47 protein-coding genes, 1 rRNA gene and 3 pseudogenes (1 of these 51 only partly in view) are annotated in these 57,008 nt (G+C 64.9%); 31 read left to right on the forward strand and 20 right to left on the reverse strand.

The window, feature by feature from the left end; all coding sequences use genetic code 11:
• Nucleotides 1–316: ribosomal RNA gene (locus AC4QBL_RS14920) — 16S ribosomal RNA — on the reverse strand (it extends 1,217 nt beyond the left edge of the window).
• Between the two features lie 660 nt (nucleotides 317–976).
• Between AC4QBL_RS14920 and AC4QBL_RS14925 the strand changes: the two genes are divergently transcribed.
• Both AC4QBL_RS14925 and AC4QBL_RS14930 read left to right on the forward strand, forming a co-directional pair.
• A complete protein-coding gene (locus AC4QBL_RS14925; RefSeq protein WP_472901636.1) occupies nucleotides 977–2,890 on the forward strand; it encodes an ATP-binding cassette domain-containing protein in 1,914 nt (637 codons plus the stop codon).
• 51 nt (nucleotides 2,891–2,941) lie between these two features.
• Nucleotides 2,942–5,167 carry an ATP-binding protein gene (locus tag AC4QBL_RS14930; protein WP_472901635.1) on the forward strand — a complete coding sequence of 742 codons (2,226 nt, stop codon included), beginning with the start codon at nucleotides 2,942–2,944 and terminating at the stop codon, nucleotides 5,165–5,167.
• Between the two features lie 122 nt (nucleotides 5,168–5,289).
• Here AC4QBL_RS14930 and AC4QBL_RS14935 read toward each other — a convergent pair whose 3' ends face one another.
• A complete protein-coding gene (locus tag AC4QBL_RS14935) occupies nucleotides 5,290–6,774 on the reverse strand; it encodes an aminotransferase-like domain-containing protein (protein WP_472901634.1) in 1,485 nt (494 codons plus the stop codon).
• 159 nt (nucleotides 6,775–6,933) lie between these two features.
• On the opposite strand from AC4QBL_RS14935, the gene AC4QBL_RS14940 reads away from it, so the two are divergent.
• The 6 genes and pseudogenes from AC4QBL_RS14940 (at nucleotide 6,934) to AC4QBL_RS14965 (ending at nucleotide 12,478) form a co-directional block, all read left to right on the forward strand.
• Nucleotides 6,934–7,596 carry a LysE family translocator gene (locus tag AC4QBL_RS14940; protein ID WP_472908126.1) on the forward strand — a complete coding sequence of 221 codons (663 nt, stop codon included), beginning with the start codon at nucleotides 6,934–6,936 and terminating at the stop codon, nucleotides 7,594–7,596.
• Nucleotides 7,593–8,557, forward strand: a pseudogene (locus AC4QBL_RS14945) (DMT family transporter). Before AC4QBL_RS14940 ends, AC4QBL_RS14945 begins: the two are co-directional and overlap by 4 nt.
• The gene (locus tag AC4QBL_RS14950) at nucleotides 8,554–9,819 is read left to right on the forward strand and encodes an aminotransferase-like domain-containing protein (protein ID WP_472908125.1); all 1,266 of its coding nucleotides are present in this window, start codon (nucleotides 8,554–8,556) and stop codon (nucleotides 9,817–9,819) included. Before AC4QBL_RS14945 ends, AC4QBL_RS14950 begins: the two are co-directional and overlap by 4 nt.
• 115 nt (nucleotides 9,820–9,934) lie before the next feature.
• The gene (locus tag AC4QBL_RS14955; protein ID WP_472908124.1) at nucleotides 9,935–10,792 is read left to right on the forward strand and encodes a PhzF family phenazine biosynthesis protein; all 858 of its coding nucleotides are present in this window, start codon (nucleotides 9,935–9,937) and stop codon (nucleotides 10,790–10,792) included.
• Nucleotides 10,789–11,484 (forward strand): VOC family protein, encoded by a 696-nt coding sequence (locus AC4QBL_RS14960; protein ID WP_472908123.1) that lies wholly within the window; start codon nucleotides 10,789–10,791, stop codon nucleotides 11,482–11,484. Before AC4QBL_RS14955 ends, AC4QBL_RS14960 begins: the two co-directional genes overlap by 4 nt.
• Nucleotides 11,485–11,500: 16 nt before the next feature.
• Nucleotides 11,501–12,478 (forward strand): threonine dehydratase, encoded by a 978-nt coding sequence (locus tag AC4QBL_RS14965; RefSeq protein WP_472901628.1) that lies wholly within the window; start codon nucleotides 11,501–11,503, stop codon nucleotides 12,476–12,478.
• 50 nt (nucleotides 12,479–12,528) lie between these two features.
• On the opposite strand, the gene AC4QBL_RS14970 is transcribed toward AC4QBL_RS14965, so the two are convergent.
• Entirely contained in the window at nucleotides 12,529–14,868 is a 2,340-nt protein-coding gene (locus AC4QBL_RS14970; protein WP_472908122.1) for a hybrid sensor histidine kinase/response regulator, read from the reverse strand.
• A 201-nt stretch (nucleotides 14,869–15,069) separates the two neighbouring features.
• Here AC4QBL_RS14970 and AC4QBL_RS14975 point away from each other — a divergent pair, with 201 nt between their 5' ends.
• Nucleotides 15,070–15,741 (forward strand): histidine phosphatase family protein, encoded by a 672-nt coding sequence (locus AC4QBL_RS14975; RefSeq protein WP_472901626.1) that lies wholly within the window; start codon nucleotides 15,070–15,072, stop codon nucleotides 15,739–15,741.
• A 236-nt stretch (nucleotides 15,742–15,977) separates the two neighbouring features.
• Here the strand turns inward: AC4QBL_RS14975 and AC4QBL_RS14980 are convergent, their stop codons facing one another.
• Nucleotides 15,978–16,820: a creatininase family protein gene (locus AC4QBL_RS14980; RefSeq protein ID WP_472901625.1), complete on the reverse strand. Its 843-nt coding sequence runs from the start codon at nucleotides 16,818–16,820 to the stop codon at nucleotides 15,978–15,980.
• Between the two features lie 133 nt (nucleotides 16,821–16,953).
• Here AC4QBL_RS14980 and AC4QBL_RS14985 point away from each other — a divergent pair, with 133 nt between their 5' ends.
• Both AC4QBL_RS14985 and AC4QBL_RS14990 read left to right on the forward strand, forming a co-directional pair.
• Complete coding sequence (locus AC4QBL_RS14985; protein ID WP_472908121.1) at nucleotides 16,954–19,215, forward strand: xanthine dehydrogenase family protein molybdopterin-binding subunit; 2,262 nt, start codon at nucleotides 16,954–16,956, stop codon at nucleotides 19,213–19,215.
• Between the two features lie 28 nt (nucleotides 19,216–19,243).
• Entirely contained in the window at nucleotides 19,244–19,699 is a 456-nt protein-coding gene (locus tag AC4QBL_RS14990) for a (2Fe-2S)-binding protein (RefSeq protein WP_472908120.1), read from the forward strand.
• A 6-nt stretch (nucleotides 19,700–19,705) separates the two neighbouring features.
• Here AC4QBL_RS14990 and purT read toward each other — a convergent pair whose 3' ends face one another.
• The 3 genes from purT to AC4QBL_RS15005 form a co-directional block, all read right to left on the reverse strand.
• Complete coding sequence (gene purT, locus AC4QBL_RS14995; RefSeq protein WP_472901622.1) at nucleotides 19,706–20,932, reverse strand: formate-dependent phosphoribosylglycinamide formyltransferase; 1,227 nt, start codon at nucleotides 20,930–20,932, stop codon at nucleotides 19,706–19,708.
• A 25-nt stretch (nucleotides 20,933–20,957) separates the two neighbouring features.
• A complete protein-coding gene (gene asd, locus AC4QBL_RS15000) occupies nucleotides 20,958–21,839 on the reverse strand; it encodes an archaetidylserine decarboxylase (RefSeq protein WP_472901621.1) in 882 nt (293 codons plus the stop codon).
• Between the two features lie 139 nt (nucleotides 21,840–21,978).
• Nucleotides 21,979–22,923: a hypothetical protein gene (locus AC4QBL_RS15005; protein WP_472908119.1), complete on the reverse strand. Its 945-nt coding sequence runs from the start codon at nucleotides 22,921–22,923 to the stop codon at nucleotides 21,979–21,981.
• Between the two features lie 95 nt (nucleotides 22,924–23,018).
• On the opposite strand from AC4QBL_RS15005, the gene AC4QBL_RS15010 reads away from it, so the two are divergent.
• Together AC4QBL_RS15010 and AC4QBL_RS15015 are read left to right on the forward strand one after the other, a co-directional pair.
• A complete protein-coding gene (locus AC4QBL_RS15010) occupies nucleotides 23,019–23,957 on the forward strand; it encodes an ATP-binding cassette domain-containing protein (RefSeq protein ID WP_472908118.1) in 939 nt (312 codons plus the stop codon).
• 1 nt (nucleotide 23,958) lies between these two features.
• Nucleotides 23,959–24,789 (forward strand): ABC transporter permease, encoded by an 831-nt coding sequence (locus AC4QBL_RS15015; protein ID WP_472901619.1) that lies wholly within the window; start codon nucleotides 23,959–23,961, stop codon nucleotides 24,787–24,789.
• A 113-nt stretch (nucleotides 24,790–24,902) separates the two neighbouring features.
• Here AC4QBL_RS15015 and AC4QBL_RS15020 read toward each other — a convergent pair whose 3' ends face one another.
• From AC4QBL_RS15020 to AC4QBL_RS15040, 5 genes are all read right to left on the reverse strand, one after another.
• Nucleotides 24,903–25,079, reverse strand: a complete 177-nt coding sequence (locus AC4QBL_RS15020; protein WP_472901618.1) for a hypothetical protein — start codon at nucleotides 25,077–25,079, stop codon at nucleotides 24,903–24,905.
• A 262-nt stretch (nucleotides 25,080–25,341) separates the two neighbouring features.
• A complete protein-coding gene (locus AC4QBL_RS15025) occupies nucleotides 25,342–26,469 on the reverse strand; it encodes a YbdK family carboxylate-amine ligase (protein WP_472908117.1) in 1,128 nt (375 codons plus the stop codon).
• Between the two features lie 3 nt (nucleotides 26,470–26,472).
• Nucleotides 26,473–27,663, reverse strand: a complete 1,191-nt coding sequence (locus AC4QBL_RS15030; protein ID WP_472901616.1) for a cation:proton antiporter — start codon at nucleotides 27,661–27,663, stop codon at nucleotides 26,473–26,475.
• Between the two features lie 187 nt (nucleotides 27,664–27,850).
• Nucleotides 27,851–28,705 carry a class I SAM-dependent methyltransferase gene (locus tag AC4QBL_RS15035; RefSeq protein ID WP_472901615.1) on the reverse strand — a complete coding sequence of 285 codons (855 nt, stop codon included), beginning with the start codon at nucleotides 28,703–28,705 and terminating at the stop codon, nucleotides 27,851–27,853.
• A gap of 14 nt (nucleotides 28,706–28,719) precedes the next feature.
• The gene (locus AC4QBL_RS15040) at nucleotides 28,720–29,151 is read right to left on the reverse strand and encodes a potassium channel family protein (protein ID WP_472901614.1); all 432 of its coding nucleotides are present in this window, start codon (nucleotides 29,149–29,151) and stop codon (nucleotides 28,720–28,722) included.
• Between the two features lie 40 nt (nucleotides 29,152–29,191).
• Between AC4QBL_RS15040 and AC4QBL_RS15045 the strand changes: the two genes are divergently transcribed.
• The 3 genes from AC4QBL_RS15045 (at nucleotide 29,192) to AC4QBL_RS15055 (ending at nucleotide 31,254) form a co-directional block, all read left to right on the forward strand.
• A complete protein-coding gene (locus AC4QBL_RS15045) occupies nucleotides 29,192–30,235 on the forward strand; it encodes a serine/threonine protein kinase (RefSeq protein ID WP_472901613.1) in 1,044 nt (347 codons plus the stop codon).
• Between the two features lie 90 nt (nucleotides 30,236–30,325).
• Complete coding sequence (locus tag AC4QBL_RS15050; RefSeq protein WP_472901612.1) at nucleotides 30,326–30,787, forward strand: MarR family winged helix-turn-helix transcriptional regulator; 462 nt, start codon at nucleotides 30,326–30,328, stop codon at nucleotides 30,785–30,787.
• Between the two features lie 50 nt (nucleotides 30,788–30,837).
• The gene (locus AC4QBL_RS15055; RefSeq protein WP_472901611.1) at nucleotides 30,838–31,254 is read left to right on the forward strand and encodes an organic hydroperoxide resistance protein; all 417 of its coding nucleotides are present in this window, start codon (nucleotides 30,838–30,840) and stop codon (nucleotides 31,252–31,254) included.
• An 86-nt stretch (nucleotides 31,255–31,340) separates the two neighbouring features.
• Here AC4QBL_RS15055 and AC4QBL_RS15060 read toward each other — a convergent pair.
• From AC4QBL_RS15060 to AC4QBL_RS15085, 6 genes and pseudogenes are all read right to left on the reverse strand, one after another.
• Nucleotides 31,341–31,655, reverse strand: a pseudogene (locus AC4QBL_RS15060) (hypothetical protein); the annotation flags it as partial.
• 103 nt (nucleotides 31,656–31,758) lie between these two features.
• Nucleotides 31,759–33,708, reverse strand: coding sequence for a molecular chaperone HtpG (htpG, locus tag AC4QBL_RS15065; protein WP_472908116.1), 1,950 nt, complete (start codon nucleotides 33,706–33,708; stop codon nucleotides 31,759–31,761).
• Between the two features lie 85 nt (nucleotides 33,709–33,793).
• Entirely contained in the window at nucleotides 33,794–35,083 is a 1,290-nt protein-coding gene (locus AC4QBL_RS15070; protein WP_472908115.1) for an esterase/lipase family protein, read from the reverse strand.
• A 10-nt stretch (nucleotides 35,084–35,093) separates the two neighbouring features.
• Complete coding sequence (locus AC4QBL_RS15075) at nucleotides 35,094–35,456, reverse strand: hypothetical protein (RefSeq protein ID WP_472908114.1); 363 nt, start codon at nucleotides 35,454–35,456, stop codon at nucleotides 35,094–35,096.
• A gap of 81 nt (nucleotides 35,457–35,537) precedes the next feature.
• Nucleotides 35,538–36,851: a pseudouridine synthase gene (locus AC4QBL_RS15080; protein WP_472908113.1), complete on the reverse strand. Its 1,314-nt coding sequence runs from the start codon at nucleotides 36,849–36,851 to the stop codon at nucleotides 35,538–35,540.
• 60 nt (nucleotides 36,852–36,911) lie between these two features.
• Nucleotides 36,912–37,646 (reverse strand): Crp/Fnr family transcriptional regulator, encoded by a 735-nt coding sequence (locus AC4QBL_RS15085; RefSeq protein WP_472908112.1) that lies wholly within the window; start codon nucleotides 37,644–37,646, stop codon nucleotides 36,912–36,914.
• Nucleotides 37,647–37,835: 189 nt separating this feature from the next.
• On the opposite strand from AC4QBL_RS15085, the gene AC4QBL_RS15090 reads away from it, so the two are divergent.
• From AC4QBL_RS15090 to AC4QBL_RS15130, 9 genes are all read left to right on the forward strand, one after another.
• Complete coding sequence (locus AC4QBL_RS15090; protein WP_472908111.1) at nucleotides 37,836–39,782, forward strand: AMP-dependent synthetase/ligase; 1,947 nt, start codon at nucleotides 37,836–37,838, stop codon at nucleotides 39,780–39,782.
• A gap of 79 nt (nucleotides 39,783–39,861) precedes the next feature.
• Complete coding sequence (locus AC4QBL_RS15095) at nucleotides 39,862–40,644, forward strand: ABC transporter ATP-binding protein (protein WP_472908110.1); 783 nt, start codon at nucleotides 39,862–39,864, stop codon at nucleotides 40,642–40,644.
• A gap of 16 nt (nucleotides 40,645–40,660) precedes the next feature.
• On the forward strand, nucleotides 40,661–41,590 hold the full coding sequence (locus tag AC4QBL_RS15100; protein WP_472901605.1) for a branched-chain amino acid ABC transporter permease: 930 nt from the start codon (nucleotides 40,661–40,663) through the stop codon (nucleotides 41,588–41,590).
• A 33-nt stretch (nucleotides 41,591–41,623) separates the two neighbouring features.
• Nucleotides 41,624–42,700 carry a branched-chain amino acid ABC transporter permease gene (locus AC4QBL_RS15105; protein WP_304834907.1) on the forward strand — a complete coding sequence of 359 codons (1,077 nt, stop codon included), beginning with the start codon at nucleotides 41,624–41,626 and terminating at the stop codon, nucleotides 42,698–42,700.
• Between the two features lie 140 nt (nucleotides 42,701–42,840).
• Nucleotides 42,841–44,178: an ABC transporter substrate-binding protein gene (locus AC4QBL_RS15110; protein WP_304834908.1), complete on the forward strand. Its 1,338-nt coding sequence runs from the start codon at nucleotides 42,841–42,843 to the stop codon at nucleotides 44,176–44,178.
• A gap of 103 nt (nucleotides 44,179–44,281) precedes the next feature.
• Nucleotides 44,282–45,091 (forward strand): ABC transporter ATP-binding protein, encoded by an 810-nt coding sequence (locus AC4QBL_RS15115; protein WP_304834910.1) that lies wholly within the window; start codon nucleotides 44,282–44,284, stop codon nucleotides 45,089–45,091.
• Between the two features lie 156 nt (nucleotides 45,092–45,247).
• A complete protein-coding gene (locus tag AC4QBL_RS15120; protein ID WP_472901604.1) occupies nucleotides 45,248–46,501 on the forward strand; it encodes a phenylacetate--CoA ligase family protein in 1,254 nt (417 codons plus the stop codon).
• 131 nt (nucleotides 46,502–46,632) lie between these two features.
• Complete coding sequence (locus AC4QBL_RS15125) at nucleotides 46,633–47,616, forward strand: tripartite tricarboxylate transporter substrate-binding protein (protein WP_472901603.1); 984 nt, start codon at nucleotides 46,633–46,635, stop codon at nucleotides 47,614–47,616.
• A 241-nt stretch (nucleotides 47,617–47,857) separates the two neighbouring features.
• Nucleotides 47,858–48,880, forward strand: a complete 1,023-nt coding sequence (locus AC4QBL_RS15130; protein ID WP_472901602.1) for a Bug family tripartite tricarboxylate transporter substrate binding protein — start codon at nucleotides 47,858–47,860, stop codon at nucleotides 48,878–48,880.
• Nucleotides 48,881–48,901: 21 nt separating this feature from the next.
• Here AC4QBL_RS15130 and AC4QBL_RS15135 read toward each other — a convergent pair whose 3' ends face one another.
• Complete coding sequence (locus AC4QBL_RS15135; RefSeq protein WP_472901601.1) at nucleotides 48,902–49,228, reverse strand: DUF1840 domain-containing protein; 327 nt, start codon at nucleotides 49,226–49,228, stop codon at nucleotides 48,902–48,904.
• Between the two features lie 180 nt (nucleotides 49,229–49,408).
• Between AC4QBL_RS15135 and AC4QBL_RS15140 the strand changes: the two genes are divergently transcribed.
• From AC4QBL_RS15140 to AC4QBL_RS15165, 6 genes are all read left to right on the forward strand, one after another.
• On the forward strand, nucleotides 49,409–51,793 hold the full coding sequence (locus tag AC4QBL_RS15140) for a bifunctional salicylyl-CoA 5-hydroxylase/oxidoreductase (protein ID WP_472901600.1): 2,385 nt from the start codon (nucleotides 49,409–49,411) through the stop codon (nucleotides 51,791–51,793).
• The gene (locus AC4QBL_RS15145; RefSeq protein ID WP_472901599.1) at nucleotides 51,790–52,284 is read left to right on the forward strand and encodes a MarR family winged helix-turn-helix transcriptional regulator; all 495 of its coding nucleotides are present in this window, start codon (nucleotides 51,790–51,792) and stop codon (nucleotides 52,282–52,284) included. Before AC4QBL_RS15140 ends, AC4QBL_RS15145 begins: the two co-directional genes overlap by 4 nt.
• A gap of 100 nt (nucleotides 52,285–52,384) precedes the next feature.
• A complete protein-coding gene (locus AC4QBL_RS15150) occupies nucleotides 52,385–53,239 on the forward strand; it encodes an enoyl-CoA hydratase family protein (protein WP_472901598.1) in 855 nt (284 codons plus the stop codon).
• A gap of 1 nt (nucleotide 53,240) precedes the next feature.
• Entirely contained in the window at nucleotides 53,241–54,446 is a 1,206-nt protein-coding gene (locus AC4QBL_RS15155) for an acyl-CoA dehydrogenase family protein (RefSeq protein ID WP_472901597.1), read from the forward strand.
• 13 nt (nucleotides 54,447–54,459) lie between these two features.
• Nucleotides 54,460–56,124: an AMP-binding protein gene (locus AC4QBL_RS15160; protein WP_472901596.1), complete on the forward strand. Its 1,665-nt coding sequence runs from the start codon at nucleotides 54,460–54,462 to the stop codon at nucleotides 56,122–56,124.
• 6 nt (nucleotides 56,125–56,130) lie between these two features.
• Nucleotides 56,131–56,523, forward strand: a complete 393-nt coding sequence (locus AC4QBL_RS15165) for a RidA family protein (protein WP_472908109.1) — start codon at nucleotides 56,131–56,133, stop codon at nucleotides 56,521–56,523.
• Nucleotides 56,524–56,579: 56 nt separating this feature from the next.
• Here the strand turns inward: AC4QBL_RS15165 and AC4QBL_RS15170 are convergent.
• A pseudogene (locus AC4QBL_RS15170) lies at nucleotides 56,580–56,981 on the reverse strand (IS66 family transposase); the annotation flags it as partial.
• Nucleotides 56,982–57,008: the final 27 nt, after the last annotated feature.

A 57,008-nucleotide genomic window follows, 5' to 3' on the forward strand; every position in this document is an offset into this window, starting at 1 on the left:
CAGTTCCAGTGTGGCTGGTCGTCCTCTCAGACCAGCTACAGATCGTCGGCTTGGTGAGCCTTTACCCCACCAACTACCTAATCTGACATCGGCCGCTCCAATCGCGCGAGGCCTTACGGTCCCCCGCTTTCATCCTTAGATCGTATGCGGTATTAGCGCAGCTTTCGCTGCGTTATCCCCCACGACTGGGCACGTTCCGATGCATTACTCACCCGTTCGCCACTCGTCAGCACCTTGCGGCCTGTTACCGTTCGACTTGCATGTGTAAAGCATGCCGCCAGCGTTCAATCTGAGCCAGGATCAAACTCTTTAGTTCGATCTTGAATTTACTCATAAAAACGCAAACGAAGTAAACTTCATTTCTATTTTCATGAACGTTTAAAGTCTTGCGACTTGGACTCCGAAGAATCCGTTTTTGCAATCGCCTTCAAACGCCCACGCTTATCGGCTGTATATTTTTAATGATCCAACAAACTCAGCAGCACTTGCCACCTCATCCGTCTTGCTTAGCTGCGATCAGCTGAGCCTCGTATTATGACACAGTTTTTGGTGTCTGGAAAAGTATTTTAGGGTTTTTACCTAGAAGACTCAGCCCACTTCGCAGACTTGGGTTGCTTACCTTGCGGCGATCAGCGAAGCCTTGCAGTATACATCGTTTTTTTCGCGGCGGTCAACAGCTTGGCTAAATTTTTGAAGCGAAGCCGGCTGCACTTCTAGCCATCGCTTTCAAGTGGCCCCGGACGTCAGGCTGGCTAGATAGCCGATTCAGATCTACCCTGCTCGTGCGCCGCACCGAACTTGGCGGCTGTTTGGATGGTAGTCCCTTTCCGCGCAGCTTTGCCCCCCCGCCCTCTCTAGCGGCTCCAACGTATGGCGCGGGCGGGGGAGCACACCAGCTTCTCACAGCGTGTCTGTGCGCTTTCAACGCGTATCGGATGGGCAGGGATAATCGCCAGAACTTTACTCCGGCACTTTCATGGCACTTATCACCCTGCAGAACGCGCAACTGGCCTTTGGCCATGTGGCGCTGCTCGACCACACCGACTTTGCGCTGGAGGCCCAGGAGCGGGTGGGCCTGATTGGCCGCAACGGCACCGGCAAGTCGTCAATGCTCAAGATTTTGGCTGGACTGGAAAAGCCCGATGACGGCACGGTGCAGGTGCAGACCGGTCTGCGAGTGGCCTATGTGCCTCAAGAACCCATATTGGACTTGGACAGCACGGTGTTTGAAGCGGCCAGTGTGGGCCTGGCCGACGCGCGTGCCGCACGCGACCTCTATTTGAGTGGCGCGGACGGGCTGGATCTGGACGCCTTGCAGAACCGCATTGAGGCTCTGGATGCGTGGAACTGGGAGCAACGGGTGGATGAGACGTTGCACCGCCTGCACCTTGAAGGTGATGTGAAGGTGGGCGCGCTTTCGGGTGGTAACAAGAAACGGGTGGCGCTGGCGCAAGCGCTTGTGAGCCGGCCGGACGTGCTGCTGCTGGACGAACCCACCAACCACCTGGACCTGGACAGCATCACCTGGCTGGAGGACTTGCTGCTGGAATACAAGGGCAGCGTGGTGACCATCAGCCACGACCGTGCCTTTCTGGACCGCGTGGCGACCCGCATGATTGAGCTGGACCGGGGCCGGCTGCTGAGCTACCCGGGCAATTTTGCCCAGTACCAATTGCTCAAAGAAGAACAAATGGCGCAGGAAGCGGTAATCAGCGCCCGTGCGGACAAGCTGCTGGCACAGGAAGAGGTGTGGATTCGCCAAGGGGTGGAGGCGCGGCGCACGCGAGCGCAAGGGCGCATTACCCGACTGGAGGCCTTGCGGGCACAACGTGCGCAGCGGCGTGATGCCTTGGGCAGTGTGAAGCTGGAAGTGGCCAGCGGCAGCGCCAGCGGCAAGATTGTGGCGGAGCTGGAGAAGGTGACCAAGTCTTACCCAACGGCAGACGGCGGGCTTCGCACGGTGATCAAGGACTTCTCAGCCACGATTTTGCGCGGCGACAAGATTGGTTTGATTGGACCCAACGGTGCGGGCAAGACGACCTTGCTAAAGATCATTCTGGGTGAACTCGCACCCGACAGCGGCACAGTGCGCCTGGGCAGCAAACAAAACGTGGCCTATTTTGACCAGATGCGCGACCAGATTGACCTGGATGCCACGCTGGAAGATTTCATCAGCCCCGGCAGTGAATGGATCGAGATTGGCAACAAGCGCACCCATGTCAAGAGCTACCTGAGCGACTTCCTGTTTTCACCGGCACGGGCCAATGCGCCGGTGCGCACGCTCTCGGGTGGCGAGCGCAACCGGTTGTTGCTGGCGCGGCTGTTTGCGCGCCCGGCCAACGTATTGGTGCTGGACGAGCCCACCAACGACCTGGACATTGACACCCTGGAGCTGCTGGAAGATTTGTTGCAGCAGTACGAAGGAACGGTGTTCCTGGTCAGCCACGACCGCCGCTTCTTGGACAACGTGGTGACCAGCACGATCGTGAGCGAGGGCGAAGGCCGCTGGCGCGAGTATGTGGGGGATGTGCAGGACTGGCTGACCCAGTCGGCCCGCTCCGAAGCGATGCAGCGCGAGAAAAGCGCCGCCGGCAACACGAATGCCAGCAAGGCTGCCAACACGGCAGCCGTTGCCAGCCCACCCGCAGCCGCACCAGCGCCTGCCCCCAAGAAGAAGCTGAGCTACAAAGAACAGCGTGAATACGACGCGCTGCCGGAGCGCATTGCCAAGCTGGAAGCCGAGCAAGCAGAAATCAACCAGCAGCTCAACAGTGGGCAGCTGTATGCGGCCGATGCGGCACGCGCGGCTCAACTTGGCGCCCGACATGCCGAAATAGAAGGCGAATGGCTGCAAGCCATGGAGCGCTGGGAAGCCTTGGGCGGCAGCTGAAAATCAGCAACCCATCGCGCATCTGGCGACGACCAAAACCACCCGAGCCCCATGACGCCCGACCGCCTTGCGCAAGACCTGCAACGCTCCCTGAACGAGCTTCGGCAGGAGCGCGAGCGCACGCAGCGGCTGATGGCGGAGCTGGATCGGCAAAACGCCGAGCTCGACCGGTTGCGCAGTTCGGTACACCGGGAGTCCAACAGCCGCCTGCTGGCCGAAGAGGCGCTGGACGAGACCCGCGACCGGCTGCAACTGGCCGTGGACGCGGCCGGTCTGGCCTTGTGGGACTGGCAACTGCCCGCCAAGCAGGTGTTTTTGACCGCCCGCTGGGGTGAAATGGTGGGCGACATTGCCATGGACGCCTATTGGGATGTGGCCGACCTGACAGCCCGCGTGCACCCGGACGACGTGCCCGCCATGCAGGCGCACCAGGCCGCGCTGCTCAGCGGGGCGACCCAGCGCGCGGTGATTCAACACCGCACCCGAACGCCCGACGGCTGGCTTTGGATTGAGAGCCACGCGATGGTGGCCGAGCATGACAGCCAGGGCAAACCCCTGCGGCTCATGGGCACGCTGGCCGACGTCAGCGAACGCCAACAGGCGCAACAAGACAGCAACCGTGCGCGCGAACTGGCCGAGCAAGCCAGCCGCGCAAAAAGCGAATTTCTCGCCAACATCAGCCACGAGGTGCGCACACCGTTGAATGCGCTGATGGGCCTGACCCGCATGTTGATGGACTCGCCGCTCAACGTCGAGCAAACGAGCTGGCTGAACCTGATGGACAGTTCGGCGCATGCCCTGCTGGCCTTGCTCAACGACATCCTGGACCTGTCGCGTATCGAAGCCGGCAAGCTCGACGTGGAGAACGTGCGCTTCAACCTGCGCCGCACCATTGAAGAAGCCGTGGGCCCCTACGCCGAGCAGGCGCGCAGCAAGCCGCTGGACTGGCAACTGGTGCTGCCGCCCGATTTGCCACAGGCCGTCATGGGCGACCCCGGGCGGTTGCGCCAGGTGCTGGGCAATTTGATATCCAACGCCCTCAAGTTCACGCCGCGCGGTGGCCGCATCACGGTGCAAGCCGCCGTGGTGCCGGCCGCATCCGGGCAGCCGGCCAGCCTGAAACTGCAGGTGCAGGACAGCGGCGTGGGCATTGCCAAAAAACACCAGGCGGGGATTTTTGACGCCTTCACCCAGGCCGACGCCTCGACCGCGCGCCGTTATGGCGGCAGCGGGCTGGGCCTGGCCATTTGTGCCCGCCTGGCGCGCCTGATGGGGGGCGAAATTGCACTAACCAGCGAGCTCGGCCAAGGCAGCACGTTTGCACTCACCCTGCCGCTTCGTTTGGCACCCACGTCAAGCGGTGACGGTCCGCTCAGCGGGCACATGGAGCTGAGCGAGGTGGCGCAGGCTGGGCCGCGCTATGCCGGTCTGGTGGTGCTGCTGGCCGAAGACAACCCGGTGAACGAACTCATGATGCGCCAGCTGCTGCTGCGCCTGGGCTGCACGGTGCGGGTGGCCCGCGGCGGTGCGCAAGCGGTGGCTTTGTGGGACCAAGGCGGCGTTGAGCTTATTTTGATGGACGTGCAGATGCCCGGCATGAGCGGCCTGGAGGCGACGCAAAAAATTCGCGAACTGGAAACGCGCCGTCGTTACAACCGCACGCCCATCGTGGCGGTGACGGCCAACGCCATGAGCGGCGACCGGGAACAGTGCCTGGCTGCGGGCATGGATGGCTACACGCCAAAGCCCGTGAGCCCGCAAGCCCTGATGGCTGAAATGGACCGGGTGCTGAAGCGCCCAGCGGGGCGCTCCCCTGCACCCACAGCGCCTGTGACGGCCGCACCAGCGCCTGCGCCTGCAGCCCCTGAAGCGGCGATGCGCGCCACAGCACGACCTGAAGCCATCGACGTGGACAAGCTGCGGCGCCGGCTGGATGGCGACGAGGCCACCTTGAAACAACTGGCCATCGCTATGCGCAGCGACCTGGCGCAGCGCCAAGCCGAGATGCAGCGTGCGCTGGCGACCCGAGACACGGCAGCGGCGGTGGCCCACGCGCACGGTCTCAAAGGCTCGCTGGGCAGCATGACGGCTGAGCGGGGCGCACGGCTGGCCAAAGGGCTGGAGCTGGCAGCGCGCTCGGGAGACTGGCAGTTGTTTGAACGCGCCCTGCCCCTGCTGCAGGCCGAAGCACGGCAGATTGACCAGTCACTGGCCAAGCTGCTGGCCGACGCTGGCGACGATCTGTTTGACCACCCCGCCTCCAACACCCAGCACTGAACCGGGCCACGGCCGTTGCCCGGCGGGCTGCATGCCCCAGTGCAGGGTCTGGCAAACCCTTTTGAAGGTTCAGGCCGACCGCCTTTGTGGTGAAAGCATGGTCCAGCCAAGTGGGCGGCACCTCAGTGCGCAGCCACCTTTTGGCTGAAAACCGACCAAAAGGCAGCGTCTTGCGTGGTCGCAAAGTTGATGCGCATCAGCGTGCTGGGCGCACGCGCCGCATGAAACAGCGCCCCGGGCGCTATGAGGTAACCCTCGTCGAGCATGCGCTGCGACAAGGCCTCGGTATCGACCCCTGTGTCCACCCAGCCAAACAGGCCCGCCGGCTCCGACACAAAGCGGCAACCCGCCGCCTGCGCCAGGCGCGCGCTGCGGGTGCGCGCCAGGTCGAGCCGGCTGCGGATGCGCTCGGCGTGGCGGCGCAGCTGGCCTTGCTCGATGCAGTGCGCCAGCGCGCGCTCCAGCAGGCTGGGCGTGGTGAGCGTGGTCAGCAGCTTGGTGTCCAGCAGGCGTTCCACCCATTCGGCGGGCGCGGCCAGGTAGCCCACCCGCCAGTTGGGCGCCAGGATCTTGGCAAAGCCGCTCACGTAGATGGTGCGCTGCAAACCGTCGAGCACGCTCATGCGGGTGGCGTGCTCGGGGGCAATGTGGCCGTAGGTGTCGTCTTCCACCACGTAAAAGTCGTGCTGCTGGGCCAGCTGCAACACGCGGTGGGCGCTGGCCGGCGACAGGCTGTAACCGGTGGGGTTGTGCAACACACTCACGCTCACAAACAGCTTGGGCGCATGGGCCTCGCAGTAGCGCGCCATCACCGCCAGGTCGGGCCCGGCCGGGCCGCGCGGCACCGGCAGTATGCGCATGCCCATGGCCGCCAGCCGGGCAAATTCCACCGCCCAGCCGGGCTCTTCCACCATCACGCAATCGCCCGGTTTCAGCAGGGTGCGGCTAACAATGTCCAGCGCGTGGGTGGCGCCCACCGAGGTGATGATCTGCTGCGGGCCCACCGGCAGCCCCATACTTTGCAGCCGGTCGGCCAGCACGCGGCGCAGGTGGCCGTCGCCCAGCGGCTCGCCGTAGCGCAGCGAACTGTCGGCCAGCGCCTGCGGGGTGGTGACGCGGCGCACCGCGGCTTGCAGGAAGGTGGACGCCATCCAGTCGGGCGGAAAGGCGCCCATGCCGGGTTGCGGCCGTGAGCCCGCCGGGTGAAACATGCCGCGAATGAGGGCGGCCGCGTTCACAGGGGCCGCCATGCGCACGGGGGGGTCGGCCGCGCCCGCTGCAGCCGCAAGGGCGCCAGATCGCGCGGCGGGGCTCTCGCGCAGCGGCGCTCGGTCGCGCACAAAAAAACCCCGGTTGCGCTGCGCCAGCACCAGGCCCTGGGCCAGCAAGAGGTCGTAGGCCGCCACCACGGTGGACGGGTTCAACCCGTGCTGGGCGGCACACTGGCGCACGCTGGGCAAACGGGCGCCGGGGGCCAGTAGGCGGTCGCGGATGCGGTCGGCAAAGCGGGCCGCCAACTGCTCAGCCAGCGTTTGGGCCGCCGTGCGCGTGAGGGCGGGCGCACTGGCCAAGGCATCGGACGGGGTTGTTTCGGTGTCAGAAAACATGGCGTTGGCGGTGCGGGTGTATGAGCAAAGCAGCTCACACAGTTTATGAACTGAACCCCTGAACTGTATGGCTTGTGTATGGTTTTGAAAGGATAAAGTGTCTGCCATGCGCTCACAAGCTTTTTCTACCGTCGAACCGACGCCCGTGCAGGGCCTGGCATGAACGCCGCCGAATTCAGCGCGCTGCTGGTGCTGGCCACGGCCACCAGCTTCACACCCGGGCCCAACACCACGCTGTCCACCGCGCTCGCGGCCAACTTCGGACTTCGCCGCGCCATGCGTTTTGTGTGCGCCGTGCCGGTGGGCTGGGGCCTGCTGTTTGCCCTGTGCGCGGGCGGCGTGGGCGCGCTGGTGGTGGCGCTGCCGCTGTTGCGCTGGAGCATTTTGCTGGGCGGCGTGGGCTATTTGCTGTGGCTGGCCTGGCGGCTTTCCGGCAGCCGCAACCTGAGCGCGGTGAACGCGGCGCGGCTGAACGTGACCTTCACCCAAGGCGTGATGCTGCAATTTTTGAACATCAAGGCCTGGATGCTGGCGCTGTCCATCGTCGCGGGCTGGGTGGCGGGCCGGCCCGACGCGGCCGAGCGCTTCGTGCAGGTGCTGCCGGTGTTGCTGGCCTACGCATTTTTCAGCAACCTCACCTACGCCACGGTGGGCTCGCTGCTGCGCCACTGGCTGGCCGGGCCGGTGGTGGACGGGCAGCCCACCGGCGGGCGGCTGCTGGTGTTCAACCGCTGCATGGCGCTGGCCCTGGTGCTCACCGCGGCCTGGATGCTGAGCACCGGGCTGGGCCTGGCAGGCAGCGCCGCTGGAGGCTTGCAATGACCACCGGCGTGAGCCTGCTGGCGGCGCAAGACCAGCGCGACCAAACCCTGGGCCTGTGGCTGGGCCTGGTGGGCGTGGTGGTGTTCGGCTCACCCTGCCCATGACGCGGCTGGCCACCGGCACCGCTGACGCGCCGCAGCTTTCGCCCTGGTTTGTCACCTGGGGCCGCGCGGCACTGGCCGGGGGCTTGTCCATCATCTACTTGCTGGCCACGCGCTCGCCCCTGCCGGCACCGCAGCACCGCAAGCCGCTGGCGCTCTCGCTGCTGGGCAACGCCATTGGCTACCCGCTGCTGCTGGGCTGGGCACTGCGCTACGTCACCGCGAGCCACGCCGCCGTCATCACCGCCCTGCTACCGCTGGCCACCGCTGCTGCTGCGGCTTGGCTGCTGCACCAGCGCGCGCGCCTGGGCTTCTGGCTGTTTGCCGGGCTGGGCAGCCTGCTGGTGGCCGCCTATAGCGTGTTGCGCGCCTGGCAGCAAGGGCACGGTTTTGGCCTGGCCTGGGCCGACCTGCTGCTGGTGGGCGCCGTGCTGGCGGCTTCGGTGGGTTATGTGGCGGGCGCCAAGGTCACGCCAGCACTGGGCGCCGAGCGGGTGATCAGCTGGGTCTGCGTGATGGCCCTGCCCATCACCGTGCCAGGCGCCCTGCTGACCTGGCCAGAGCAAGCCGTGAACGCCTCAGCCTGGCTGGCGCTGGTGTATGTGGGCGTGTTTTCCATGTGGGCCGGTTTTTTTGCCTGGTTTCGCGGCCTGGCGCTGGGCGGCGCGCTGCGGGTGAGCCAGCTGCAGTTGCTGCAACCTTTCGTCAGCATCGTGGCCGCCGTGCCGCTGCTGGGAGAATCACTGGACCTCACCACCCTGGGCTTTGCCCTGGCCGTGGTGGCCACCGTTTTTATGGGGCGCCGCATGGCCGCGCCCGCCACTTCATCAACACCCCAACCCCACAAGGAAGCACCATGAGCCACAGCCCCTGGACCCTGGCCCAGCGCGCCCACAAAATGAACCCGTCGGTGATCCGCGAGATCCTGAAGGTGACCGAAAAGCCCGGCATCATCAGTTTTGCGGGCGGCTTGCCGTCCACCGAAACCTTTCCGGTAGACGCGTTTGCCGAGGCCTGCGAGCGGGTGCTGCACGGCCACGGCCTGGAAAGCGGGCGCGCCTCGCTGCAATACGCCGCCAGCGAGGGCTTTGCGCCGCTGCGCGAGTGGGTGGCGGCCAGCCTGCCTTGGGCGGTGGACCCAGCGCAGGTGCTCATCACCACCGGCAGCCAGCAAGGGCTGGACCTGGTGGGCAAGGTGCTGATTGACGCGGGCAGCCGCGTGCTGGTGGAAACGCCCACCTACCTGGGCGCGCTGCAGGCGTTTTCGCCCATGGAGCCGGTGATTGAAGGCGTGGCCAGCGACGACGGCGGTGTGGACGTGGCTGCGCTGCTGGAACAGCTGGGCGCAGGCGCTGACCACCCGGAGAGCCTGGAGCGCCGGCGCTTGCTGACGCTGGACCTGGACCCGGTGGCCAACCCGCAGGCCGCGCCGCGTTTTCTGTATGTGTTGCCCAACTTCCAGAACCCCACCGGTCGCAGCATGGACCTGGCCCGGCGCCAGGCCCTGGTGGACGCCGCCGCCCGGCTGGGCCTGCCGCTGGTGGAAGACAACCCCTACGGCGACCTGTGGTTTGACCAGCCCCCGCCGACACCGCTGACCGCACTGAACCCCGACGGCTGTATTTACCTGGGTTCGTTTTCGAAAATTCTGGCACCGGGTTTGCGCCTCGGTTTTCTGGTGGCGCCCGCCAGCGTGTACCCCAAGCTGCTGCAAGCCAAGCAAGCGGCCGACCTACACAGCCCCAGCTTCAACCAGCGCGTGGTGGCCGAGGTCATCAAAGACGGTTTTCTGGAGCGCCACATACCCACCATCCGCGCGCTGTACAAGCGCCAGTGCCACGCCATGCTGGACGCCCTGAAGTCCGAAATGGCCGGCCTGGACGTGCAGTGGAACGAGCCCGACGGCGGCATGTTTCTGTGGGTGCGCCTGCCCGAAGGCATGAACGCCATTGAGCTGCTGCCCAAGGCGGTGGAGCAGAACGTGGCCTTTGTGCCCGGCAGCGCGTTTTACGCCGACCACGCCGACCCGCGCACCCTGCGACTGAGCTTCGTCACCGCCAACGTGGAGCAAATTCGCACCGGCATTGCGGCGCTGGCCCGGGCCATCCGCTCCAGCCACTGACCGCAAACGCAAACGCAAACGCAAACGCAAACGCAAACGCAACTGCAACTGCAACTGCAACTGCAACTGCAACTGCAACTGCAACTGCAACTGCAACTGCAACTGCAAAAGGCCCATGCCACCAACATCCAGACCCTTCAAACAGGTGGACGTGTTCACCGCCACACCCTACCGAGGCAACCCGCTGGCGGTGGTGCTCGACGGCAACGGACTCAGCACCGAGGCCATGCAGCACTTCACCAACTGGACCAACCTGTCAGAGTGCACCTTTGTGTTGCCGCCCACGCCCGAAGGCCGCGCCAGCGGGGCCGACTACCGCGTGCGCATTTTCTGCCCCGGGCGCGAGCTGCCGTTTGCCGGCCACCCCACGCTGGGCACTTGCCACGCGTGGCTGGAAGCCGGCGGCGTGCCGCAGGCGAAACACGTGGTACAGGAATGCGGCGTGGGCCTGGTGAAGATCCAGCGCGAGGGCGAGCAGCTGGCCTTCGCGGCGCCACCGCTGATCAAAAGCGGCCCATTGGACGAAGCGGATGTGGCGCTGATCGCTCGCGGTCTGGGTGTGGCGCGCAGCGACATCGTGGCGCACAGCTGGTGCGACAACGGGCCGAACTGGCGCGGCGTGATGCTCAAGAGCGCCGAGCAGGTGCTGGCGCTCAAGCCCGATGGGGCGGTGCTGGCCGGGCTGGACATTGGCGTGGTGGGGCCACACCCTGCGGGGTGCGACGCAGCGTTTGAAGTGCGCGCCTTTTTCCCCGGCAACAACGGCCTGCGCGAAGACCCCGTCACCGGCAGCCTGAACGCCGCGCTGGGCCAGTGGCTGATCGGCGCCGGCCTGGCGCCCGAGCGCTACGTGGCCGCGCAAGGCACGGCGCTGGCTCGCGAAGGCCGGGTGTTCATCGAACGCGATGCCCGTGGCACCGTCTGGGTCGGTGGCACCAGCGTGACCTGCATCGACGGCACGGTGCGCCTGTGACCACGCCGCAGCCCCCACAGATCGACCACCTGGTGGTGGCCGCGCGCACGCTGGATGAAGGCGCGGCCTGGTGCGAGGCCACGCTGGGCGTGGTGCCGGGTCCGGGTGGTGAGCACGCGCTGTTCGGCACCCACAACCGGCTGTTGCGGCTGGCCTGCGCCGAGGCCCCGCGCGCCTACCTGGAAATCATCGCCATCAACCCGCAGGCCACACCCACGCGCCCCGCCGGGCTCAAGCGGTGGTTCGATCTGGACGACCCGGCCCTGCAGGCGCGGCTGGCTGAGCACGGCCCGCAACTGGTGCACTGGGTGGCCAGCGTGCCCGACATTGATGCGGCCACCGCCGGTCTGCGCAGCCTGGGCATTCACCGCGGCCCGGTGATCGGCGCGTCGCGCCCCACACCCGCCGGCCTGCTGCAATGGCGCATCAGCGTGCGCGACGACGGGCAGCGCCTGTTCGGCGGCGCGTTGCCCACGCTGATTCAGTGGGGCGACACCCACCCGGCCGACGCCATGCCCACCAGCGGGCTCGCGCTGCAAAGCCTCACGCTCAGCCACCCCGATGCGACGGAGCTGCAACAGGCGCTTGGCGCCGTCGGGCTGGACACCTTCGCGGTGAAGTCCGGCCCGGCAGGGCTCACCGCGCGCCTCGAGACCCCCCAAGGCCCGCGCCTCCTAAGCTCGACCTTCTGACCCACCGGACCATTGCATGCCCCTCCAGCTGCCCAACCTGCAAGACATCGAAGCCGCCGCCCAGGTGGTCTACCAATCGTTTCAGGCCACACCGCAATACCGCTGGGGCACGCTCAGCCAGCGCCTGGGCACGGACTGCTGGGTGAAGCACGAAAACCACACGCCGGTGGGCGCGTTCAAGATCCGCGGCGGCCTGACGTATTTCGACCAGCTCCGACAACGCGGCGCGATGCCGCGCGAAGTGATCAGCGCCACCCGCGGCAACCACGGCCAAAGCATGGGCTGGGCGGCGCGCGCGCACGGTGTGGCGTGTTCCATCGTGGTACCGCAGGGCAATTCGGCCGAAAAGAACGACGCCATGCGCGCGCTCGGCGTGCAGCTGATCGAGCACGGTGAAGACTTCCAGGCCGCCCGCGAACACGCGATGCACCTGGCCGACGAGCGCGGCGCGCACATGGTGCCGAGCTATCACAAGGACCTGCTGCGCGGCGTGAGCACGTATTGGTGGGAGTTCTTCAAGGCCGTGCCGCAGCTCGATGTGGTTTACGTGCCCATCGGCCAGGGCTCGGGCGCGTGCTCGGCCATCGCAGCCAAGCGGGCGCTGGGGCACCCGGCGCGCATCGTCGGCGTGGTCAGCGCGCACGCCACCACCTACGCCGATTCGATCGCGGCGGGCCGCGTGGTCGAAGCGCCGGTCACCACCGCGCTGGCCGACGGCATGGCCTGCCGCGTGGCCGATGCGGCGGCGCTGGCCGTGCTGATGCCGCATCTGGACCATGTGGTGAAGGTCAGCGACACCGAAGTGGCTCAAGCCATGCGCTGGCTGTTTGCCGACACCCACAACGTGGCCGAGGGCGCTGGAGCCGCGAGTTTCGCGGCCGCGTGGCAGGAACGGGATCGCCTCAAAGGGCAGGTCGTCGGCACCACCCTGTGCGGCGGCAACGTGGACAGCAGCGTGTTCGCCGAGGTCTTGACGAACACGGGCCACCACTGAGGCTCTGAAACTGAAGAACATGACCCCGCCTGCGGTGCGGGGGTAAAAATTTACTTTGGGGCAGCGACCAGCCGCGCCACCACTTCACAAAAGGCTTCCACCGCATCGGTCTTGAACACCACCTCGCGCACGCCGGCGGCCAGGGCCTGGGACTGCAGTTCGTCGGTGATGTAACCCGAGGCCACGGCCACAGGCAGCGCGGGGCTGAGGGCAAGCACGGCCTTGGCCACGTCCAGGCCCGACATGCCGGGCATGTTGTAGTCCGTCATCAGCAGGTCAAAGCCTTCGGGGTTTTCGCGTACTGCGTCGATGGCCTGCGCCTGGTCGGTGAAGGCGGTGACGCGGTACCCGCGGCGCTCCAGCAGGCGGCGCACCAGAAAGACCAGGGTGTCGTCGTCGTCCAGGTACAGAATGTGTCGCGGCGCCGTCGTCGGGGCATCGGCCATGGTGGGGCTCTCCAGGTGGGCGGGTGCGTGAATAGGGGGGCTTGGGTCGATTGTGCCGTGAACCGCTGGGGCGCTGTCCAAAACCCTGGCAGGGTTGTCTTCCCGAGGTGCGTCCTCCACCACGAAAAACAGCGAAAACGTGGTGCCTAGACCCTCCGCACTCTGGACTTCAATGACGCCGCCCAGCGACTCGACAATGCCCAACACCACCGGCAAGCCCAAGCCCGTACCGCTGCCCATGGGCTTGGTGGTGAAAAACGGTTCAAACATGCGGCTGCTCACGGCCTTGCTCATGCCACTGCCGTTGTCCATTACCTGAATGCGCACGGCGCCTCTGCCTTGCTCGGCAGCCTTGAAGGCGAGCTCGGCGGGCAGTGCCGGGTGGCCAAGGGCCAGGGCGTCCACCCGAAATTCAATGCGTCCGGGTCGACCTTGCAGCGCATACACCGCGTTGGTGCCCAGGTTGAGCAGCACCTGCCCCAGCTGGGTGGCGTCTGCCATGACCGGACCTATGCCCGCCGCACAGCACTGCAACAGCTCCACCTGCGGCGGGATGGCGGCACGCAGCAAGCTGCACGACTCGGCCACCACGTCGGCCACTTGCACCGGCTGGCGCACCATGGGCTGCTGGCGGCTGAAGGCCAGAATCTGCCGCACCAGTTCGCGCCCGCGCCGGGCTGCGGTACTGATCTCGTGCAGGCTTTCGCGCGCGGGAGCGTCGGCCACCAGGTCTTGGCGCGCCAGGTCGGCGTTGCCCAGGATGGCGGCCAAAATATTGTTGAAGTCGTGCGCCACACCGCCGGCCAGCGTGCCGAGGGCTTCCATTTTTTGCGACTGCGAGAGCTGGCTTTGCAGCGCCTTTTGCTGCTCCTGCGCGGCGCGCAGGGAAGAAATGTCCACAAACGTGAGCACCACGTGGCGCAAGCCCCCATGGGCGTCGTTTTCAGGGTGGGCATTGCACAGCGCCCAGCGCACGGGCTCGCCCTCGCCCACCGAAATGCCCAGCACCACACCGCGCAACGGCTGGCCGGTGGCCAGCACCCGTTCAAACGGCATTTCGTGGCGGCGCATGGGCTGGCCGTCTTCGCCCACCATGGTCCAGCGCGGCCCAATGGGTTCGGGCAACGCCGGGTTGGCACCGCCCTCGCCCCAACCCAGAAAGCAGCGCGCCGCGCCGTTGATGTGGGACAGGGTGCTGTCGGGCCGGAACACCATGACACCCGCGCTGAGGTTTTCCACCAGAGCGCGGGAATCGGCCTCCCGGATCTGCAACACCTGGCGGGCCTGGTCGCCGTCGCGCCGCAATCGGTACGCCACCAAGGCGCTGAACAGCACTGCACGCAACAGTTTGGAGAGCAACAACGCAAACAAAAAAGCGGGTGCAACGAGATTCAGGGAAACCCCTTGCGAGCGCAGCGCCATGACCACCACCGCCACCCCGAGTACACCGAGCAACACGCATTCCAGCGCAATCAACAGCTTGAGCATCTGCAGCTCGGGCACACGGCGCTGCGGGTCGCTGCGGGCGATGTCACGCACCGCCAGCAGGCCGACCGCGATCACTGTGACCGAAAACAGCACCTGGCGCCCGGCCACCGAATTCCACACGCTGAACAGCCACACGTTGGCCACGAGCAAGCCCGCCAGACCCGCGATCACCCAGCCCAGCGGCCTGGGCAGCCCCAGGTAACTTCGCAAACCCAGCCAGGTAAAGGCCGCCCCGGCGCACATCACCGTGTTGGCGACGCTGATTGAGAAGAGGTCGTGTCCGTCCGCCCGCAACCAGAGCCCCAAAGAACCCACCATGGTCAGCACCGCCGACGAGGCCCACCAACCCGGCCCACCAATGGCGGGGTAGCGGCGCATGAGCGCAAAGAACGCCACCGCAATCAGCAAGTCCACCGCCAGCCGAACGGCCAAGAGGGTCAGCAAATCAAGCGGCATGGGACAAAGTAACGGCGATCATGATCGTGCATTGAATCACAGGGCTTGGACCGATACCCGCACAAAAGCGCCACAAAGCCCCGCGAGTTCCGCCAACCGCACCCGGCAACGAAGCCTGCAGACGCCTGCGCGACTGCACCGGCGCACGCCAGTCGCTGCGGCGACAAAGCACCGCCACAGCCAGCCCACAGAATGCCGCCCATGGGAACCCTCTACCTTGTGCGCCACGGCCAGGCCTCGTTTGGTGCCGACGACTACGACCAGCTCAGCCCGCTGGGCCAGCGCCAGAGCCTGCAACTGGGCCGCTACTGGGCCGAGCGCGGCGTGCGGTTTGACGCCGTGATCACCGGCACCCTGCGCCGCCATGCCCAGACCTGGGCCGGCATTGCCGAGGGGCTGGGCCACAACACCGAGGCGCTGAGCTGGCCCGGTCTGAACGAATACGACAGCCACGCCGTGATCCACACCGTGCACCCGCACCCGCTGCAAAAGCCCGACACACCCGAGCTGTACCGGCACCACTTCCGGCTGCTGCGCGACGGCCTGGCGCAGTGGATGGCAGGCACCGTGAGCCCGCAAGGCATGCCCAGCTACACCGACTTCGTACACGGCATCACGAGCGCGCTGGACCATGTGCGCGCGCAGCACCACGACCACAAGGTGCTCATCGTGTCCAGCGGCGGGCCTATTGCCACGGCCGTGGGCCATGTGCTGGGGCTGAGCCCAGAGGGCACGATTGAGCTGAACATGCGCATCCGCAACAGCGCGGTGACCGAATTTCAGTTCAACCCCAAGCGCCACACGCTGCTGACCTACAACACTTTGCCGCACCTGGACGCGCCGGCCTTTGCCGACTGGGTCACTTATGCATGACCCCCTGCGCCGCTGACGCGGCTTCCCCCGAGGGGGACGCACCTGGTGGCCCGGCGAAGCCGGTTCCACGGGTGCCCTGGGTGGGGACACGCGCTCCGGTAGCGTATGCAAAGCCCCTGCGCCGCTGACGCGGCTTCCCCCAAGGGGGACGCACCTGGTGGCCCGGCGGAATCGGCTACACGGGTGCCCTGGGTGGATTCACACGGTCCGCAAGCGTGGCAGGTCTCTTTCGCCGCTCAGCTGAAGGCGGTTTTGTCGCTCAGCGTGTCCGGCGGCAGCTGGTCGATCTCGCTGAGCAACTGCGCCAGCGCGCGGCCGGCAGCGTCGAGCACGGCCCTGCCTTTCTCGGCCGTGGCGGCGGCGGCGTTGCCCACCGCGCCGTTGGCGTTGTAGTCTTGCATTTGCCAGCCCAGCTTGGCGCTTTTGCCGTTGCCCAAAATGGGGAAGCGCTCGGCCCGGTCTTGCGAGGTGGACCGAAAATACTCGGCCTGCGCCATGCGAACGCGCGCGGGCGCCAGCGCCAGCATCATCGACGTTTCAATGTCGCCCGCATGAATCCCAAACCGGTGCTCTTCGGCGCTGAACAGGGCGGTCACGTCTTGCCCGTCGGGGCTGCGCAGCGGCAGGTTGAACCAGTTCACGCTGTAGACCAGCATGCCCAGGCGGGCCCGCAGGTCGCGCGCCACCAGATCCATGGCGCCCACCTGGCCACCGTGGGCGTTGAACAGCACCAGTTTGTTCACCCCACTGGCGGCCACACACTCGCCCAACTCGGTCCACACGCGCAACACAGTTTCCGCCTTGAGCGTGAGGGTGCCAGCAAACCGGGCGTGTTCCGGGCTGAAACCCACCGCCTGGGTGGGCAAAAACAGCGCGGGCAGATCGGGTGCCAGATGCGGCAGCGCGGCAGCCATCACGCCGTTGACCAGGTCGGTGTCCACCGACAGCGGCAGGTGCGGGCCGTGCTGTTCGGTGGCGGCCACAGGCAGCACAGCAATGGCGCGGCGGGTGTCCAACGCCGAAAAATCGGCGGTGGTGAGATCGGACCAATAACGGGCTTGAGCGTGCATGGCTGGCATCTTACGCGCGAGGTTTCAGCGCACGCAGGTGGCAGCATCGCAACAATCCCTGTAGGCTCGTGGCCCAGCCGCCTTGGCAGGCACGACCGCCTGGCCCATGCGCCGCACCCACACCCCGCCCACACACCAACCCATGACCACCACCCGTAGAAAATTCATTTTGAGCAGCTTGGCGGCCACCGGCGCGCTGGTGCTGGGCTGGGCCGTGCTGCCACCGCGCCAGCGCCTGCTCACCGACGACCCCCTGCCGCTGCAAGAAGGGCAAGCGGCCTTCAATGGCTGGGTCAAGATCGCGGCGGATGGCACCGTCACGGTGATCATGAGCAAAAGCGAAATGGGCCAGGGCGTGCTGACCTCGCTGTCCATGCTGCTGGCCGACGAACTCGATGCCGACTGGATCCGCGTCACGACCGAGATGGCGCCCATCGACAAGATTTACAACAACATCAGCGCGGTGGTGGACGGCTTGCCGTTTCACCCCGACAGCCAGGGCTTGGTGCGCCGTGCAGCCAGCCACCTCACGGCCAAGGTGGTGAGCCATGTGGGCGTGATGATGACGGGCGGCTCGTCCAGCGTGAAAGACCTCTGGCTGCCCATGCGAGAAGCCGGCGCTGCTGCACGCCAGATGCTGCTGGCAGCGGCGGCGCAGCAGTGGGGCGTGGCGCTGGCCGACTGCCGCACCGAGCGCGGCCAGGTGCTCGGCCCCAGCGGCCAAATTGCGGACTACGGCTCGCTCGTGGCTGCGGCCGCGTTGGTTCCTGTGCCGTCCAGCATCCGGCTGAAAACGCCCGCTGAATTCAAACTCATTGGCCAGCCCATGCACCGGCTGGACAGCCAGGCCAAGATCACGGGCAGCGGGCAATTTGGCATGGACGTGCTACCAGCCGGCCTGCTGTATGCCGCCGTCACCATGTGCCCCACGCTGGGTGGGCGTGTGGCCCGGTTTGACGCTGCCGCCGCCAGCGCAGCGCCCGGCGTGCGCCAGGTGCTGGCGGTGGAGCCGCTGCACGGCGGCACCGGCGGTGTGGCGGTGATCGCCGGCCGGCCGTGGCAGGCCCAGCGCGCACTGGCCGCGGTCGACATCACCTGGGAGCACGGCGCCCTGGCCGGTTTCAACAGCGCCGACGTGATGACCCAGCTGGCCCAGACGCTGGACAGCGGTGCCAAGGGCTTCAGCTACTTCAGCACCGGGGACGTGGACGCGGCACTGCAAGGAGCGGCCCGCACCGTGAGCGCCGAGTACCGCGCGCCCTACCTGGCGCACGCCACCATGGAGCCCATGAACTGCACCGTGCTGCTCAAAGACGGCCAGGCCACGGTGTGGGTGTCCACGCAGGTGCCCAGCATGGCCCGCGACGCGGTGGCGAGCGTGCTGGGCCTGAAACCCGAAGCCGTGACGGTCAACGTGATGCTGCTCGGCGGTGGCTTCGGCCGCCGGCTGGAAGTGGACTTCATTGCCCAGGCCGCGGCCATCGCGCGCGCAGCCGAGGGCTCGCCGGTGCAAACCGTGTGGTCGCGCGAACAGGACATGCAGCACGACTTTTACCGCCCGGCCTGCGTGTCGCGCTTCACCGCCGGGCTGAGCGCCCAAGACCAGTTGCTGGCCTGGAAAAACACCTCGGCGGGCCAGGCCATCATGCCGCAGGTGCTCAAGCGCCAGTTTGGTCTGCCCGGTGGCGGCCCCGACAAAACCAGCGCCGAAGGCGCCTTTGACCAGCCCTACGAATGGCCCGCCGCGCGCATTGCCCACGAGGCGGTGGACCTGCCGCTGCAAGTGGGTTTCTGGCGTGCCGTGGGGCATTCGCACCAGGCGTTTTTCAAAGAGTGCTTTCTGGACGAAGTGGCCCACGCCGCCCAAGCCGACCCGGTGGCCTTTCGGGCCAGCTTGCTGCAGCAGCATCCGCGCCACCTGGCGGTGCTGCAAAAGGTGGCCAGCCTGAGCGGCTGGGGCCAGCCCGCCGCGCCAGGGCGCGCGCGCGGTGTGGCGCTGCACGAGTCGTTTGGCTCGGTGGTGGCGCAAGTGGCCGAGGTGTCCGTGCGGGCCGACAACAGCATCCAGGTGCACCGCGTGTGGTGCGCCATCGACTGCGGCACGCCGGTGAACCCGCAGCTGATCGTGCAGCAACTGGAAAGCGCCATCGTCTTTGGTCTCTCTGCTGCGCTGTACGGGCAGATCGACATCGTCAACGGCCAGGCGCAAGCCAGCAACTTCCACGACCAGGCCGCGCTGCGCATGCACGAATGCCCGACCGTGGCCTGCGCGGTGATGCCCAGCACCGAACCGCCCGAGGGCGTGGGCGAGCCGGGACTGCCGCCGATTGCGCCCGCCGTGGCCAATGCCCTGTTCGCCCTCACCGGCCAGCGCCTGCGCAGCCTGCCGCTGCGGCTGGCCTGAACACCTACCCGCACACCAGAACCCCACCATGACCCCCATTGAACTCAACGGCCAGCACACCCAAGTGGACGTGGAACCCGACGCACCTTTGCTGTGGGTGCTGCGCGCCGAACTGCAACTCACCGGCACCAAATTTGGCTGCGGCATGGCGCTGTGCGGCGCCTGCACGGTGCACCTGGACGGCGTACCCACCCGCTCGTGCGTGACGCCGCTGGGCAGCGCGGCGGGCAAGTCGGTCACCACCATTGAAGGGCTGCAAGGCCCTGTGGCCGACGCGCTGCGCGCAGCCTGGACCGCGCTGGACGTGGTGCAGTGCGGCTACTGCCAGAGCGGCCAACTGATGCAGGCCCACGCCCTGCTCACCACCCACCCGCAACCCACCGACGAGCAGATTGACGACGCCATGAGCGGCATCATCTGCCGCTGCGGCACCTACCCGCGCGTGCGGGCGGCCATCCACCAGGCGGCGGGGCGCAAGGCCTGAGTCGCGTCAGGCCGTGCGCGGCTTGACTTTGCTGGCCGCCAGCTTGGCCTGTGTCCGCGCCACGTCCACGTCGGCGTCGTGCACCAGCGCCACACCCATGCGGCGCTTGGTGAAACTCTCGGGTTTGCCAAACAGGCGCACCTCGCTGTTGGGCACGCGCAAGGCGTCGTCCACGCCGTCAAACACGATGCCGTGCGCGTCCACCCCGCCGTAAATGACGGCGCTGGCGCCCGGGCTCTTCAGCGCCGTGCTCACCGGCAGGCCCAAAATGGCGCGGGCGTGCAGCTCAAATTCGTTTTGCCACTGGGTGATCATGGTCACCATGCCGGTGTCGTGCGGGCGCGGGCTCACCTCGCTGAACCACACCCGATCGCCCTTCACGAACAGCTCCACCCCATACAAGCCCAAGCCCGAGGGCTGGCCATCGTGGCCCACGCCGAGGTTGTCGGTAATGGCCTTGGCCACGCGGCGCGACTCGGCCAGCGCGGCCGGTGTCATGGGGTGCGGCTGCCAGCTTTCCACGTAGTCACCGCTCACCTGCACATGGCCAATGGGGTCGCAAAAATGCGTTTCAATCTCGCCGTTGGCCCCCATGGCACGCACGGTCAGCTGGGTGATTTCGTAATCGAAATCCACAAAGCCTTCCACGATGATGCGGCCCGGCCCCACCCGGCCGCCGGCCATGGCGTAGTCCCAGGCCTTTTGCACATCGGCCGGTCCGTCGATCTTGCTCTGGCCTTTTCCGCTGCTGCTCATGACCGGCTTGACGATGCAGGGGTAGCCAATACCCGCGTCAATGGCCGCCTGCAGCTCTGGCAGAGAATCGCAAAACTGGTACGGGCTGGTGGGCAAACCCAGCGTTTCAGCGGCCAGGCGGCGAATGCCCTCGCGGTCCATCGTCAGGCGGGCAGCCCGTGCGGTAGGCACCACGCGGACCACGCCCGCCGCCTCCAGCGCTTGCAGCACCGGCGTGGCAATGGCCTCAATTTCGGGCACCACCAGGTGCGGGCGCTCGGCTTCAATCAGCGCTTGCAGTTGCGCCGGGTCGCTCATGGTGATGGTGCGCGCATGGTGGGCCACCTGCTGGCCGGGCGCGTGGTCGTAACGGTCGACCGCGATGGTCTCCACACCCAGGCGCTGCAGGGCAATCAACACTTCTTTGCCCAGCTCGCCCGAGCCCAGCAGCATGACCCGGGTGGCCGAAGGTGACAGAGGGGTTCCGATGGTGGTCATGGCCATTCCTTGAAGCTAAAAAATATCAATTCGCTGGTGTGGCTTGCAGCGCCCGGCCCATGGCCTCGCCCATGCGCACACCCTGCCCCGCCATCCACTGCGGGTTGAAGTCGATGGTGTCTTTGGGCCACAGCATGACGACCGTGGAGCCCAGCAAAAAGGTACCCATTTCTTCGCCACGGTGCAGGCGGAACACCTGGTCGTCGTAAGTCCATTCGCGCACCTTGCCCGGGCGCGGCGGGTTCACCACGCCATGCCACACCGTGGCCATGCTGCCCACAATGGTGGCACCCACCAGCGCCAGCACAAACGGCCGGGTGTCCTGGCTGCCGCGGCCACCGTGCGGCACGTCAAACACACACACCACGCGCTCGTTGCGCGCAAACAGCCCCGGCACGCCGCGCGCCGTGGCCGGGTTCACCGAAAACAGCTCGCCGGGCACATGGATCATGCGCCGCAGCCGCGCCTCAGCCGGCATGTGGATGCGGTGGTAGTCCTTGGGGCTCAGGTAAATGGTGGCAAATGCGCCGTCGTCAAACTGCGCCGCCAGTTCGGCATCGCCACCCACCAGCGCCTGCGTGCTGTAGTGGTGGCCCTTGGCCTGAAAGATCTGGTCACGCTGAATCGGCCCGTACTGGCTGATCGCGCCATCCACCGGACACACAAAGTCGGCCCGAGCCAAAGGGCGCACGCCGGGCTTGAGCGAGCGGGTGAAAAATTCGTTGAACGTGGCGTAGCTGCGCGGGTCCGAATTGGCCGCCTCGGCCATGTTCACCCCATAGCGCCGGATGAACCAGGGAATGACATTGCGCACCCACCACGAAGCCCGCGAATTGGCGCACCAGCCTGCAAACACGGTCAGCGCGCGTTTGGGCAGCAGGTATTGGAGAAAAACAGCGAAAGACATGGACACAGACAACAATCCTTGATGGCAATGCTAGGATTATCCCCGGCTGGGCGCTGGTCAGCCAAGGTGGACGGGGCAAAGCAAAAACGCCGCGTAGCGCGGCGTTTTTGCAAGGTCGCTCAGCGCCCAATGGCACGTATTAGACGGGAGCCCAGCGGTGCAGCTCGCTAGTGGCATCCACCACATCGTCACCCGCCAGGAACAAACGGTTGACATACCCCTCGACCTGGAAAGTCGACAGCACGTATCCACCGTGACCATCGGCAATTCTCAGCTGCCCGCCGTTGGGGTAGTTGTAACCCATCGTAATCGGCTGGAGTGTGGACAACCCGTAGGTACTTCCGTTCACACTCAAGGCACCGTCCACATTAAGACTGTCGGGACGTGCAGTGAGGGTGTAGTTGTAGACCAAGCTCTGATCGCCCCGCCGGGCCGTCAGATCCCGGAATACCAGGGTTACGGTATCGGCCTGTGCGGATAGCGCAGCAGCGCCATTAAGCGAGACGTCTGCCACGCTGAAACTGGTGAAAGTCAGGCCAACATTCGCACTGACCACATCGCCATACCGATCAAACTGGATCGCACTCACCCGCAACGCCAAGGTCCCATTCACTGCAGGCTGTCCGCTCGCGAACACACACTGGCTTGCGACCAGCGTCAAAGAGTCCCCGACCGAAATGACTTCGTCGTTATCCGCGTCATTTTCGGTAACACGGAGTGACCCACTGACACAATTTTCGGTGTAGTTATACACAGCCATAGCGGACTCTCTCTGGCCACGCTTCGTGCTGAATTGTCTCAGAGCGAGCGCTGAGATGGGACCCACCTGGCCGGTGCCCAATGCGGCGTAAGGAGAAGTTGGAGTACTACCACCCGTGTCGCTTGCCAGCCCATCGAATGCATCAAAGATCGGCCCTGTGCCGCCAATGCTGGCGACCACATCTTGAGCCACTGCGTCGTAATTGACGCTCGAAAGAGGTACGAGCGCTCTGGCCTCTGAATCGCCACCGTCCCCATCACCCCCTCCACAAGCGGCCAAAGCCAAAACGGTCCCGAATGCAATTGCAATGTTTGTTTTCTTCATGAAAGTCCCTTTTGATAAACGCCGTAACACGGCGTATCCAAGTATGACAGCATTAACCGATAAGCTATTGGACATAGATCAAGTGAACGCCCCCCGTGACAACCCCTCTTTTCACCTGCCAGCACCTCGTCAAACGCTACGGCAGCGCCACGGTGGTGGACGATCTGTCGTTTGACATTGAACCGGGCGAGTGCCTGGGCGTGATCGGGCCCAATGGTGCCGGTAAAACCACCACCATCCGCATGTGTCTGGGGCTGACGGCGCCCGACGCTGGACAGATCACCGCCTTTGGTGGCCTGGACATGCCGCGCGATGCGCTAGCCATCAAGGCGCAGCTGGGCGTGGTGAGCCAGATGGACACGCTGGACCCGGACTTCAGCTGTGCGGAGAACCTGCTGGTTTATGGCCGCTATTTCGGCATGAGCGCTGCACAGATTCGCCCGCGCATCCCGCAGCTGCTCGAATTCGCCGCCCTGGCGCACAAGGCCGACGCCAAGCCCGGCGAGCTGTCAGGCGGCATGAAACGCCGGCTGAGTCTGGCGCGGGCGCTGGTGAACGACCCGCGCCTGCTGATGCTGGACGAGCCCACCACCGGACTGGACCCGCAGGCCCGCCACCTGATGTGGGAGCGGCTGCAGTTGCTGTTGCAACAGGGCAAGAGCATTTTGCTCACCACGCACTTCATGGACGAGGCCGAGCGCCTGTGCTCGCGCTTGCTGGTGCTGGACCACGGCCGCAAGATTGCCGAGGGGCGCCCGCGCGAGCTGATTGCGCAGCACCTGGAGCCCGACGTGGTGGAGGTGTATGGCAACGGGGCGCTGGCGCTGGCCCGCGACGAGGCGCACGCCAGCTTGCGCGGCCTGGCCGCGCGGGTCGAGGTGAGCGGTGAAACCGTGTTTTTCTACACCGCCCAAGCGCTGCCGCTGCTGGCGGCGCTGGGTGCCCACCCCCAGCTGCGCACCCTGCACCGCCCGGCCAACCTGGAGGACCTGTTTTTGAAATTGACCGGCCGCCAGATCCGAGAGGAAGGCTGATATGAACAACCCTGTGGCGTCTGCCCCCTTGTCTCACTGGGCGCTGCCGCGCCTCTCGGCGCGCTGGTGGCCGGTGTTTCTGCGCAATTTGCTGGTGTGGAAAAAGCTCGCCATCCCCAGCCTGGTGGGCAACATTGCCGAGCCGCTGATGTGGCTGGTGGCGTTTGGCTACGGCATGGGGGCGCTGGTGGGGCAAGTCACCATCAACACACCGCAGGGCGCGGTGGCCGTGCCTTACATCTTGTTTTTAGCCAGCGGCAGCATTTGCATGAGCGCCATGAACGCGGCGAGCTTTGAGGCGCTGTATTCGGCCTTCTCGCGCATGCATGTGCAAAAAACCTGGGACGGCATCATGAACGCGCCGGTGAGCCTGGACGACGTGGTGCTGGCCGAAATGCTGTGGGCCGGCTTCAAGGCGCTGTTTTCGGTCACGGCCATCATGCTGGTGATGCTGGCGCTGGGCATCAGCCACAGCTCCAAGCTGCTGCTGGCGTGGCCGGTGCTGCTGGGCGTGGGTGTCACGTTTTCGTGCATTGCCCTGGTGTTCAACGCACTGGCCAAGGGCTACGACTTTTTCACCTACTACTTCACGCTGTTCCTCACGCCCATGATGTTTCTCTCGGGGGTGTTCTTTCCGAGGGAGCAACTGCCGGGGGTCGTGCGGACCATTTCAGACTGGCTGCCGCTGACGAATGCGGTGGAGCTGGTGCGCCCGCTTTTCATGGACCAATGGCCAGACAAGCCATGGCTGCATGCTGCGGTGCTGGTCTTTTATGCGGTAGCCGCCTTTTGGCTGGCCTTGGCATTGACGAGAAAACGCTTCGCCAAATAAACCTCTGGGGCGCGGGCTTCGCTCAAGAGCGCTGCGAAACCGGCTTTGCTGTGCCGCCAGCGTGGCCCCCTTGAAGGGCTTCGCGTGCAGCGCGGCGGGGGTGGGCCTTCAGGTCAGTGCACCGCGTGCAGCGCTGGCTGGGCGTCTGCGTAAAACTCGCTGCCGCTGTCCATGAAGTCATCCGCGTCAATCACGGCATCGAAGTCCAGCATCTGGCCGTGGGTCTTGGGAATCAGGGGCTTGTCCAGCGGGCTGGCAAATACGCTGGCGCAGGCCGCGTAGGTTGGCACTGCCTTCCATGGCGCTGATCACGGCCTCAGGGTCGAGCATGAGAACGAAGGGGTTGAGGCGGCTTTGGGTGGAGTTCATGGCGGGGTCCTGTTCAGAGAGAGGGGGACAAAACAAACTGTTTGTCCATGTGTCAAACTGTATTCAACCCGTTTCAAAACGTTAAGTCGGCGCACCGCCATTCGTTCTGTAAGAAGTTGCCTGACAAGCCCTCAGAAGGACCGGAAACACCCCGCTTTTCTGCGCTGTGTTCCCGCCAAACGCTCACACCGGTCCGCTGCGCAAGGCTTCCACGCTGGCACGCACCACGCCTTCCACACTGCCGCTCTGGGCAAACTGCTTGCGCAGGTAGCTGGCGTGGTTGCCATCGCGCGCGGCGGTGCGTTCAATCTCGTCCAGCGCCGCTTGGGAGTTCAGGGCCTCGGCGTGTGGACCCAGGTGGCGCAGGGTCGCCAAAATATCTTCGCGAATGCTGATTTGCTCGCGCGTTTTGGGGTTCACCATCATGCCGTCGAGCCCGAAGCGGCAGGCCTGGAAACGGTTGTAGGTGTAGACGAGGTAATCGTCTTCTTCGGGCGGTGGTTCGCTGCGTTCCAGCAAATGGCGGCACAGCGCCTGCAGGTAACAGGCAAGACCAGCGGCGCGCTCCACAGTCAGCGGCGTGTCGCACACGCGCAGCTCAATGGTGCCGTACTCCGGCTTGGGCCGGATGTCCCAGTAAAAGTCTTTCATGGACTTCACCACCCCGGTGGACTCCATTTTGGTGAAGTACACGTTGGCAAATTCTTCCCAGCTGAGCATGAAGGGTGCACGCCCGCTCAGGGGGAAGGCAAACACCGAATTCAGGCGCGCCGAGTCAAACAACGTGTCCACGCCCTGCGAGAAGGGCGATGAAGCAGACAGGGCGATGAAATGCGGCACGTAGCGGTTGAGCGAATGCAGCAAAAACAGCGCTTCGTCGGGGCTGGCGCAGCCAATGTGCACATGCTGGCCGAACACGGTGAACTGCTTGGCCAGATAACCGTACAGGCCCGAAAGCTCCTGAAAGCGCGGTTTGGAAAAAATGCGCTGCTCAAACCAGCGCTGAAACGGGTGCGTGCCACCGCCTGCGATCTCGATGTTGAGCCGGTCTCCGGCCTTCAGCAGCGTGTCGCGGATCTCGCGCAACTGGGCCAGCAGAGGGCCATGCTCGGTCTGGATGTCAGTGGCAATCTCGATCATGCTCTGGGTCATCTCGGGCGTGACCACGCCCGGGAAGGGCTTGCGCCGCAGCAGTTCCAGCAAGTCGTTGGCGCTGCTCGACAGGTCCATGTCGTAGGTGTTGACGAGCTGCAGTTCCAGCTCGACACCCATGGTGAGCGATTTCGATGCTTTGAATGTTTCCAGTGGCATGGCTCAGCCCTCTTTCGTCACATGGGTTTCCTGGGCCGCCATCAGGGCGCGCTGCGTCACCACCGGGCCCAGCAGCTCTTGCACCAGCATCATGCCGGCCATGGCCGAGAGCACCTGCACCGCCGGGTCAAAGCCGTAGAGCCGACTTTGCTCCAGCAACAGAATGGCGAAAGCCGACATGGGCGTGAGCGCCAGACCGGTCAGCAAGCCCTTGCGCTCGGTGATGCCGGAAAGCCGTGCTGCCGCCAGGCTGCAGCCCACCTTGGAGGCGGCGCGCACCACAATGAGCAAGACGCCCAGCAGTGCGCCAGTGCCTACATCGGCCCAGTCCAGCAGCGAGGCGATGTAGACAAACAAAAACACCGAGAGCAGGTCGCCGGCCGTGCCAAAGTCGCGCTGCGCATTGGTCAGGTGCACACGGCGCTCGCGCGCCACAATGCCGAAGGTGAGCGCCGCCAGCAAAGGCGAGAGTTTGAGCCCATAGGACATGGTGGTGAGCAGCAGCACCGCCAGTGCAAACACCACGGTGACACTGCGCTCGTGCGTGCCATGCTGGCGCAGCAGCCAGGGCACCGCCACGCCCAGCAAGGCGCCCACGGCCACCGACGTGGCCAGCACATGGATGCTGCCAAAGGCGGCCAGCGCCAGGTCACCCGAGGTGCTGAGGTACCAGTAACCCACCACCAGCTTGAGCGCCAGCACCGACATGAGGCAATTGATGGCGCACAGGTGCAGCACCCGCTCCGTCACCTGACCGGCACTTCGCAGCTCGTTGGCCACCCGAACAATGCCGGCGGGCGAAGCCGAGATGGACAACGCCGCGATGATGAGGCGCACGTCGATCGCCAGGTCAAACCAGCCGGTGACGGTGTAGATCAACCCAAACGTGACGATGGATTCGACCACCCCCAGCAAGAACACCCAGGGGTTGTGGCGAAACCAGCGCAGGTTGATGCGGTAGCCCAGTTCAAACAGCACCAGGGAGAGCGCGACGTTGGCCAGGAACGGCAGGCCTGGCACATCGCCGGTGAGGCCGGGCAGGTTCAGCAGACCGCCAAGCAGCCCCACCGCCACGTAACTGGAAACGCGCGGTATGCGCCACAACGCGTAGCAGCGCTCGGCCAGAAACCAGGCCAGCAGCAGCACCAGCGGCCAGGCCATGGACTGAAAGAGAAAAGAAAAATCGGTCACCATGGACAGGTTCTCCTGGTTGGAAGCCTGGGTACAAATGCCGCGCGCTGCGGCCAGGCCGCGCACGAAACCAACAGGCTAACCGGCATCAGCGGGACGCTGACTTGAACACCGGGGAACGGCGGCACATGGTGCCGCCACGAAGAGCGCCAGACGACGGAGGCCTGACGGCGCACAGCGACTGAGAGCTTCAGACCGCGAAACGCTGCGTGAGTTCATGCAAATTCAAGGTTTCAAGCACCTGCAACAGGCGCTCACGGGACCGGTCACGGGTGCCGGACCGGTCGTCGGTCATTCTACGGGCCAGTATCAGCTCGTTTTTCATCGAATGCTCCCACCCCACCAGTTCAGTCACCGTGACGCTGTAGCCATGCGCCTCCAACTGCAGGCAGCGCAACACGTTGGTGATCTGGCTGCCAAATTCGCGTGTGTGCAGCGGGTGGCGCCACAGCTCGGCCAGCGGCGTGCGCGACAGGCTCAGCGCCTTGTGCTGGCGCATCACGCCGGCCACCTCGGCCTGGCAACACGGAACCAGCACCATGTGGCGCGCCTGCTTGGCCAGGCCAAAGGCAATGGCGTCGTCGGTGGCGGTATCGCAGGCGTGCAGCGCCGTCACCACGTCGATGGTGGCAGGCAGTTCGCGGTGGGTCAGCGCCTGCTGCACCGTGGTGGCCAGAAAGGCCATACGGTCAAAGCCCAGGCGCAGGGCCAGCGCGCGCGACTTGTCCACCAGCTCGGCGCGCGCTTCCACGCCGTAGACGTGGCCCACCGGTTTGTCTTTGAAAAACAGGTCGTACAGGATGAAGCCCAGGTAGGACTTGCCCGCGCCGTGGTCGGCCAGCGTCACGTCGCCCCGCGCTTTCAACACCTCGGCCAGCAAGGGCTCAATGAACTGAACCAGGTGGTAGACCTGCTTGAGCTTGCGCCGCGTGTCCTGGTTGAGCTTGCCTTCTCGGGTCAGGATATGCAGCTCTTTCAGCAGCTCGACCGACTGGCCCGCGCGCAGTTCGGGCAACTGTTCCTGAAGGGTCTTTTCGGATTTCACGGATTTCACAGATTTCACAAAGGGGCCTGTTGTTTGGGGGGCGGCGAAGTCTGGTCCAGACGGGCCTGAACGAGGCGAATCTGTTCGCGCAGCAAACGGATCTCGTGCATCAGATCGTGTTGAATCTGACGCTCCTCTTCCTCCACTTCGCGTTCCACGAAGATGGCCGCCAGCGATGCCGTCACCATCGACAACACCGCCAGTCCCACAAGGACCACCAGCACGGAAAACATGCGCCCCGTGGAGGTGCGAGGCACCACATCACCATAACCCACGGTGGCCGCCGTGGTGAACGACAGCCACAGGCCGTCTTGCAGCGTCTCGATGCCCGGCTCCAGCGCCCAAAACCCCACACCGCCCAGCAGCAAAATCACCAGGCAGAGGGCCAGCGAATACCAGAGTCCCCGGCGCATCAGATGCAGCCGGCGTTGTTTCAAGCGTTTCATGCCGCGATTCTGGCACGCCGGCGCAGGCCACAATCGGCACATGACCCAACCGCTCAGCAACCACTCGCACCCCTACACCGCCCTCACACCCGACGTGGTGCAGGACGCCTTGGCCAGCATCGGCCTGTGGGGCGACGGTCGCCTGGCTGCGCTCAACAGCTTTGAAAACCGGGTTTACCAGATTTACCTGGAAACACCCCATGACGGCTTCGACCAGGTGGTGGCGAAGTTTTACCGGCCCGAACGCTGGAGCGACGCGCAGATTGCCGAAGAACACGCCTTTGCCGCCGAACTGGTGAGCGCCGAGATACCGGCGGTCCCGCCGCTGGTGGTGAACGGCGCCACGCTGCACCACTTTGGCGGTTTTGCGTTTGCGGTGAGCCCGCGCCGCGGTGGGCGCCGCCCCGAGCTGGACGACTTTGAGGTGCTGGAATGGATTGGCCGCTTTCTGGCGCGCATCCACACGGTGGGCGCGGCGCGTCCCTTTGTGGCCCGCCCGGCGCTGGACGTGGCCGCATTTGCACACGAGCCACGCGACTGGCTGCTCAAGCACCACATGGTGGCGCCCGAAGTGCAAACCGCCTGGTCCGCCGCGCTGGAGGAGGCTCTGGCGCTGATCGAGACGCACCCCGTGCTGCGCGCCCATGAGCCGGGCTGCGAAGACGGCATCCAGCGCCTGCGCCTGCATGGCGACTGCCACCCCGGCAACATCTTGTGGACGCCAGCCGACCTGCCCGGTGCCGGCCCGCATTTTGTGGACCTCGACGACGCGCGGACCGGCCCGGCGGTGCAAGACCTGTGGATGCTGCTCAGCGGCGACCGCCGCCAGCAAACCCAGCAGCTCGGTGCGCTGGTAGACGGCTACGAACAGTTCCGCACGTTTGACCGGCGCGAGCTGGCGCTGATCGAACCGTTGCGCACGCTGCGCCTGATCCACTACAGCGCCTGGCTCGCCCGCCGCTGGGACGACCCGGCCTTCCCCATCAACTTTCCCTGGTTCGGCAGCCGCGACTACTGGCAGGGCCAGGTGGACATGCTGGTGGAGCAAATTGAAGAGATGCAGGGCGAGCCGCTGATGGTGTGACCTGCGCCGCGCTTCCATGAAGCCTTGTCCGGCCCATGGTTATTCGCAATTAAATTGCACACAATTTAATTGCCCTCTACAGTTCAACCCATGGTCACACGCCACACCCCTGACACCGCCCTCTCCGACCAAGCCCTGCGGCTCGACAACCAGCTCTGCTTTGCGCTGTATTCGGCATCGCTGGCCATGACCAAAATCTACAAGCCGCTGCTCGACGAACTGGGCCTCACCTACCCGCAGTACCTGGTCTTGCTGGTGCTCTGGGAACAGGACGGCGTGACCGTGTCCGAGCTGGGCGAACGGCTCAGCCTCGATTCCGGCACGCTGACGCCGCTGCTCAAGCGCCTGGAGGCGGCGGGCCTGGTGTCGCGGCTGCGCGATGCGGTCGATGAGCGCCGCGTGCTGATCCGCCTCACGGCCGAGGGGCGGCAACTCAAGACCCGCGCCCGGCGCATTCCTGGCTGCGTGCTGCAGGTCTCGCAGTGCGAAGTGTCCGAGGCCGTGGCGCTCACCCGCCAGGTGCAGGCGCTGCGCAAGCGCCTCATGGCCTAACCCCATTTTTCACCCCGCCTCAACGAAGCAACCCACCACCAAGGAACCCCATGGCCTCCCTCGACAAAGTTCTCTACACCGCCCGCACCCACACCACCGGGGGCCGCGACGGCGCATCCCGGTCCGACGACGGCCGCCTGGTCGTGACGCACACGCCGCCCGGCGCACCTGGCAATGGCACCAACCCCGAACAGCTGTTCGCCGCCGGTTACTCGGCCTGTTTCATCGGTGCCATCAAGGCCGTGGCAGGCCAGATGAAGCTGGCCGTGCCGGCCGATGTGGCCGTGGACGCCGAAGTGGATCTGGGCCCCGTAGGCCAGGCCTACGGCATCGCCGCGCGCCTGACGGTGCACCTGCCCGGCATGGACCGCACCCAGGCCCAGGCGCTGGTGGACACCGCGCACCAGGTCTGCCCCTATTCCAGTGCGACCCGCGGCAACATCGATGTGACGATCACGCTGGCCTGATTCGCCACCCCAAAGCAAAGGCCCACCCAGGGCAACCCGGGTGGGCCTTTGTGCGGAACCGCGCAGCGCGCTGCCTATTTCTTTTCGTTGGGGTCGTAGACGGTGGTGCTGGTGCCCACGCCCACACCCACTTGAGCGTTGCTGTTGCCGATGGGGGTGCTCACCCCTACGCCGGCGCCGGCGTTCACCCGCCCGTCCTGGTTGACCCCCACGCCCACGCCGACCGGGCCCACGCTGGTGCCCACACCCAGGTTGACCCCGCCCGAACCCACGCCAACCCCGATCGAGAACGGTCCGACCGGAATGCCGATGCCGACGCCCATGGACGAACAGCCGGCCAGCAGGGCACTGACGGCGAGCGTGACCGCCAGCAAGTGGCGCGAATAAGGAACATTTTTCATGGAAAGGCCTTCGTAAAACGGCACGGGTGATTCTGGTGTGATTCAGGCGAACACTCAGAAGTGCCCGCCGTCACAGCCCGTTACCCCTGCGCCGCGTCCCACATCACACCAGCAGCGCGTTGACGCGCTTCACATACGCGGCCGGGTCTTCAGGCAACCCCCCTTCGGCCAGCAGCGCCTGGTCAAACAAAATGTGCGCCAGATCGTCAAAGTGCGCGCTGCCGTCGAGCTTTTTCACCAGCGCGTGCTCGGCGTTCACCTCCAGAATAGGCTTCACATCGGGTGCCTGCTGGCCAGCCTGCTTGAGCATGCGGGCGAGCTGCGTGCTCATGCCGTGGTCTTCCACCACCAGGCAGGCGGGCGAGTCCACCAAACGGGTGGTCACGCGCACGTCCTGCGCCTTGTCTTTCAGCGCTTCCTTCAGCTTGTCCAGCACGGGTTTGAAGGTTTCGGCGGCGGCTTCGGCGGCCTTCTTCTCTTCTTCGTCCTGCAGCTTACCCAGGTCGACCGCGCCCTTGGCCACGCTCTGCAGCGGCGTGCCGTCGAATTCGTGCAGGTGCGACAGCGCCCACTCGTCGACCCGGTCGGCCATCAGCAGCACCTCGATGCCCTTTTTCTTGAACACCTCCAGCTGCGGGCTGCTCTTGGCAGCGGCAATGCTGTCGGCGGTGATGTAGTAGATGGCCTCCTGGCCTTCCTTCATGCGCGCCTTGTAGTCGGCAAAGCCCACGGCCACGGCGTCGCTGGCGGTGCTGGCAAAGCGCAACAGCTTCGCGATCTTGTCGCGGTTAGCGAAGTCTTCACCCAAGCCTTCCTTCAGCACCGAGCCGAACTCGGCATAGAAGGCCGAGTACTTGCCGGCTTCCTTTTCGGCGGCGGCTTGGTCTTCAGCGCTCACCACATCGGTCACGCCGTCGGCGCCCTCTTCGGCTTTGGGCGCCACGTCTTTTTTGGCCAGGTCTTCCAGCATGGCCAGCACGCGGCGGGTGTTGCCTTCGCGAATGGCTTTCACGTCGCGGCTTTCCTGCAGCAGTTCGCGGCTCACGTTGAGCGGCAAATCAGCCGAATCGACCACGCCCTTGACCCAGCGCAGGTACGAAGGCATCAGCGCCTCGGCCTCGTCCATGATGAACACGCGCTTGACGTACAGCTTGATGCCCGACTTGCGATCGCGGTTCCACAGGTCCACCGGCGCTTTGGCCGGAATGTAGAGCAGCTGCGTGTATTCGGTGCTGCCTTCCACGCGGTTGTGGCTCCAGGCCAGCGGCGCGTCCTGGTCGTAGCTGAGGTTTTTGTAAAACTCGGCGTACTGCTCGTCAGAAATGTCTTTCTTGCTGCGCGCCCACAGCGCGTTGGCCGAGTTCACGGCCTCCCACGCGTCTTGCTGCACATACTCGCTCTTCTCGGCGTCCCACTCTTCCTTCTGCATCAGGATGGGCAGGCTGATGTGGTCCGAGTATTTGCCAATAATCTGTTTGAGCTTCCAGTGGCTCAGGTACTCGCTCTTGTCCTCGCGCAGGTGCAAGATGATGCTAGTGCCCCGGGCGGCGCGCTCAATGGCTTCCACCTCAAAGTCGCCGGTGCCGCCGCTGGTCCAGCGCACGCCTTCGGCTGCGGGCAGGCCGGCGCGGCGGCTTTCCACCACGATCTGGTCGGCCACGATGAAGCCCGAATAAAAGCCCACGCCAAACTGGCCAATCAGCTGCGCGTCCTGCTTCTGGTCACCGCTGAGGTGGCTCATGAAGTCTTTGGTGCCGCTCTTGGCAATGGTGCCCAGGTGCTCCACCGCTTCGGCCAGGCTCATGCCAATGCCGTTGTCGGTGATGGTGATCGTCTTGGCGTCTTTGTCGAACGCCACGCGCACGTCCAAGTTCGGCGCGTCTTCAAACAACGCGGCGTTGTTCAGGCCTTCAAAACGCAGCTTGTCGCAAGCGTCCGAGGCGTTGGACACCAGCTCGCGCAAAAAAATGTCGGGGTTGGAGTACAGCGAATGGGTGACGAGGTGCAGCAGTTGCGACACCTCGGCCTGGAATGACAGGGTTTGTTTGCTCATGGAACCAATAGAAGTTTGAAAAACACAGACGCGCTCACATCAGAGCGCCCACGCAAGGCGTGAATTATGGGCGGGGCGGGGTTTTTCAAGCCCCGGCGTCGGGCACGGGGCGCAACCACGCCAACACCTGCGCTGCCACCTCGCGGCTTGACAGCAGGTCCAGGTGGCCGGTGCGGTAGGCCAGGTACTGGCTTTCGCGGGCAAACACCAGGCGCCGGGCTGGCTCGTCGTGCTGGCCCAGCGCGCTGTTCAGCGGCACCAGGCCGTCGCCCATCAGCCGGTCGCCCATCAGCCGGTCGGCCAGCAGACCGCGTTTGGGCGCCAGCGTTGCGGCCACGGCGAAGCAGGCCACCCCTTCGGGCAAAGGCAGCGGGGTGCGGTGGTCGTCGGGCGAGGCAAAGCGGTCGCGGCCCTGCCAGTCGGCGTCCAGCACATGGCCGTGGCGCAGGTCGGTGATGCCGGCGCTGCGGATCTTGCCCAGCTTGGCAAACGGCAGCGTGTGGGGCGAAGACGCCAGCAGCAAGTCCACGCCGTGGCCCGCGCGCTCCAGCGGCGCGCCGTGGTGCGGCGTGCCCAAAAACACCAGCTCGCGCAACAGCGCCGGCCAGCGCTGGCCCGCCTCGCGCGCGGACTGCACGGCCGAACGCGCCACCAGCCCGCCCATGCTGTGGCCCACGATGGTGATGCGCTCCAGCGGCACCGGCCAGGCCGCCACCAGCTGCTCCAGTTGCCGGGCCAGTTCATGGCCATTGGTGGAGGTGTGCAAGCCGCTGTTGTAGCGCAGGTAAACCGGCGTGCAACCCAGCGCCTGCGCCAAAAACGCGCCGTGGTCGTGCCCGCTGCGCAGCCACTGCGTGTCGTTCATGCACAGGCCATGCGCCAGCACCAGCAGGTGGGGGCTGGGCTGGCCCAGCTGCGCCTTCAGCGCTTCGGGCACCAACGGCAACACCTTCCCGCCTTGGCGCAGCTCCATGCGCTGGGCCAGGGGGTTGCCAAAGCTCTGCAGGCGGTCACCCAGCACCCCATTGAGCGCAGCCAGCACCGCCTCGCGCTCGGGCGAAGCGTTCGGGTGCGAGGCCGGGTCGTCCACCAGCGGCAGCAGCAGGGCCAACGCCCCGTCCAGCCCGTGGCCCACGATGTGCGCCACACCGCGAATGCCCCGGTAAATCTGCCCGGTGAGGCCACTGGCCTGCCCGGCCGAAGCCCCAGCCGAAAACCCCAGCCGCCGCAGCACCGACTGGTGCACCCCCTCGGTGATGTTGATCACACCCTGCGTGGCCTGCGAAGCCAACTGGGCAGCACCCCGCAAATCAGACGGGCGCACGTGGCGCAGCACGGCGCGCTTGGGGGTCTTGGGTGGGGTGGGAGCGGTCATGGGTCGTCGCCTATCTACGCCGCAACTCGATGACCTGATCAGGAGCATCTTCAAAATTTACGGAACGCATCCCCATGCGACACCCTCCCATCGATTGATTCCTGTAGGTGGTTATGCCAGTAACCAATGCAGCACTCATCCAGACAACCGTGTATTCGCAAACGCCAATAGTCGCTATCGCGCTGTACTGCCAAGCTTCGCTCTTTCCCTGAAAGATTCGATCATCAGGTGTGCCCATCGTGGACAAAACAAGTTCTCGTGTATCACCAGGGGATATCTTTGCACTCGCTTCTCGCACTGTCGAACAGCCCTGAACAAAAAGACCAGAGGTCAAAATAACCGTCAGGGACACGGTGCGCAAAAGATGTTTCATGGGAACAATCAAATTGATAAATATCCAAAATACAAAGCCATTTGGGAACACCTTATGGCTCAGTGGTATTCGCTGAACGGACTAAGCAAACGACTCCCCCGCCCCCAGATACCGCCACTGCCCCACCGGCAAATTCCCCAGCACCACGTTACCAATGCGGATGCGCTTGAGGCCCACCACATGCAGGCCCACCTGTTCGCACATGCGGCGGATCTGGCGTTTTTTGCCTTCGGTGAGGATGAAGCACAGTTGCTCGGGGTTCATCCAGTTCACTTGTGCGGGTTTCAGCGGTTGGTCGTCCAGGCTCAGGCCGTGGCGCAGCAGAGCCAGCTTGTCGGCCGGAAAGGCGGCTTGCACGCTTTGCGTGACGACGCCAGCGCCTTGCGGGCCGTTGGGCGCATAGTGCACGCGCACCAGGTACTCCTTTTCAATGCCGCTGTTTTCACCAATGAGGGTGCGGGCCACGCGGCCGTCTTGCGTGAGCACGAGCAGGCCCACGGAGTCGATGTCGAGCCGGCCGCAGGGCGCCAGGCCGCGGGTGTGCTCGGGGGCGAAGCGGCGGCTGTCGGCGGGGTGGCGGGCATCGCCGCGCCACTGACTGGGCGCGCCAATGAGGGTGGCGGCGGCTTCGTGGCCGTCTTCGGGCTGCCCGCTCACGTAGCCCATGGGCTTGTGCAGCAAGATGGTGACTTGCCCGGCTTGCTGGTGGCGGGCCTGGGGCAACACGTCGACCTTGGCGTCGGGCGCCACGGGCATACCCATGACGGCGGGTTCGCCGTTGACCAGCACCCAGCCGCGGGCAATCCATTCGTCGGCCTCGCGGCGCGAGCACAGGCCGAGGTCGGCCATGCGTTTGTTCAGGCGGATTTCACCGCGCACGTTGCCCACACGGGCAAGGTCGGGCCGGTGCGGCTGCACCGGACGCGGTGCGTTGGACGGGCCACGCGCAGCGCGGTCGCCGTAGGGTGCGTCGCGCGGATCGCGCGGGTTGCCATAGGGGTCGCTGCGGCCGGGGCGGTCACCCTGGCGGGGGTTGGGGCGTTCGCTCCAGCCGCGCTCGTCACCGCGCGGGCCAGCCGGCGGGCGCCCATAGGCATTGGGTTGCTCGGCTCGGCCGCGTGGGTCTTGCCGCATGTCTGGGCGGGGGCCTTGACGACCATCGTTGCGCTCTTCCCAGCTGCGCTCGCGCCGGTCGGGCGGGGGCGCACCGCGCGGGCCGCCGGCTCGCTCGGGCGCTGCACGGGGGGGCTTGGGCGCGGACGCGGACACGCTTTTGGCGCGGGCCGGGCCAGGTGGGCGCACGGGCGCGCGGCGCGGGGCATAGGGGTCACCGGGCGGCTTGGGGGCAGCGCCCGGGTTGAGCTTAAGGGTGCGGGCAGGTTTGTCGGTCGTCATGGGGGGGATCATCCCAGATGAATGGGTGAATGAAAAAGGAATTGCGCAGGAGAAAGACGCTTAACCCGGCTCCAGCTCGCCCGAACGCAGCGCGGCCAGGTCGAGCACGCGCAGGCCGCCGTATTCCACGCGTATCCAGCCCTTGGCCGACAGCGTGGACAAGGCTTCGTTGACCCGCTGGCGCGACAGCCCCACGAGGTAAGCCAGCTCTTGCTGCGTGATGCGCAAAATGCCATCCACGTTGGGCGAGAGCAGCGGGTGAAACAGGGAGGCCAGGTTGCGGGCGACACGCAGGTCGGGGTTGTTGATGCGGTCAATTTCACGGGCGGCGATGAACTGGCCCAAGCGCTCGTTGAGCTGCAGCATGACGAAGCGGTTGAAGCCGATGGAGTGGTCCAGCAGCCAGTGGAAAGTGTCCACCGGCACCCCGGCCACAAGAGATTTGCGCAGCGCTTGCACGTTGTAGCGGTAGGGCTCGCGCTTGAGCACGGTGCCTTCGCCAAACCAGCCACCCGGCGCCAGGCCGGTGAAGGTGATGGCGAAGCCCTGCGACTCGTCGTTGTTCATTTTCAGCAGGCCGTCCACCAGGCCAAACCAAAAGGTGGCCGAACGCCCGAAGCGGATGATGTAGTCGCCAGCCAGTGCTTCGGTCACCACCAGGCTTTCCACTGCACGTTCGCGCTCGGCAGGGCCCAGACTGGGTAACCAGGGGATTTGCGCCAGCTCGGCTTCGGTGGGCGGACGGGCCCGCTCACGCAGCACAGAGCCTTGGCGACCGGAGGGGAAAAATGACATGGCGCAGACCTGGATGTTCGACGGCACTAAGGGAAAGTCCCAAGGGGGATGACCCATTGATTGTCGTCGTACCGACAACATAACGTCAAACATCGGCCTAACATCCGCTCCAGATTGACTTGAACGCGGTGCGACCGAATCGATCCAGAGGTGCTCTGGACAGGTCCCCGGACACCAGGAGACGTTGCCATGCAAAACACTTTCCCCAGGCTGCTGCTGGAACACGCCCAGCGCCGCCCCGACGCACCCGCCATGCGCGAAAAGGAATACGGCATCTGGCAAACCACCTCCTGGGCGGCCATGGCCAAGCTGGTGGAAGCCATTGCCTGCGGCCTGCACCAGGCCGGCTTGCAGCGGGGCGAGCATATGGTGGTGATTGGTGCCAACCGCCCCCGCCTGTACGCCACCATGCTGGCCGCGCAGGCCATTGGCGCCATTCCGGTGCCGCTGTACCAGGATGCAGTGGGCGCCGAATGCGTGTTCCCCATCAACAACGCCGACATCCGGTTTGCTGTGGTGGAAGACCAGGAGCAGGTCGACAAGATGCTGGAGATCCGCGACCGCTGCCCACAGCTTTCGCATGTGTACTACGACGACCCGCGCGGCCTGCGCAAGTACGACGAACCCGGTCTGGGCGCCCTGGAAGAACTGGTGGCTGCCGGCATGGCCTACGCCAAGATCCACCCCGAGCTGTTTCGCGAACAGGTGGACATGGCCCAGCCCGACGACGTGGCGGCCATGTTTTTCACCAGCGGCACCACCGGCAACCCCAAGGGCGTGGTGCACACGCACAACACGCTGATCGACCGCGCCGCGGTGGGCACGCGCTTTGACAAGCTCACCGAAAAAGACGAGGTGCTGGCTTACCTGCCACCCGCCTGGATCGGCCAAAACATCTTCAGCTACGCACAGTGGCTGGTGGCCGGCTACGTGGTGAACTGCCCCGAGTCGGGCGCCACCGTCACCATCGACCTGAAAGAAGTCGGCCCCACCTACTACTTCGCGCCACCGCGGGTGTTTGAAGGCTTGCTCACCACGGTGATGATCCGCATGGAGGATGCGGGCGCCCTCAAACGCAAAATGTTCCACACCTTCATGGACGTGGCCCGCCGCGTGGGCCCCGACAAGCTCGACGGCAAACCCGTGGGCCTGGTTGATTCGGTGAAATACGCGCTGGGCAATATTTTTGTGTACGGCCCGTTGCGCAACAGCCTGGGCATGAGCCGGGTGCGCGTGGCCTACACGGCTGGCGAGGCCATTGGCCCCGACCTGTTCAGTTTCTACCGCTCCATCGGCATCAACCTGAAGCAGCTCTACGGCTCCACCGAAACGGCGGTGTTTGTGTGCCTGCAACCCGACCACGAGGCCCACGCCGACACGGTGGGTGTGCCCTGCGAAGGCGTGGAGATCAAGCTGAGCGAGACCGGTGAGATTTTGGTGAAATCGCCCGGCTTGCTGAAGGAATACTACAAAAACCCGGCCGCCACGGCCGAGGTGCTCACCGCCGACGGCTGGTACCACACCAGCGACGCGGGCTTCATTGACGCGTCGGGTCACCTGAAGATCATCGACCGCGTGAAAGACGTGGGCCGCATCAAGGGCGGTACGTTTGACAACGCCATGTTTGCGCCCAAGTACGTAGAGAACAAGCTCAAGTTCTTCTCGTACATCAAGGAAGCCGTGGCCTACGGCGACCAGCGCGAAAAGGTGTGCATCATGGTCAACATCGACATGGAAGCCGTGGGCAACTGGGCCGAACGCCGCAACCTGCCCTACGCCGGTTACACCGACCTGGCCCAGAAGCCCGAGGTGTACGAACTGATTCGCGACTGCGTGGAAAAGGTCAACGCCGACCTGAGCCGCGACGAGTTGCTCGCTGGCAGCCAGATCAGCCGCTTCCTGGTGCTGCACAAAGAACTGGACGCCGACGACGGTGAACTCACCCGCACCAACAAGGTTCGCCGCGGCTTCATTGCAGACAAGTACAACGTGTTGATCGACGCGCTGTACGGCGGCAAGACCGAGCAATACATCGAAACCCAGGTGAAGTTTGAAGACGGCCGCACCGGCAGCGTGAGCGCCACGCTGAAGGTGAGCGACGCCAAGACCTTTGCCCCTGTGAAAGCCGCAGCATGAACAACGCCGGACCGCTCCAAGTTGTGCAGACCCCCTCGGGGGGAAGCGCCGTACATGAAATGACAAGCGTGGGGGTCAAATGACCAAAAAAATCGGCGACGTCATTCTCGACGTCCAGAACATCAGCCTGCGCTTTGGTGGCGTGAAGGCGCTGACCGACATTTCCTTCAATGTGAAGGAACACGAAGTGCGCGCCATCATCGGCCCCAACGGCGCCGGCAAAAGCTCCATGCTCAACTGCATCAACGGCGTCTACACGCCGCAAGAAGGCAGCATCAGCTTTCGCGACCAGACCTTCAAGCACATGAACAGCCGCCAGGTGGCCGAGATGGGCATTGCCCGCACGTTCCAGAACCTGGCTCTGTTCAAGGGCATGAGCGTGATCGACAACATCATGACCGGGCGCAACCTGCGCATCAAAAGCAACCTGTTTCTGCAGGCGCTGCGCATTGGCCCAGCGCAGCGCGAAGAAGAAGAGCACCGCGAATACGTCGAACAGATCATCGACTTCCTGGAAATTCAGGCCTTTCGCAAAACGCCGGTGGGCCAACTGCCCTACGGTCTGCAAAAACGGGTCGACTTGGGCCGTGCGCTGGCCATGGAGCCCAAGGTGCTGCTGCTGGACGAGCCCATGGCCGGCATGAACATGGAAGAGAAGCAGGACATGAGCCGCTTCATCCTGGACGTGAACGACGAGTTCGGCACCACCATCGTGCTGATCGAACACGACATGGGTGTGGTGATGGACATTTCTGACCGCGTCGTGGTGCTCGACTACGGCAAGAAGATCGGTGACGGCACCCCGGAAGAGGTGCGCAGCAACGAAGAAGTCATCAGCGCGTACCTCGGTACGAGCCACTGAACACGGAGACAACAAGATGGCATTCTTTTTAGAAGCACTGCTGGGCGGCCTGATGGCCGGCATGCTGTATTCACTGGTCGCGTTGGGCTTTGTACTGATCTACAAAGCCTCGGGCGTCTTCAACTTCGCCCAAGGCGCCATGGTGCTGTTTGCGGCGCTGGCCATGGCCCGATTCTCCGAATGGATTCCGCAGTGGCTGGGGCTGGACAACAAGTTTCTCGGCAATGTACTGGCGTTCGCTGTGGCGGCTGCCTGCATGTTTGTGCTGGCCTGGCTGATTGAGCGGTTTGTGCTGCGCCACCTGGTGAACCAGGAAGGTGTGACGCTGCTGATGGCCACGCTGGGTATCACCTACTTCATCGATGGTCTGGGCCAGACCATCTTTGGCAGCGACATTTACCAGATCGACGTGGGCATGCCCAAAGACCCAATCTTCCTGCTCGAAGGCACGTTTGAAGGTGGCGTGCTGGTGAACCTGGAAGATGTTTATGCGGCTTGTGTCGCCGCCCTGCTGGTGGTGGTTCTGTCGCTCTTCTTCCAGAAGACCGGCACGGGCCGTGCTTTGCGCGCTGTGGCAGACGACCACCAGGCAGCGCAATCCATCGGCATTCCGCTCAACCGCATCTGGGTCATCGTGTGGTTTGTGGCCGGCATCACCGCGCTGGTGGCCGGCATCATCTGGGGCTCCAAGATGGGGGTGCAGTTTTCGCTCACCACGGTCGCCCTGCGTGCCCTGCCCGTCATCATTTTGGGCGGCCTCACGTCGGTGCCCGGCGCCATCATCGGTGGCCTGATCATCGGTGTGGGCGAAAAGCTCTCCGAGGTCTACCTGGGCCCTTATGTGGGCGGTGGCATCGAGATCTGGTTTGCGTACGTACTGGCGCTGGTGTTCCTGTTGTTCCGGCCCCAGGGCTTGTTCGGCGAGAAGATCATCGACCGCGTCTGACCCCACAACAAAAATACAGAAAGGGTTCACACCATGTTCTATCGTGAAAACGGTCAGTTCAAGACCTCGTACCGCGCCGACCAGCAGATCTTCCCGATCGCGCAAGACCGCTGGGCCATTCTGGCGCTCATCGCCTTTGCCTTCATCGGCGTGCCGTTCCTGGTCGACGAATACATGTTCCGCGCTATCCTGATCCCGTTCCTGATCCTGGCGCTGGCTGCGCTGGGGGTAAACATTCTGGTGGGGTATTGCGGCCAGATTTCGCTGGGCTCGGGCGCATTCATGGCGGTGGGCGCCTACATGGCCTACAACACCTACATCCGCATTGACGGCATGCCACTGATCGTGGCGCTGCTCGCTGGTGGTTTCTTTGCCACGCTGGTGGGCATGTTCTTTGGTATTCCCAGCTTGCGGGTGAAGGGCTTGTATCTGGCGGTGGCCACGCTGGCCGCTCAGTTCTTCTGTGACTGGGCCTTCCTGCGCATCGGTTGGTTCACCAACAACACCGCGTCAGGCTCGGTTTCGGTGTCCAACTTGAGTGTGCTGGGCTGGCGCATCGACACCCCGGTCGAAAAATACCTGTTCTGCCTGGCCTTTCTGGTGGTGTTTGGCTTGCTCGCGAAAAATCTGGTTCGCTCGGCCATTGGCCGCGAGTGGATGGCCATCCGCGACATGGACGTGGCGGCTGCGGTGATCGGTATTCGTCCCATGTACGCGAAGCTCAGCGCGTTTGCGGTCAGCTCTTTCATCATCGGCGTGGCCGGTGGCCTGTGGGGTTTTGTCCACCTGGGTTCTTGGGAGCCGGCTGCTTTCTCCATTGACCGGTCGTTCCAGTTGCTCTTCATGGTGATCATCGGCGGCATGGGCTCCATCATGGGCAGCTTCTTTGGCGCGGCGTTCATCGTGATCCTGCCCATTTTCCTGAACCAGTTCCTGCCTTGGGCGGGTGGGTTGCTGGGAATGTCGATTTCCACGGCCGCGATCTCGCACACCGAATTCATGGTGTTCGGCGCGCTGATCGTGTGGTTCCTCATCGTTGAGCCCCACGGCCTGGCCAAGTTGTGGAGCGTGGCGAAACAGAAGTTGCGGTTGTGGCCGTTCCCGCACTGACGTCAACGGGCTGGCGAGCCTGGCGTATGGGGGTGAATCCCGATGGGGTCATTCCCGATGCGCTTCGGCCGCAAACGCGTTGAACTGACAGGTCACTGTGCTTTGTGTGTGTGTTTGATTTTTCTTAGGAGACAAGCGTGATGAAACTTCGCAATCTGGTTCTTTCTGCATCTGTGGCCTGCATGGGCATGTCGGCCGCGCTGGTAGCGCCGTCCGCCATGGCGCAGGCCAAGGAACAGTTCTTCCCCTCGCTGGTGTACCGCACGGGTGCCTACGCGCCCAACGGCGTGCCCTTTGCCAACGGCTACGCCGACTACCTCAAGCTCACCAACGCGCGCGGTGGTATCAACGGCGTGAAAGTGTCGTTTGAAGAATGCGAAACCGGCTACGCCACCGACCGCGGCGTGGAGTGCTACGAGCGCCTGAAAGGCAAAAACGGCGGCGCCACGGTGTTCCAGCCGCTGTCCACCGGCATCACGTTTGCCCTGACCGAAAAAGCGCCCATCGACAAGATCCCGCTGATCACCGCTGGCTACGGCCGCAGTGAGTCGGCCGACGGTGGCGTGTTCAAGTGGAACTTCCCGATTGCCGGCACCTATTGGGTGGCCGCAGACGTGATCATCCAGCACATCGGCAAGAAAGAAGGCGGCCTCGACAAGCTCAAGGGCAAGAAAATTGCGCTGGTGTACCACGACAGCCCGTTCGGTAAAGAGCCTATTCCGGTGCTGCAAGAGCGCGCTGCGATGCACGGCTTCCAGCTCAGCCTGCTGCCCGTGACGCACCCTGGTGTGGAGCAAAAATCCACCTGGCTGCAGATCCGACGCGACCGCCCCGACTACGTCATCAACTGGGGCTGGGGCGTGATGAACTCCACCCTGTTGAAGGAAGCACAGGCCACAGGCTACCCACGAGAGAAAATCTACGGCGTGTGGTGGGCTGGTGCCGAGCCTGACGTGAAAGACGTGGGCATGGGCGCCAAGGGCTACAACGCCATCACCATGCAGCACGGCACCGAAAAAGGTTCGGCCATTGCCAAGGAGATCCTGGCCAAACTGCACGACAAGGGCCAGGGCACCGGTCCCAAAGACGAAGTGGGCGAAGTGCTTTACATGCGCGGTCTGATCAGCGCGATGTTTGCCGTGGAAGGTGTGCGCCAGGCGCAAGAGAAGTACGGCAAGGGCAAGTGGATTTCTCCCGAGCAGGCTCGCTGGGGTTTTGAAAACCTGAACCTGACCCAGGCCAAACTGGACGCGCTGGGCTTCAAGGGCGTGCTGCGTCCCGTGTCCACCTCGTGCCAAGACCACATGGGCGCCAACTGGGCCCGCATCCACACGTGGGATGGCGCCAAGTGGAACTTCAGCAGCGACTGGTACCAGGCCGATGAGCAGCTCCTGAAGCCGATGGTGAAAAAGGCCGCTGACGCCTACGCCGCCGAGAAGAAGCTGACGCGCCGCACCCCGGCCGACTGCCAGTCCTGATAGGACCCCTGCCCTGCCCGCCCCGGGCAGGGCGCGGCCCTCGCGGGCCGCCAGCCGACAGGGCTGCACCGCAGCCTTGTCGATTGGTCAAAGGAAAATGCACATGGAACCCACCAAATCCGTACTCAACGTCAATGGCATCGAGGTCATCTACAACCACGTGATCCTGGTGCTCAAGGGCGTTTCGCTCAACGTGCCCGAAGGCAAAATCGCGGCGGTGCTGGGCGGCAACGGCGCCGGCAAAACCACCACGCTGCGCGCCATCTCCAACCTGCTCAAAGCCGAGCGCGGCGAGGTCACCAAGGGCAGCATTGAGCTGCGCGGCGAGCGCATTGAAAACCTCACGCCGGCCGATCTGGTGAACCGGGGCGTGGTGCAGGTCATGGAAGGCCGGCACTGCTTTGCCCACCTGACCATTGAAGAAAACCTGATGACGGGCTCTTACACCCGCACCGACAAGGCGGAGATCGCGCGCAACCTGGAGAAGGTTTACAACTATTTCCCGCGCCTGAAAACACGCCGCACCAGCCAGGCGGCCTACACCTCGGGCGGCGAGCAGCAGATGTGCGCCATTGGCCGTGCGCTCATGACCAACCCGAGCGTGATGCTGCTTGACGAGCCGTCCATGGGCCTGGCGCCGCAAATCGTGGAAGAGGTGTTCGAGATCGTGAAAGACCTCAACACCAAAGAAAAGGTGACCTTCCTGATCGCCGAGCAAAACACCAACATGGCGCTGAAGTACGCCGACTACGGCTACATCATGGAAAGCGGCCGCATCGTGATGGACGGGCTGGCTTCTGACCTGCGCAACAACGAAGACGTGAAAGAGTTTTACCTGGGCATGGGCGGCGGCGAGCGCAAGTCGTTCAAAGACGTGAAGAGCTACAAACGGCGCAAGCGCTGGTTGGCTTAACCGCCAGCGTCACCCCCTCAAGGGGGCAACGCTGGCGGCCCGGCGAAGCCGGTTCTGCGGCGTTCTTGGTTTAAGGCATTGCAGCTGTCCGGTTAAGCCCTTTCTGTGACGCTCTTGGTTTGAGATAGCTCTACCCCACCTTTTGTGGTTTTGAATATGACCGATTTTTTTGACGCTCTGGAAACCCGTTCGCCGGCTGAGCGTGAAGCAGCGCAAATGGCGGCGCTGCCGACCCAGATCGCACACGCTCAGGCGAACAGCGCGGCCATGGCCGAGATTCTTCGCGGTGTGGACGCATCCACGGTGAACAGCCGCGCTGCGCTGGCGCAGCTGCCCGTCACGCGCAAAAGCGAGCTGCTGGATCGCCAGAAAGCCCTGCGCGCTGCGGGCGGCGATGCATTTGGTGGTTTTTCAGCGCTGGTGCGCGGGCCCCGCATGTCCCGCATTTTTGCCAGCCCAGGCCCCATCTATGAACCCGAAGGCCACACGGCCGATTACTGGCGCACTGGGCGGGCTTTGTACGCGGCGGGTTTTCGCTCGGGTGAGCTGGTGCACAACAGCTTCAGCTACCACATGACGCCGGGCGCTTTCATTCTGGAAGCGGGCGCACACGCGGTGGGCTGCACCGTGTTTCCGGCCGGCACCGGCCAGACCGAACAGCAGCTCGAAGCCGTGCTGGACCTCAAACCCAACGGCTACACCGGCACACCCAGCTTTCTGCGCATCTTGCTCGAAAAGGCCAAGGAAGCCGGCGCCAACATCGCATGCCTGACCAAGGCGTCGGTGGGCGGTGAAGCCTGTCCGCCCAGCCTGACGGCCTGGTTCAAGGAACAAGGTGTGGACGTGTACCAGACCTACGCCACAGCCGACCTGGGCCTGGTAGCTTACGAGACCAGCGCGCGCCAAGGCCTGGTGCTCGAAGAAGGCGTGATGGTGGAAATTGTGCGCCCGGGCACCGGCGACCCCGTGCCCGAGGGCGAGGTGGGCGAGCTGGTGGTGACCACGCTCAACCCCGCGTACCCACTGATCCGCTTCGGCACCGGTGACCTTTCTGCCATCTTGCCCGGCACCTGCCCCACCGGGCGCACCGCGCCGCGCATCAAAGGCTGGATGGGCCGCGCCGACCAGACCACCAAGATCAAAGGCATGTTCGTGCACCCCTCGCAGGTGGCCGACATTGCGCGGCGCTTCCCGCAGGTGGGCAAGGCCCGCTTAGTGGTCAGCGGTGAAATGGCCAACGACTCCATGTGTCTTCAGGTGGAGGCGGCCGAAGCCCTGGATGGACTGGGCGCACAAATTGAGGCGGCCATGCGGGATGTCACCAAGCTGCGCGGCACAGTGCAAGTGGTCAGCCCGGGCACCCTGCCGAACGACGGCAAGGTGATTGAAGACGCGCGCAGCTACCAGTAGGCGCACGACAGACACACCAATGGGGGATGAATCAGGGTTTCCCCTCATTCCCGGCTAAGTATTTACCGCGATTTCCTGATGGTTTTGAAGGGCTAACATAGTCCTGTGACCAACCTTTCAGGAACATCTGCATGAAAAAGATCTTTGCTCTGGCCTTGACGGCTGCCGTGTCGGTGAGCGTTTTCGCCCAAGAATTTCCAGCGAAACCCATCACCATCGTGGTGCCTTTTGCCGCAGGCGGCCCCACCGACCTGGTGGCCCGCCAATTGGCCGAAGCCATGCGCAAGCCGCTGGGCGGGGTCAGCATTGTGGTGGAAAACGCGGCCGGCGCAGGAGGCACCATTGGCGCCACCAAAGTGGCCCGCGCGGCACCCGATGGTCACACGCTGCTGGTCTGGCACATTGGCATGGCCGCCACCGCCGGCCTGTACCGCAAGCTGCCCTACAAGCCGCTGGAAGACTTTGAGTACCTGGGCATGATCAACGATGTGCCCATGACGCTGCTGGGCTCGCCCAAGCTGCCAGCCAATACCTACCGCGATTTTGAAGCCTACATCCGCGCCAATGGTGGCAAGCTCAACCTGGCCCACGCGGGCCTGGGTTCGGCCTCGCACCTGTGCGGTCTGATGTGGCAATCGGCTGTCAAGCTGGACAAGTCCATGACCACCATTGCCTACCGTGGCACCGGCCCGGCCATGAACGATCTGATCGGCGGCCAGGTGGACGTGATGTGCGACCAGACCACCAACACCACCAGCCAGATTGAAGGCGGTCGCGTGAAGGCGTTTGCGGTGACCACGGCCAAGCCGCTGTCGGGCCACAAACTGCTCAAAGACTACCCATCGCTGCAAGAGATGGGCCTGAAAGGCTTCAACCTGACCATCTGGCACGGCATGTACGCGCCCAAGGGCACGCCAGCGGCCGTGACCAAGAAGATCAACGATGCGTTGCTGGTGGCACTGAAAGACCCCGAATTCATCAAGCGCCAGGAAGCGCTGGGCGCACTGGTGGCCAACGACGCCCGCGTGACGCCCGCTGGTCACAAGGCTTTCGTGGCGGCTGAGATCACGAAGCTGAAATCCGTTATTGACGCAGCCGGCCAGTTCGCAGACTAAGCGGACCCCCGGCAGCAACCCATGCCCCTTGCGGGTGGGGTTGCTCTGCCCCACAAGCCGCCTTCGGGCGGCTTTTTCATGGGGGGGGGTGTCACACAAGGGCGCCACCCTGTCGCGGGTCCACCGTAAACTGACTCGAGGGGGCCTTGGGCCTCCCAGGTTGCAGTCCGGGCTGCCCCGCATGGCATGACGGGCAAACGGGCACTGCGGACACACACCGACACCCCACATGGAGACCCGCATGAACACATCCCCATCTCGTCCCAGCACCACACGACGCGCCAGCGTGCTGGCAATGGCGGCCATGATCGCCGGCCTGGGCTGGAATGGCAGCGTAGCCGCTCAGGCAGCCTGGCCCAGCAAACCGGTGCGCATCGTGGTGCCCTTTGCGCCCGGTGGCACCACCGACCTGCTTGCCCGCGCGCTGTCGCCCGAACTGAGCAAGGCCTTTGGGCAGAGCTTCGTGGTCGACAACCGGGGCGGTGCGGGCGGCAACATTGGGGCCGACATGGTGGCGAAGTCGGCCGGCGACGGCTACACCTTGCTGATGGGCACGGTGGGCACCCACGGTATCAACAAGTCGCTTTACGCCAGCCTGCCTTACGACCCGCAAAAAGACTTTGCGCCGATCACCCTGGTGGCCGCGGTGCCCAACGTGATGGTGATGAACGCCAAACGGGCGCAAGCGCTGGGCATCAACACCGTGGCCGACTTCATCCGTTACGCGAAAGCCAACCCGGGCAAGCTGAACATGGCGTCCAGCGGCAACGGCACGTCGATTCACCTGGCGGGCGAGCTGTTCAAAGCGCGCACCGGCATCTTCATGACCCACATCCCCTACCGGGGCTCGGGCCCTGCCATGAGCGACATGCTGGCGGGCAACACCGACGTGATGTTTGACAACCTGCCCTCCGCCATGCCGCACATCCAGTCGGGCAGCTTGAAGGCGTTTGCCGTGACCAGCGCGGTGCGCTCGGCCGCCTTGCCCGACTTGCCCACGGTGGCCGAGGCCGCCGGGTTGGCGGGTTTTGAAGCGAGTTCCTGGTTTGGCCTGCTGGCGCCAGCGGGTACGCCAGCCGACACCGTGAACCGCATTCAGCAAGCGGTGGCCAAGGCCCTGAATGTGCCCGCCATCAAAGAGCGACTGACCGCCCAGGGCGCCATTCCCAGCGGCGACACGCCTCAGGCTTTCAGCGGCCTGATTGCGGCTGAAATAGCCAAATGGGCGCCGGTGGTGAAGGCGTCGGGCGCGCGGGTGGACTGACGCCCGCACCGCGGAAGGGCGCTACACGCCCCAGACGATTTCGACCCCGGCCTGCTCGCAGCGCTGCAGCATCTCGATGAACGGCGCGCAGCGCAGGCGCAGGCTCACCACGTCGAATTCGGGGGGCACATCGCCTTTGGCTGCGGCCTCTTCCTTCAGGCGTTTTTGCTCTGCCTCTTCGTGCTCCACCGCGTCGCGCAGGGCTTGCACGGCTGGCGCCATCTGCTCGGGCAAGATGATGCCGGGACCGCTGGGGTCTTTACCCAGGATCTCCAGCACGCGCTCACCAGTGGGTTCCAACATCACCAGGTCGCCGGTTTCACGCGATTTGAATCGGTACAAAGACATGTTGTTCTCCTTGGTCTAAAAACCCATTCTTGCATCAAAGCCAGCCAACACACACGGGTTGGATCAATGCGGCTTCGTTTGCCGCTGCTGCGCAGCAAAACCCCAGGCACATCGAACAGAAGCAGTTGAGCAGGGTTTTCCCGATTGGCGGCATTTGTTTCATGTCTAAACTAATTAGACATGAACACCTCCATTTCAGCGCTGCGGCGCATCCTGTGCATCGGTGGCGGCCCGGCGGGTCTGTACTTTGCGTTGCTGATGAAACGGCGCGACCCCTCGCTCACGGTCACCGTGGTCGAGCGCAACCGCCCGTTTGACACCTTTGGCTGGGGCGTGGTGTTTTCCGACCAGACGCTGCAGAACCTGAAAAAGGCCGACCCGGAATCGGCCCAGCAAATGGCCGACGCGTTCAACCACTGGGACGACATCGAGGTGTTTTACAAGGGTGGCCGGGTGCGCTCCACCGGCCACGGCTTCATCGGCATCGGCCGCAAGCGCCTGCTCAACATCCTGCAGGAACGCTGCCTGGCGCTGGGTGTTCAGCTCGTTTTTGAAACCGATGTGACCGATGACCAGGCACTCGCGCAGCAGTACAACGCCGACATCGTGATCGCCAGCGACGGCCTGAACAGCCGCATCCGCACGCGCTACGAAAGCACCTTCCAGCCCGACATCGACACGCGCCTGTGCCGTTTCGTGTGGCTCGGCACGAAGAAGACCTTCGACGCGTTCACCTTCGCCTTCGAACAGACCGAACACGGCTGGTTCCAGGCGCACGCCTACAAGTTCGACGACGACACCTCGACCTTCATCGTCGAGACGCCCGAGCACGTCTGGAAGGCACACGGCCTTGAAGACATGAGCCAGGAAGACGGCGTGGCCTTTTGCGAAAAGCTGTTCGCGACCTACCTGGACGGGAATGCGCTCATCAGCAACGCCAAGCACCTGCGCGGCTCGGCCAACTGGATCCGGTTTCCGCGCGTGATCTGCAACACCTGGGTGCACTGGCAGGACATCGCAGGGAAACAGACCCCCATCGTGCTCATGGGCGACGCCGCCCACACCGCCCACTTCTCCATCGGCAGCGGCACCAAGCTGGCGCTGGAAGACGCGATCGACCTGGCCGACGAGTTCACGAAGCACGCGGGCGCTGACATGGCCGCCGTGTTACGGGGCTACGAAGCGCGCCGCAGCGTGGAGGTGCTGAAAATCCAAAATGCGGCGCGCAATTCCACCGAATGGTTTGAAAACGTGGACCGCTACACCGGCATGGACGTTGAGCAGTTCAGCTACTCGCTGCTCACGCGCAGCCAGCGCATCAGCCACGAAAACCTGCGCCTGCGCGATCCAAAATGGCTGGAAGGCTACGAGCGCTGGCTGGAAGCACAAGCCCGGCCCGGCACCGCACCCAAAAAGCACCCCACACCGCCCATGTTGCTGCCGCTGAAGGTGCGCAGCGTGGAACTGAAAAACCGCATCGTCGTCTCGCCCATGGCGCAGTACAAGGCACAAGACGGCGTGGTGGGCGACTGGCACCTGATGCACCTGGGCGCGCGCGCTGTGGGTGGCGCGGCGCTGGTGATGGTGGAGATGACCAGCCCGACGCCGGAGGGCCGCATCACCCCGGGTTGCCCCGGGTTGTGGAACGACGCACAGCAAGCCGCCTTTCAGCGCATCGTGGACTTTGCGCACCAGCAGAGCAGCGCCAAAATCGGCATCCAGATCGGCCACAGCGGCCCCAAGGGATCGACCCAGCTGGGCTGGGAGGCCATTGACGAGCCTTTGGCACACGGCAACTGGCCGCTGCTCTCGGCCAGCGCCGTGCCCTATGGCGAACAAAACCAGGTGCCCAAGGCCATGACCCGCACCGACATGGACGCGATGACCGCTGCGTTCGTGGCATCCACCCAACGCGCCGCAGCTGCGGGCTTTGACTGGCTGGAGCTGCACGCTGCGCACGGCTACCTGCTCTCGGCCTTCATCTGCCCGCTGAGCAACCAGCGCACCGATGCCTACGGCGGCTCGCTGGAAAACCGCTGCCGCTACCCACTGGAAGTGTTCAGCGCCATGCGCGCCGCGTGGCCGGCCGACAAACCCATGAGCGTGCGCATCTCGGCGCACGACTGGGCACCCGGCGGCAACACCGACGACGATGCGGTGGCCATGGCCCGCCTGTTCAAGGCCGCAGGCTGCGACGTGATCGACGTGTCGTCCGGGCAAACCACCCGCCAGGCCAAGCCGGTGTACGGCCGCATGTACCAGACGCCCTTTGCCGACCGGGTGCGCAACGAAGCCGGCATATTGACCATGGCGGTCGGTGCCATTTCGGAAGCCGACCACGCCAACAGCATCATCGGCGCAGGCCGTGCTGACCTGTGCGCGGTGGCCCGGCCGCACCTGGCCAACCCGGCCTGGACCCTCCATGAGGCGGCCAAGCTCCAGACCCGCGCCATTGACTGGCCGCGCCCCTACGAGAGCGGGCGCGACCAGCTCTACCGCGAGATCGCCCGCCAGCAAAGCCTGCAGGCGGGCCCCAACAGACCAGACCCAGCGGAGGCCGCATGAACGCCGACCCCACCCTCGACCTGGAAGCCCGTGCCCACAGCGAACACGCCCACGAACTGCGGCTGTGGTTGCGCCTGCTCACCTGCTCACAGCTGATTGAAAAACGGGTGCGCACCGGCCTGCGCGAACAGTTCGACACCACGCTGCCGCGCTTTGACCTCATGGCCCAGCTGGAACGCCACCCCGAGGGGCTGAAGATGAAAGAGCTGTCGCACCGGCTCATGGTCACCGGCGGCAACGTCACCGGCATCACCGACCAGCTGGTGGCCGAGGGCCTGGTCGAACGCATGGCCGTGGAAGGCGACCGCCGGGCCTTTCTGGTGCGACTCACGCCCGAGGGCCGCAGCGCCTTCGAACACATGGCCACGCAACACGAGCAGTGGATCGTCGAAGCCTTCGATGGTCTTGCTCCGCGAGACCTCGACCAACTGCACAAGCTGCTCGGCAAGGTCAAGCAACACCAACTCGACATCAACCGAGGTATCGAATGACCCCCCTGCGCCGCTTCGCGTCTTCCCCCCAAGAGGGATGGCAAAGCCAGTTCCGCGGTGCGCCTCGCCAAAACCTGCACACCCACAACGCCCCCCGCCCATGAAACACCCCATCCCCGACCACAACCCCATGCGCGGCCAATACAGCGCCATGGCCGACACCCAGCCCAAGCACTTCGGCCTGAGCGTTGCCGACGGCGTGGCCACCGTCACGCTGAACCGACCCGAGCGCAAAAACCCGCTCACCTTCGACTCTTACGCCGAGCTGCGCGACTGGTTCCTGAACCTGCAAAAGGCCACCGACATCAAGGCCGTGGTGCTCACCGGCGCGGGGGACAACTTTTGCTCCGGCGGTGATGTGCACGAGATCATTGGCCCGCTCACCCAAATGACCATGCCCGAGCTGCTGGCCTTCACCCGCATGACGGGCGCGCTGGTGAGCGCCATGCGCGCCTGCCCGCAGCCCATCGTGGCCGCGCTGGACGGTGTGTGTGCCGGTGCCGGCGCCATGATGGCGCTGGCCAGCGATCTGCGCCTGGGCACGCCGGCGGCCACGGTGGCTTTTCTGTTTACCCGCGTGGGCCTGGCCGGCGCCGACATGGGCGCCTGCGCCCTGCTGCCGCGCATGATCGGCCAGGGCCGCGCGAGCGAACTGCTGTTCACCGGCCGCGCCATGACCGCTCCAGAAGGCCACGCCTGGGGCTTCTTCAACGCGCTGCACGAGAGCGGCGCCCTGCTGCCTGCGGCGCACAAGCTGGCCGCGCAACTGGCCCAAGGGCCTACGTTCGCCCACGGCATGACCAAGACCATGCTGCACCAGGAATGGGCCATGACGCTGGACCAGGCCATCGAAGCCGAGGCGCAGGCCCAGGCCATCTGCATGCAGACGCAGGACTTCCGACGCGCCTACGAGGCCTTCGCAGCGAAGCAGCGCCCGCAGTTCCAGGGAGACTGACATGGTCGCCTTCGAACACCCCCACCCGCACGGCGCACTGGCGCCCACCGCACACCTCGAACTGCCCTTCTTTGACGACGCGCACCGCGCTCTGGCCAACGGCCTGGTGGCTTGGGCGCGTGAGCAGCGCGTGGACGAAACCGACGACCGCGCCGCCTGCAAGGACTGGGTGCAGCGCCTGGGCGCCGCCGGCTGGCTGCGCTACTGCGTGCCCGAAGCGCACGGCGGGGCGCTGCCCGCGCTGGACTCGCGCGCACTGGTGATCCTGCGCGAAACCCTGGCCTTCCATTCACCGCTGGCCGACTTCGCTTTCGCCATGCAAGGGCTGGGCAGCGGTGCCATCACGCTCGCGGGCACGCGAGCGCAGCAATCGGCCTACCTGCGTGCCGTGGCCAACGGCGAGAAGATCGCAGCCTTTGCCTTGAGCGAGCCGGACGCGGGCTCTGACGTGGCCGCCATGGCCCTGCGCGCCACGCCCACCGCCAACGGCTGGCAACTCAACGGCCAGAAGACCTGGATCAGCAACGGCGGCATGGCGGACTTTTACCTGGTGTTCGCAAAGACCGATCCCGACGCTGGCGCACGCGGCATCAGCGCTTTCATCGTGGACGCCAGCGCAACAGGCCTGGACGCTAGCGCGCACATCCAGGTGATGGCTCCGCACCCGCTGGCCACACTCACCTTCAACGGTTGCGCCATCGGCCAGGACGCGCTGGTCGGTACGGTCAACGGCGGCTTCAAGCTCGCCATGCAGACACTGGACATATTCCGCGCATCGGTGGCCGCCGCCGCACTGGGCATGGCCCGCCGCGCGTTTGCGGAAGCGGTGGCGCACGCCAAGAGCCGCAAGATGTTTGGCCAGACCCTGGCCGACTTCCAGCTCACCCAGGCGCGGCTGGGCGAGATGAGCGCGCTGATCGACGCCGCGGCCATGCTCACCTACCGCGCGGCCTGGCAACGCGACTGCAGCAGCATCAGTGGCGCGGGCACGCCCGCCTACACCGCCGCGGCGGCCAGCGCCAAGCTCACCGCCACCGAAAACGCGCAGAAGGTCATCGACATGGCCCTGCAACTGTTTGGCGGCCGCGGCGTGCAGGTGGGCAGCGTGATCGAGCACCTGTACCGCGACATCCGCTCGCTGCGCATTTACGAGGGCGCGAGCGAAGTGCAGCTGCTCATCCTCGGCAAACACGCCTTGAAGACCTGACACGGAGACCGCCATGGCCCCACACCGCTCCGCCCAATCCGATCGCTTCGTACACGACCTGCTTCCTCCTCAAGAACAGTGGCCCGAGCTGCGCTACGACCTGCCCGAGTTGCAGACGCTGCCCGAACAGCTCAACCTGGTGCAGGCGCTGTTTGACCGCGCGCAAGCCCTCGGCCATGCCGACCGGCCGTTCCTGCGCAGCGATGAGCGCACGCTCAGCTACGCGCAGGCCCGTGCCGAGGTCAACCGCATCGCCAACGTGCTGGCGCAGATGGGTCTCCAGCCCGGCAACCGCGTGCTGCTGCGCGGCGGCAATTCGGTGGCCATGGCGCTGGCCTGGCTGGCCGTGGTGCAGTCGGGTCTGGTGGCGGTGGCCACCATGCCGCTGCTGCGCGCCACCGAACTCAAAGCCATCATCGACAAAGCCCAACCGTCTGCTGCGCTGTGCGACGTGAAGCTGCAAGACGAGCTCACGGCCGCGCTGGCGCTGAGTCCGCACACGGCGAGCCTGCCCTTGCTGGTGTTCAACACCAGCGGCCCTGCTGCGCAGCCCGAGCGGTCGCTCGAAGCCATGGCGCAGCACGCCAGCGACACCGTAGCGCCCTGCCCCACCGGAGCCGACGACATCGCCCTGCTGGCTTTCACCTCTGGCACCACCGGCAGCCCAAAAGTGGCGGTACACACCCACCGCGATGTGCTCGCCGCCTGCGAAACCTGGCCGCGCCACGTGCTGCGCGCAACACCCGACGACATCGTCATGGGCTCGCCGCCGCTGGCTTTCACCTTTGGCCTGGGCGGCCTGCTGGTGTTCCCCATGTGGGCCGGCGCATCGGTGTATTTCCCCAGCATCCCCTACACACCCGAAGCCATGGTGCAGCTGATTGGCCGCGTGGGCGCCACCATTTGCTACACCGCCCCCACGTTTTACCGGCAGATGGCGCCGTTTGCCCAAGCCCATGGCATCGGGCGGCTGCGTATCAGCGTGAGCGCTGGCGAAGGCCTGCCCGACGCCACCCGCCAGCTCTGGAAGAGCGCCACCGGGCTGGAGATGCTGGACGGCATAGGCGCCACCGAAATGTTTCACATCTTCATATCCTCGCCACCCGAGGCGGTGCGCCGGGGTGCGGTGGGCACCGTGGTGCCGGGTTACCAGGCCAAGATCGTCAACGAAGCGGGTGAGACGCTGCCACCCGGCAGCGTGGGCCGCCTGGCGGTGAAAGGCCCCACTGGCTGCCGTTACCTGGACGACCCGCGCCAGGCCAACTACGTGCAGGACGGCTGGAACTTTCCGGGCGACGCCTTCAGCCAGGACGCCGACGGCTACTTCTTCTACCAGGCCCGCACCGACGACATGATCATCACCGCCGGCTATAACGTGGCGGGGCCCGAGGTAGAGGCAGCGCTGCTGCAACACCCGGCCGTGGCCGAGTGTGGCGTGGTGGGCCGACCCGACGACGAGCGCGGCATGATCGTTGCGGCTTACGTGGTGCTCAAGGCCGGCGAGGCAGACGACGCCGCGCAAACCAAGGTGCTGCAAGACCATGTGAAGCACACGCTGGCGCCCTACAAATATCCCCGCGACGTGGTGTTTGTGCACCAACTTCCCCGCACCGAGACCGGCAAGCTGCAGCGCTTTGCGCTGCGCAAACTGGCCACCGAATCCATCAAGCCCACCTGAACAACCATGAAACACCTGCAACCGCCCGGCTGGGCCACCCCCAAGGGTTACGCCAACGGCGTGGCCGCTCGCGGCACGCTGATTTTTGTGGGCGGCCAGATTGGCTGGAACAGCGCACAACAGTTTGAGAGCGACGACTTCATCGCCCAGACCCGGCAGGCGCTGGCCAACATACACGCCGTGCTGGCCTGCGCTGGCGCCGGCCCCGAACACATGGTGCGCATGACCTGGTACATCGTGGACCGGGTGGAATACAACGCCCGGCTGCGCGAGTTGGGCGCGGTGTACCGCGATGTGATGGGCAAGCACTTTCCTGCCATGACCTGCGTGGAAGTAAGCGCACTGGTGGAAGAGCGGGCCAAGGTCGAGATTGAAGTGACCGCCGTACTGCCCGATTGAATTGTAAGCGGGTGGCAAACCCCATGTTGACCGCCATTGGCGGTCGTGGTTGACGCTCAGTTGTCGGCGCTCTGCCAGCGATGCGGTAGCAGCTCCCCAATCCGGCTGGCCTTGTGCGTGGGCAGGCGGGTCAGGACATCCTTGAGGTAGGCGAACGGGTCGTGCCCGTTCATGCGGGCGGACTGGATCAGGCTCATCACGGCCGCTGCGCGCTGGCCCGCGCGCAGGCTCCCGGCAAACAGCCAGTTCGAGCGCCCCAGGGCAATCGGTCGCATCTGGTTCTCGATCCAGTTGTTGTCTGCGGGCAATTGCGCATCATCGACAAAGCGTGTGAGCGCGCTCCATCGCCGCAGGCTGTAGTCCAGCGCCTTGGCCGTGGCCGAGTTGCCCGCCACCTGCTGGCGCTGCAGCACCATCCACTGGTGCAAGGCGTCGAGCACCGGGCGGCTGTGCTGCTGGTGTTAGCGGCGGTCTAAACCCGCGTA

The organism is Hydrogenophaga sp. L99, assembly GCF_058731905.1.

Coding starts and splice junctions, on each gene's coding strand:
- AC4QBL_RS14925 (WP_472901636.1), top strand. CDS start 977: ATGGCACTTATCACCCTGCAGAACGCGCAACTGGCCTTTGGCCATGTG.
- AC4QBL_RS14930 (WP_472901635.1), top strand. CDS start 2,942: ATGACGCCCGACCGCCTTGCGCAAGACCTGCAACGCTCCCTGAACGAG.
- AC4QBL_RS14935 (WP_472901634.1), bottom strand. CDS start 6,774: ATGTTTTCTGACACCGAAACAACCCCGTCCGATGCCTTGGCCAGTGCG.
- AC4QBL_RS14940 (WP_472908126.1), top strand. CDS start 6,934: ATGAACGCCGCCGAATTCAGCGCGCTGCTGGTGCTGGCCACGGCCACC.
- AC4QBL_RS14950 (WP_472908125.1), top strand. CDS start 8,554: ATGAGCCACAGCCCCTGGACCCTGGCCCAGCGCGCCCACAAAATGAAC.
- AC4QBL_RS14955 (WP_472908124.1), top strand. CDS start 9,935: ATGCCACCAACATCCAGACCCTTCAAACAGGTGGACGTGTTCACCGCC.
- AC4QBL_RS14965 (WP_472901628.1), top strand. CDS start 11,501: ATGCCCCTCCAGCTGCCCAACCTGCAAGACATCGAAGCCGCCGCCCAG.
- AC4QBL_RS14970 (WP_472908122.1), bottom strand. CDS start 14,868: ATGCCGCTTGATTTGCTGACCCTCTTGGCCGTTCGGCTGGCGGTGGAC.
- AC4QBL_RS14975 (WP_472901626.1), top strand. CDS start 15,070: ATGGGAACCCTCTACCTTGTGCGCCACGGCCAGGCCTCGTTTGGTGCC.
- AC4QBL_RS14980 (WP_472901625.1), bottom strand. CDS start 16,820: ATGCCAGCCATGCACGCTCAAGCCCGTTATTGGTCCGATCTCACCACC.
- AC4QBL_RS14985 (WP_472908121.1), top strand. CDS start 16,954: ATGACCACCACCCGTAGAAAATTCATTTTGAGCAGCTTGGCGGCCACC.
- AC4QBL_RS14990 (WP_472908120.1), top strand. CDS start 19,244: ATGACCCCCATTGAACTCAACGGCCAGCACACCCAAGTGGACGTGGAA.
- purT (WP_472901622.1), bottom strand. CDS start 20,932: ATGACCACCATCGGAACCCCTCTGTCACCTTCGGCCACCCGGGTCATG.
- asd (WP_472901621.1), bottom strand. CDS start 21,839: ATGTCTTTCGCTGTTTTTCTCCAATACCTGCTGCCCAAACGCGCGCTG.
- AC4QBL_RS15005 (WP_472908119.1), bottom strand. CDS start 22,923: ATGAAGAAAACAAACATTGCAATTGCATTCGGGACCGTTTTGGCTTTG.
- AC4QBL_RS15015 (WP_472901619.1), top strand. CDS start 23,959: ATGAACAACCCTGTGGCGTCTGCCCCCTTGTCTCACTGGGCGCTGCCG.
- AC4QBL_RS15025 (WP_472908117.1), bottom strand. CDS start 26,469: ATGCCACTGGAAACATTCAAAGCATCGAAATCGCTCACCATGGGTGTC.
- AC4QBL_RS15030 (WP_472901616.1), bottom strand. CDS start 27,663: ATGGTGACCGATTTTTCTTTTCTCTTTCAGTCCATGGCCTGGCCGCTG.
- AC4QBL_RS15040 (WP_472901614.1), bottom strand. CDS start 29,151: ATGAAACGCTTGAAACAACGCCGGCTGCATCTGATGCGCCGGGGACTC.
- AC4QBL_RS15045 (WP_472901613.1), top strand. CDS start 29,192: ATGACCCAACCGCTCAGCAACCACTCGCACCCCTACACCGCCCTCACA.
- AC4QBL_RS15050 (WP_472901612.1), top strand. CDS start 30,326: ATGGTCACACGCCACACCCCTGACACCGCCCTCTCCGACCAAGCCCTG.
- AC4QBL_RS15055 (WP_472901611.1), top strand. CDS start 30,838: ATGGCCTCCCTCGACAAAGTTCTCTACACCGCCCGCACCCACACCACC.
- htpG (WP_472908116.1), bottom strand. CDS start 33,708: ATGAGCAAACAAACCCTGTCATTCCAGGCCGAGGTGTCGCAACTGCTG.
- AC4QBL_RS15070 (WP_472908115.1), bottom strand. CDS start 35,083: ATGACCGCTCCCACCCCACCCAAGACCCCCAAGCGCGCCGTGCTGCGC.
- AC4QBL_RS15075 (WP_472908114.1), bottom strand. CDS start 35,456: ATGAAACATCTTTTGCGCACCGTGTCCCTGACGGTTATTTTGACCTCT.
- AC4QBL_RS15080 (WP_472908113.1), bottom strand. CDS start 36,851: ATGACGACCGACAAACCTGCCCGCACCCTTAAGCTCAACCCGGGCGCT.
- AC4QBL_RS15085 (WP_472908112.1), bottom strand. CDS start 37,646: ATGTCATTTTTCCCCTCCGGTCGCCAAGGCTCTGTGCTGCGTGAGCGG.
- AC4QBL_RS15090 (WP_472908111.1), top strand. CDS start 37,836: ATGCAAAACACTTTCCCCAGGCTGCTGCTGGAACACGCCCAGCGCCGC.
- AC4QBL_RS15095 (WP_472908110.1), top strand. CDS start 39,862: ATGACCAAAAAAATCGGCGACGTCATTCTCGACGTCCAGAACATCAGC.
- AC4QBL_RS15100 (WP_472901605.1), top strand. CDS start 40,661: ATGGCATTCTTTTTAGAAGCACTGCTGGGCGGCCTGATGGCCGGCATG.
- AC4QBL_RS15105 (WP_304834907.1), top strand. CDS start 41,624: ATGTTCTATCGTGAAAACGGTCAGTTCAAGACCTCGTACCGCGCCGAC.
- AC4QBL_RS15110 (WP_304834908.1), top strand. CDS start 42,841: ATGAAACTTCGCAATCTGGTTCTTTCTGCATCTGTGGCCTGCATGGGC.
- AC4QBL_RS15115 (WP_304834910.1), top strand. CDS start 44,282: ATGGAACCCACCAAATCCGTACTCAACGTCAATGGCATCGAGGTCATC.
- AC4QBL_RS15120 (WP_472901604.1), top strand. CDS start 45,248: ATGACCGATTTTTTTGACGCTCTGGAAACCCGTTCGCCGGCTGAGCGT.
- AC4QBL_RS15125 (WP_472901603.1), top strand. CDS start 46,633: ATGAAAAAGATCTTTGCTCTGGCCTTGACGGCTGCCGTGTCGGTGAGC.
- AC4QBL_RS15130 (WP_472901602.1), top strand. CDS start 47,858: ATGAACACATCCCCATCTCGTCCCAGCACCACACGACGCGCCAGCGTG.
- AC4QBL_RS15135 (WP_472901601.1), bottom strand. CDS start 49,228: ATGTCTTTGTACCGATTCAAATCGCGTGAAACCGGCGACCTGGTGATG.
- AC4QBL_RS15140 (WP_472901600.1), top strand. CDS start 49,409: ATGAACACCTCCATTTCAGCGCTGCGGCGCATCCTGTGCATCGGTGGC.
- AC4QBL_RS15145 (WP_472901599.1), top strand. CDS start 51,790: ATGAACGCCGACCCCACCCTCGACCTGGAAGCCCGTGCCCACAGCGAA.
- AC4QBL_RS15150 (WP_472901598.1), top strand. CDS start 52,385: ATGAAACACCCCATCCCCGACCACAACCCCATGCGCGGCCAATACAGC.
- AC4QBL_RS15155 (WP_472901597.1), top strand. CDS start 53,241: ATGGTCGCCTTCGAACACCCCCACCCGCACGGCGCACTGGCGCCCACC.
- AC4QBL_RS15160 (WP_472901596.1), top strand. CDS start 54,460: ATGGCCCCACACCGCTCCGCCCAATCCGATCGCTTCGTACACGACCTG.
- AC4QBL_RS15165 (WP_472908109.1), top strand. CDS start 56,131: ATGAAACACCTGCAACCGCCCGGCTGGGCCACCCCCAAGGGTTACGCC.